Raw genomic sequence first — 46,605 nt, 5'->3', positions numbered from 1 at the left:
GGCGCGGTACCGAAAGTACCGCGCCGGAGGGAGCCCAGGGACGCTATAGATTGCCAAAACCCTTCGGGTAAATCGGCTCGTAGGTGTTACGGTTGCTGTAGCCGTCGCGGTCCACCACAATCACCCACTGCCCGCGCAGATGCTCCACAGCCAGCGAGAAACGCCCCAGATACCTCAAATATTTGTTGACATCCTGCTTCTCACCCGTCTCAGTCACGTAAAACGCCAGGTCCGTAGCCTTAGTCGTGTACAGGGTGCTCACCAGAATATTTCGGCTCGTATTTTTAGCCTTTTCACCCGCAACAAGATCGTCAACAACGTTGGCGTTCAGCACATTCTTATCAGCCGAAATAACCCACCCGCGCTTCTCCCTGTACAGGCGAAGAATTTCGGGATGTAGCACCTTTTCGGGGTCTGTGACCTTGGAAAGAGGCTCCGTGTCGCCCGTGTGGTAGAAGTAATTCATCGACGCAAAGAAGTACGCCAAAAACGCGTACAAGCCGGCGCGGTCGTAGTTATCCATTCCGGGCTGCTGAATCGGGTACGGCACGTTTTGCGCCGCCTGCGCCTCGGTGGCAGGAATGAAGCGGCCCTTACGCTCAAACGCCGTGTAGACGAGCGGCCCGGAGGAAGGCCCCAAGGTACGGAGCTCATCGTACTTCTCCGTGGGTTCCAGGCGCACAAATTCCTGGTCACGCTTCTTATCGGCTTGGGAATCCGAGCTCATCGTATTGAGCAGGTTGACACCCCAGCCAAAAGCCACCGCGACGAGGGCGGCGCCGGCGAACACGCCAGCCCGTATAAACTTGGCGCGAGAAATCATAGACCTCATGTACGCACGTTGCTCGTTGTATCCGGGTCCGCCGTATCCGGGTCCACCAAAGTTATTCGTCATGTTGCTCTCCCCTCCCCTAGCTCAAACTATTTTCTGGGATGAATTGAACGGGCCTCCACTCATTCGTGAATTGTGTGTGGAGAGTCCCGTGTATTGCGCCGTCACGAATCAGGCCGCGCGTATCAAAATCGGTGATGGGATACACCTGATTTGTGTCCTTGCGGTACACCTGAACTTCGGGAAGAATATCGAACCGCACATTCCATTCCACAATTTTTAGCGTCTCGTCAATGAGGCGCGGCTGCCCCTCCAAAAGGTTCATGGTCAGAATCTGGGGGTTAGGGGTAATGACCCAGCCTTTACCTTCTTCGTAGAGGTCCTGAATGGTGGGGAAGAACATTTCCTCGCTGATATTGTCCATTCTCAGAACCGCAGGTTCCGAGGCGAGAATCATGTAATTCTGGCAGGCGTAGTAGTAGCCCAGGTAGGGGCGCAGGTTCCTCGCCGCATAGTGCCTCGGCCTGTACCTCACCCCCGGCGCCGGCGCCGAGTAGGCGGGGTGGTCCCGGTTTGCGGGTGTGTAGGGCCCAATCACGCCATCGGCAACGTACGGGTATGTTCCGGTGTAGTCTTTTTCGTCAAAGAGCGCTTGAGCGTCTACTGTCATTCTTTCCCTCCTTGGATTCGATGTTCACTAGTTGCCGTTTTCACGAGCTGCCGAGGTGGTTCTGGGCTGCTCGAGGCGGTTGGGTTCAATGGCTGGGCGTCTTCGCTCGTCCCCTACTTCGTTCGCCGAAGAGGTACTCGCACCCCGCTCCCCGCCGGAACGGTACCGAAATACCGCCCCGACGGGAACCTTAATGTTAATACTCTACGGCCCAGCCAGGTCCCGGCAGCATTATTGAGTCGGCTCTCGAGTCTCTATGGGCTCAAACCCCGGCGGATACATAGGGGTATATTTACCTATTTCATACTTAACAAAGACCCAACGGCCGCGCAGGTGTTCTACGTGGAAATATGAGACATCCGAAAAAGGTATATTGATGGGGATTTTCTCTCCAGTATCCCGAATATAAAACACCTTATCTTTTGCTCCACGAAAATCTAAGTCGACTACAAAGATATTGCGCTTTGTATCTTTTTCAGAATCATATGTAAGTAATCTTTGCCTGACACTCGCACCGAGGATATCCTCTTTCGAAGATATAACCCACCCGCGCTTTTCTTGATAGAGCCGGAGCAACTCGGGGGTTAGCTTGTCATTCGGATTCACAACCTTAGAAAGCGGTTCGGTGTCCCCCGTATGATAAAAATAGTTCACCGCAGAACAAAAGTAAGCTATAAATATGTACAGACCACCCCTGTTGTAAGCATCAATTCCGGGTTGCATAACGGGGTATGGAACGTTTTGAGCTGGCTGTTCTTCAGTTGCGGGGATAAATCGTCCCTTACGCTCGTAGGCAGTATAAATAAGCGGACCGTACGAGGACCCTAGAGAAAGAAGGGCATCGTATTTTTCTGCGGGTTCAAGACGAATGAATGGTTGATCTCGTTCCTCCTGATTTTTCTTCTTTCGTTTCTCGGTCCTCGTTTCGTCCGAATCAAACAGACCAACGCTCTGTCCAACAATCACCCCGGCAGCGCCCACGCTAAGCGTGGCTACTGTGCGGCGGGACACAAGAGGTGCTCTGCCTGCAGAATTCTCGGTTGTCTGTTCATCGTGGTTACTCATGGTCGTCTCCCTAGTTCTTAGTGTTTTCCGGGATAAATCGATGTTCGTCCTGCTCGTGCTTGCTACTCGCTGGGCGGGAACGGAATGTGCCGTAAATTGCTCCGTCTCGGATAAGCCCACGCGTATCAAAATCACTGATGGGATAAAGCTGTCCGGTATCTTTTCGATACACTTTGGCTTCCGGAATAATGTCGAACCGAACGTTCCACTCCGTGATTCTTTCTTCCTGATTAATCATGCGTGGCTGAGGTTCAAGAAAATACATATTCAGAATCTGCTGGTTTGGGGTAATAACCCACCCTTTACCTTCCTCAAAAAGGTCCTGGATAGCAGGGAAGAACATATCCTGAATTACCGCCTCTTCCTTCAAGAAACGTGTTTCCGATGAAAGAAGTAAATAATTCTGACAGGAATAGTAGTATCTATACTGCTGCCATAGTTCCGCAGAGGTATAACGGTCAGTGACGAAGAGAAACCCACGATTTGGAGCGGGTGGCGAATAAGCGGGGTGATCGCGATTAGCCGGGGTGTATAGCCCGGTGACACAGTTAGCGACATAGGGACATTGTCCCGAGTAGTCTTCACCGTCAAAGAATTCTCTGTCATGCCTAGCCATTCTTTCCCTCCTGGCTTCTGCCTAAGACCAGCTGCCGCTTTTCTGGACAGCTGGGATGGATATACTCCTTCGCATATCCACGATGTAATTTTTAAAGGTTTACCCGCCCCGCGCTTAGCAACGCTGACGCCGCCAGCTATGGGAGCCTATACGTTTCCAGTCTATTGGAAGCCATCCACACCGGCCTCAAGACGACCCTCCAAACCACAGAATCCACAGGATATAGTCAGGCGTGCACTCAGTGATGAGAAATCCCGCTGGAGCGGTGCCGAAGTACCGCTCCAGCTGGGGTCTCTATCCAACCCCATGCACTTGGGCTACCCTTAGATGGATTGTTCGGCGACTCCCACCCATCGATTTAGTATCTTATTTTATGAAAACCGGGAGGATATAGAGGCATCAAATCCTTTCCATTATTAATCAAAACCCATCGCCCTTTTAAATTTTCTACATACAAACCGGGACGAGTTTCTTCCACCGGCTTATAATTTTCAAGATTAAACCTTTCACCTGTCTCGGGAACAAAGAAATACGGCGTCTTAGACTTGTAAGCATCCGTAATACTGAATTCAAAAATATTTCGCTTGGTGGACTCGAATTCCACATTCGGATAGAAACTGCCTCTACTTATTGAGAGATTTTCATATACGTCACCATCAGCAACAAGCCATCCGCGTTTTTCTTGATAAAGTCGGAGAATTTCAGGTTCAATAACGTCTTCTGGCTTCACAATTTTAGAAAGAGGCTCAGTATCCCCAGCGGCGTAAAAGTAATTCAGAGACGCATAATAGTAAGCGATAAAAACGTATAACCCAGACCTAGTGTACTTATTCATACCCGGGTGTAATACCGGGTAGGGAACATTCTGCGCCGCGCGCTTTTCCGTTGCAGGAACATACCGCCCATTACGCTCATACGCCGTGTAGATAAGCGATTCACTAGTTTTTCCGAGCTCCTCCTGATAGTCGTATTGCTGCTTCGGCTCCATGTCTATATATCTCTGGTGCCGCAAACGTCTACGCGCTTCCAGCTGCTCATCGTACGACCCCAGCACACCGGCACGATACCCGGCAGAAACAAGCAACCCAGCACCCAGAACGCCTACGCCCACTCTGCCTAAAAAGACACGACGGTTAACGGGACGACCTTTCCAAGGTTCAGGCTGATAATTGGACCGGGAATATGGGTCGGAATACGAGGTAGGATACGGGTTAGGACCGCTGTTGATACTCATGATGTCTTCTCCTCTGACGCATTGTTGGTACCTTCTGGGATAAAACTGATTATTGGATTTTCTCCCTTTGTACTCACCGTTTTCATCGTGCCGTGTATTGATCCGTCACGAAGCAGACTTCGCGTATCAAATTCAGCGATGGGATGCATCTCTCCGGTATCTTTTCGATACACTTTTGCCTCGGGGTGAATATCAAATCGCACCTTCCACTCAGTCACCTCTTGCCCCGAATTCGTGATGCGCGGTCGACCCTCGAGAACGTGCAGTCTGAGAATCCTAGTATCAGGTGCAACTACCCAACCTTTACCCTCTTCGAAGAGATCTAGGATAGCTGGGAAAAAGATCTCGTCCTCACTCCACGGGTCTTTTAAACCCCGTATATCAGACGCTAAAAGCACGTAATTCTGGCAGGAGTAATAATAGATGTAATTGAAAAGCTCCCGCACAAAGCTAGTTACTGAATCATATAAGTAAGCGTAATCTGGGATAGGTGCAGAATATGCTGGATGATCCTGATCAGCTGGAATATACTCGCCGGTTAAACGAGTGGTTGCTAACGAATACTCGCCAGAGAAATCATCCATGTATATAAATTCCTTAGGCAATTTTTTGCTGTCTATCATTGTCTTCTTCCTTACACTCATCTTTGGATGTTTAGAACCAAATCTTAAGATTCACCGGTACGAGGAACATCTGCGGGGTACATCGGTGTCCAGTCCTCGTCCTTCTTCAACAGGGTCCACCTGCCATTCAGGTGCTCAGCTTCCAGCCTCTCCCCTCTGTCGTCCCTTGGCTTCCTCCCCAGAGGACTCCGATAATCGTAAAGAGATAATTTTTCACCGATGCTCGGAATATAGAAATAGCCTGTATAGGATTCTTTAGATACCCCCAGCCAGCACCATATAATGTGCCGGCCATTCCGCTCCGATATTGATAGACGATCCGAACTACTCGTTGGGAAATAAATCCACGCCTTGCACACGTCCTGTTCCGATATAACCCATCCGCGCTTCTCTCGGTACAGGCGAAGCATTGTTTCAGGAAGGACAGCCGCCGGCTCAACAACCTTCGACAGAGGCTCAGTATCTCCCGTGTAATAGAAGTAGTTGAGGGCTGCACAAAAATACCCCATGAAGGTCATAAAACCCTGCAGACTATATTCGTACATCTCCGGTTGAGGTACAGGGTAAGGCACGTTCTGCGCGGGATGTTCCTCAGTCGCGGGTACGAACTCGCCGCGGCTTTCGTAGGCGGTGTACTCAAGAGGAACATCCTTATACAGATAAGACTTATCGATTGCCCCCACGAATTCTTGATTCGGTTCAAGAGCAGCCAAAGCCCGATCTTTTTGAGCCTGCCGTTCTCTCTCCTCAGCTTCCTGCTTCTTTTTACGATCCTCTTCCAGCTCCTCCGGCGTCTTAATCAAGCCCGTGCACCGGCTAATAACCGCAGCCGTCAGAACACCCACACCGGCATATCCCAGGGTTCGCCGGGAAAAACGCTTTTTCTTCTCCGGGCTCTGCCCAGGGTTTTGCACGGGGTTCCGCTCAGGAGCCTGGCTGGTTGAATTGCCGTCATTGTTCGTGGTCATTCGTGTTCCTCCACGGCTTTCGTAAATACCGCGATGTATTTTCTGGAGTTGCGGTCCCCCACCGGGTGCAACAGACGTCGTCCCATGAACGGCGGGGAACCCTACATTCCCAGTCTATTAGAGTCGGTTCCACACGCCTCCGATACAAGCCGCAAACCCAAGGAATCCACAGCATATAGCCAGGAAACAGCGCTACCCCCCCTGCCGCCCCGCACAATAGACCGGGGACGCAGAAACCCCGCCGGAACGGTACCGAAATACCGCCTCGACGGGGGTCTCACGCTAAAACTGTGCGCTAAAGCTACGCAGTCTCAGGCTAGGCACCCGGATTAGGCGCCCAGTGCCTCCAGACCGGGCAGGGTCTTACCCTCGATGTACTCGAGGGAAGCGCCACCACCGGTGGAGATGTGGCCGAACTGCTCGTCCTTGAAGCCCAGGTTGCGGACTGCCGAAGCGGAGTCGCCACCACCGATGATGGAGAACGCATCAGAGTCGACGATAGCCTGTGCCACCGCGCGGGTACCCTCAGCGAACGGAGCGATCTCGAACACGCCAACGGGGCCGTTCCAGAAGATGGTCTTTGCGCCCTTAATCTTCTCAGCGAAAATCTCGCGGGTCTTGGGGCCGATGTCCAGGCCCTCAGCCTCTGCGCCGAGCTTGCCGCCGGTCAGGTCCTCAATGGGGCGAATCTCGGTGTTAGCGTCTGCGGAGAAGTCGTCAGCCCAGACCACGTCCACAGCGGTAATGATCTCGGTGCCCTTCTCGGGGGCTTCCTTCAGGTAGCGCAGAACGTTCTCAACCTGGTCCTTCTCGAGCAGGGACTTGCCCACCTCGTAGCCCTTTGCGTAGGCGAAGGTGTAACCCATGCCGCCACCAATCAGGATGGTGTCAGCCTTACCAATCAGGTTGTCAATCACGGCGAGCTTATCGGACACCTTAGCGCCGCCCATGACCACCACGAAAGGACGCTCGGGGTCATTCAGGGTCTTAGCCAGAACGTCGACTTCCTTCTTCACCAGGTCACCCAGGTAAGCGGGCAGACGCTTAGCAACGTCGTAGACGGAAGCGTGCTTGCGGTGAACCGCACCGAAGGCGTCGTTCACGTAGGCACCGTTCTCGCCGGTCAGTGCGACCAGCTCGTCGGCGAATTCGCCGCGCTCTGCGTCGTCCTTGGAGGTCTCGCGGGCGTCGTAGCGGACGTTCTCGAGAACCAGGACCTCGCCGTCAGCCAGGGCTGCTGCCTTAGCCTTGGCGTCCTCGCCTACCAGGTCGGTTGCAACCTTCACGGGCACGGAGGCGAGCTCGGCCAGGCGTGCTGCCGCCGGTGCGATGGAGTACTGGGGGTCGACCTTGCCCTTGGGGCGGCCCAGGTGTGCGGTGACGATGACGCGTGCGCCAGCCTTGGCAAGCTTCTCAATCACGGGCAGGGATGCGCGGACGCGGCCGTCGTCGGTGACGACGCCGTCCTTCAGGGGTACGTTCAGGTCGGAGCGAACGAGGACGTGGCGGCCTGCGACGCCTTCTTCGAGCAGTTCGGACAGTGCCTTAGCCATGGGATTTCCTCCTGGTTAGGTGGGTTTATATACCGTTTCAATCATACCGAAGAATAGGGGTTTTGACAGCCTAAAAAATAAGCTTTTATAAGGTGTTTCTCCGCAGAATACCGCGGATATTCACCCTTTCTATCCCCTACTCCCTTACGGTATTCCTGACTCAAAATGAGCGATAGAAAATAGTATGTTTATACATCATTAAGGGTTTTACTCAAGACCCCTGCAAAAGAGTCTTGGTACAGCAAACCCCGACTCCCCCGCTTGATGCGGTGGTGCCGGGGTTCACTATGCGTTAGTTACGCGGGGTGACGCTTACACTCGGTGAGCGTCGTAAGCCTATTGGGGCTTAGAGGGAAGCCACAACCTTGTTGGTGAACATCACGAGGCGGGAAACGTAGCCGTACTCGTTGTCGTACCAAGCGATAACCTTCACCTGGTCACCGATCACCTTGGTCAGCGGTGCGTCGAAGACGGTGGAGATGGGCTCACCCTCGATGTCCTTGGACACGATGGGATCCTCGTTGTACTTGATGATGCCCTTCATGGGGCCCTCAGCTGCTGCCTTGACCGCTGCGTTGACTTCCTCAACGGTGACCTCGCGCTCAGCGGTGAAGGTCAGGTCGGTGATGGAGCCGGTGATGGTGGGAACGCGGACTGCGAAGCCGTCCAGCTTACCCTTCAGCTCGGGCAGAACCAGGCCAACAGCTGCTGCTGCACCGGTGGAGGTGGGGACCATGTTCACGGCTGCGGCGCGTGCACGGCGCAGGTCGCGGTGGGGTGCATCCTGCAGACGCTGGTCAGCGGTGTATGCGTGGATGGTGGTCATCAGACCCTGCTTGATGCCGAATGCGTCGTTCAGGACCTTAGCCATCGGAGCGAGGCAGTTGGTGGTGCAGGAAGCGTTGGAGACGATGTGGTGGTTAGCTGCATCGTACTGGTCGTCGTTCACACCCATGACGAAGGTGCCGTCGATGTTCTTACCGGGAGCGGAGAGGATAACCTTCTTAGCGCCAGCCTCGATGTGTGCCTTTGCCTTGCTGCCTTCGGTGAAGAAACCGGTGGACTCGAGGACTACGTCAACGCCCAGGTCCTTCCAGGGGAGGTTCTGGGGGTCACGCTCAGCGAGGATCTTGATTTCCTTGCCGTCAACAACCAGTGCGCCTTCCTTGACCTCAACCTCTGCGTTGAAGCGACCCATGATGGAGTCGTACTTGAGCAGGTGTGCCAGGGTCTCAACATCGGTGAGGTCGTTGATTGCGACGATCTCGAAGCCGACGCCCTCGGTCTGAGCTGCGCGGAAGAAGGTGCGGCCGATGCGGCCGAAGCCGTTGATTGCTACGCGTACAGTCACTGGAGTATCTCCTTGTCAGTGCGTTGGGTGGCGACCCGCCCAATTCGATGCCTTGTGGGCATTATGCTTACCGAATTATTCCGAGCTCTGTGGTGCCCGGCGCGTTCCGCCGTTGTTGGTAATAATCCTACCCTAGTTTGTGTGTGTTTTGGTGTGCTCATTCGAGAATTTTTTGTGAGTTACCCCATAAAATAGGCGAAAAACCCTTTGTTTTCTGTTGGTTTACGTGGTGTTCACCCCGAGAAAATGTTGCGATATGGTCTAAATAACAATAAATACACACGATGCCCATTCGCAGAAAAACCCCGCCGTATCAAGGCACGATGAGAGGGTACAAACCACCCTTTCAACCGCTAATACACGACCATCGCAACCGCTCCCAACCCCGAATGGGCCGAAAGCACCGGGGGCAGAGAACTCACCAAAAACTCGGGTATGTTTAGCGCCACAGAACCCTCACCCGAGGCAGAACCGGTGGACGTACCCGCGGAATGACTCAGCGAGCCCTCCCCCAGCAGACGTTGCACCCGCTCATACAGCTGCACCGCCTGCGCCGCATTACCCACGTGATGCACCGCGACCACCTCGCCGGGCGTATCGCTGCCCGGGACCGCATCCGTTGAAGCGTCGAGAGCGGCGGCATGACGGTGCTCGCGGCAGGCCTGCACCGTCAGTTCCACGAACCGATCCAGGGCGCGCGCGGCCGTGCGGGGCCGTTCCACGTAGGTGAGCTTCCCCTGGGAAATCGTGCCGATGGGCTTAATCTGAAACATCTGTCCCACCATCGCCAGCGCCGGGGAAACGCGACCCCCGCGGCGCAGCGCATCCAGGGTGGGGATGTAAAAGTACAAGGTCGCGCGCTCACACACCCGCCGCATGCACTCCACGACCCGCTCGGGGTTCGGGTCCTCCTCCAACAGCTCAAGGGCGCGAAGCACCGCATACCCGTAGGCACCGGCCACCGTGCGGCTATCCACCACGCTCACGCCCTCGGCACCCAGGCGGCTCAGGCGCGCGCCGGTACGCGCGGACTCCACCGTGCCCGAGAGCTCGCCGGAGAGGTGAACCGACACCACGTGCGTAAAGCCGCGCGATGCCAGCTCGTCGTACACGTCAGCAAACGCGCCAGGAGCCGGGCCGGAAGTGCTCACGGTCTGCCCCATGACGTGCGCCAGCATAATGGCTTCGTCCACCTCGGCGGCGCCGAGGCCCTGCAAGCTACGGTCCTCCGCACCGGGGGTGCGAATCGTAACGGGCATGGGCACCACGACAAAGTTCCCGCGAGCGCTCAGCCGCTCCACCAGCTCCGGATGCAGTGCCGCGGCGCTATCGGTGACCACGGCAATGCGATCCTTTGCGTTGTTCTCGTGCCCCATATTCCGGCCCTTCTTCCGGTTCGTCAGCGAATGATTCAGCGACGAAGCCTCTCCTAGCGTTTCCTGAACATTATGGCACTCATCACTACCGCAGTACAGCAAAGCCCCGCCGTGCCTTTCGGAACGTTCCGCAGAACGAACCAAAGCCACAGCGGGGCTTGCAGATCGGCCAAAAGCCTAGATTACGATGTTCACGAGCTTCGGTGCGCGCACAATCACCTTGCGGATCTCGGCGTCACCCAGCGCACGCTGAACGGCGGCATCGGCCAGGGCCAGCTCCTGAAGCTCCTGCTCGGAGATGTCCTTGGCGACTTCCAGGCGAGCCTTGACCTTGCCCTTAATCTGAACGATAGCGGTGACGGTGTCGTCCACCAGCAGGGCCGGGTCAACCTCGGGGAAGCCAGCGGTCAGAACCGGGGTGTCGTGGCCGAGCACGTGCCACATGTCCTCGGCGGTGTACGGTGCGTACAGCGAGAGCAGGATGGCGATGGTCTCGGCGGCCTTGCGGACGGCCGGGTCAGCCGCACCAGCACCGGAATCAATAGCCTTGCGGGTAGCGTTGACGAGCTCCATGGTCTTCGCAACAACCACGTTGAACTTGCCGCCCTCAATCAGGCCCTGCACCTCGTGCACGGTGCGTGCAATCAGCTTCTGCAGCTCCAGGTCACCGGTGGTTGCGTCCACGCAGGGTTCGCTGGTGACGTCCTGAGCCACGCGCCAGGCGCGAGCCAGGAACTTCTGCGAGCCGGCGGGGGAAACGTCGGCCCAGTCCACGTCATCCTCGGGCGGGGACGCGAAAATCATGGTGGTGCGGATTGCGTCCACACCGAACTTATCGAGCTGCTCGCCCAGGTTCACGCCGTTACCCAGCGACTTGGACATCGCCTTGCCGCCGTTGAGCACCTGGCCCTGGTTCATGAGCGCCTTGAAGGGCTCATCGTGCTGAATCAGGCCCAGGTCGCGAACAACCTTGGTGAAGAAGCGCGCGTACAGCAGGTGCAGAATTGCGTGCTCCACGCCGCCCACGTACATGTCGACGGCACCCCACTCGCGCATGGCCTGCGGGTCGAAGGGAGCCTGGTCGTCATGCGGGGAAACGTAACGCAGGAAGTACCAGGAGGAGTCCACGAAGGTGTCCATGGTGTCCGAGTCACGGCGAGCCTGCTTGCCGCACTTCGGACAGGGCACGATAGCCCAGTCATCGGCGGCGGCCAGGGGCGACTGGCCCTTGGGAGCCAGCTGCTCACCACGCAGGTTATCGGGCAGCAGAACCGGCAGCTGATCCTCGGGAACCAGCACCTCGCCGCAGTCCTCACAGTGAATCACGGGGATGGGGGTACCCCAGAAGCGCTGGCGGGAGAGCAGCCAGTCGCGCAGGCGGTAGATAACCTTGCCCTCACCGGTGCCGGCGGCCTCCACCAGCTCGATGGCCTTGGCAATCGCCTCAGCCTTGGGCAGGCCGGTCAGCTCGCCGGAATTCACGAGCACGCCGTCACCGGCGGTAGCAACACCGCTGGTGGCCGGATCCTCGGCGCCCTCAACGTCCAGGACCTTCACAACGGGCAGGTCAAACTTGAGTGCGAAGTCCAGGTCGCGCTGGTCGTGCGCGGGCACGGCCATAATCGCACCGGTACCGTAGTCGGCCAGCACGTAGTCGGAGGCCCACACGGGCAGCTTCGCGCCGGTCAGCGGGTTAATCGCGTAGCGGCCGGTGAACACGCCGGTCTTCTCGCGCTCGGAGGACTGGCGATCGATATCGCTCAGTGCCTTGATGTCTTCGCGGTACTGCTCCAGGGCGGCCTTCTGCTCGGGTGCCACGATCTGCTCGGCGAACGCCGCATCCGCAGCAACCACGATGAAGGTTGCACCGTACAGGGTGTCCGGGCGGGTGGTGAACACGGTGAAGGACTCAGCAGCCTGATCCTCGGTGGCCTCAATCTCGAAGCGCACCTCGGCACCTTCGGAGCGGCCAATCCAGTTGCGCTGCATGAGCAGCACGCGGTCGGGCCACTTGCCCTCCAGCTGCTCCATGTCGTCCAGCAGCTGCTGGGCGTAGTCGGTGATCTTGAAGTACCACTGGTTCAGGGCCTTCTTGGTCACGGTGGTGCCGCAGCGCTCGCAGGCACCGTTGACGACCTGCTCGTTAGCGAGCACGGTCTGGTCCTTGGGGCACCAGTTGACCATGGAGTCCTTACGGTACGCCAGGCCCTTCTTGTAGAACTGCTCGAACAGCCACTGAGTCCACTTGTAGTACTCGGGGTCCGAGGTGTGCAGGCGGCGGCTCCAGTCAGCGGCAATAGCGTAGCGCTTGAAGGACTCAGCCTGAGTCTCAATGTTCTTGTACGTCCACTCCTTGGGGTGAGTGTCGTTCTTAATGGCTGCGTTCTCAGCGGGCAGACCGAAGGAGTCCCAGCCAATCGGGTGCAGAACATCGTAGCCGCACTGCTTGAAGTAGCGGGCGTTCATGTCACCAATAGCGAATGCCTCCGCGTGACCCATGTGAAGGTCACCGGAGGGGTACGGGAACATATCCAGCACATACTTGCGGCCCTTGGGGGCGTCACCGGTGGGCTGGAAAACCTTCGTTTCGTCCCAGTAGGGGCGCCACTTGGCTTCCATAGCGCGGAAGTCGTACGCATTCTCGGTGCGTTCGGTCTCTACCTGAGCAGACACAGCGATTCCTTAAATAAAGACAGGTTGATAAAAACTTAACCCTCCAAGTGTAACGCGAAACCCGCACCGAGCCAGAGTTGAGGCCGCCTCGACTACCAAATGGACGGCACCACCCGCCCGACCACCCGCGCGATCACCCGGCCAACCACCGATGCGGTAGGCAGGTTTCAGAGCCCTTTCAGGCTTCTCCCCTAGAATTAAGAACGGGACTTTGCCGTCCCAGTACCCAACCCGCGAAAGGTACCCATGACCTCCACCGTTACCCCGGACTCCCCCAACACCTCAGTTCTTGAGGGCGTGCCCGGCCCGCTCATTCCCGGCACCCGCCACGACGCCCTCATTGGTGACGGCGCGCAGGCAGTCATGACCCGCTACTGGCAGTACGGCAAAGGCATGAACGACGGAACCTTCCCCGAAGGCTCCTACCCCGTGCTACTCGTGCACGGCTTCCGCGGCGACCACCACGGCCTCGAAATCATCGCGAACTACCTGCTGAAGCTCATTCCGAACGTCAGCATCATCAGCCCCGACCTGCCCGGCTTCGGCCGCTCCGGTGACCTGCCCGAAAGCGCCCCGGGTGAGGACAGCATCGACGCGTACGTGGCCTGGTTGCAGGATTTTGTGGAGCGCACCAACCCGCTCGGACTGCCGCTACACGTGGTCGGTCACTCCTTCGGATCCATCCTCACCAGCGCCTTCGCCGCCGCACACCCGAACTCGCTCGCGCTCCTCTCGCTCATCAACCCGATTAGCGAACCCGCCCTGGAGGGGCGTCAGCGCGTCACCTCGCGCTTGGCCTCGCTCTACTACCGCGCCGGCGCGGCACTACCCGAAAAAATCGGCTACCCGCTGCTGCGTTCCCAGCTGATTACCCGCCTCTCCAGCGAGGTCATGATGCGCACCAAAGATAGGGCGATGCGCCGCTTCATCAACGGCCAGCACGCCGCCTACTTCGGCTCCTTCGGTTCCCGCCGCGGGGTGCTCAGCGCCTACGAAGCGTCCATTGCACACACCGCCGCCGAGTACGCCGCCGCAATCCGAGTTCCGGTGCAGATGCTCGTTGCCGAAGACGACGACCTGGGCACCCCCGAAACAGCTCGCGCCATGTACGCGACGCTGACCTCCCGCGACCTACCCGCTTCCTCGACCGGCGCCCGCGAGCGCCTGGACATGATCCCCGAAGTCGGGCACCTCATCCACTACGAAACCCCGCACCTGGCCGCGGAACTCATCGCCGATTTCGCCGCCGGCCACTCAGGGAACGAGAAGTAAGGAACCAACATGAAACTCATGGTTGACGCCCGATACACTCGTATCGGCTTCCACGACGGCATCAGCCGCTACACCGCATCCCTGCTGGGCGCGCTCAAAACCCTCATCGACACCGGTGACGAAGCCGCCGCCGACCTCGACCTGACCATGATCATTAGCGACGAGCGTCAGCTGGACATGCTGCCGGATTTGCCGCACGTGAAGATCTGCTCGCCCACCGGCCCGCTCGAACCGACCGCCGCCCTGCAGCTGAACAAGTATGCGCCGGACGTGGTGTTCTCCCCCATGCAGACCATCGGCTCCACCGGACGCAAGTTCAAGCTGATTCTCACCCTGCACGACCTGATCTACTACTCGCACCCGACCCCGCCCGGGTTCCTGCCCGCACCGGTGCGCGTGGGCTGGCGACTCTTCCACAAGACCTACACCCCGCAACGTTTTCTGCTCAATCACGGCGACGCGGTCGTGACTGTTTCTGAGTCGACCGCCTCGCTGATTCGTGAGCACGAGCTGACCACCAAGCCGCTGTTCGTGGTGCCCAACGCCCCGCAGCCCGGCAGCGTGGTCTCGCGCCAGACCGCGCTGGAACGCGCCACCACCCGCGAAGAGCAGCCCGTCAAGCACCTGGTGTACATGGGTTCGTTCATGCCGTACAAGAACGTTGAAACGCTACTACTGGCGATGCGTTCCCTGCCGGATTACCGCCTGCACTTGCTGTCGAAGATGCCGCCGCAGCGCCTGGTGCAGCTCACCGACGAGCGCCTCATCGGTGAGAACGTGGAGGTGCACAACGGCGTGAGCGATGAGGAGTACCAGCAGCTGCTCCGCCAGGCGCACGCCCTGGTGACTGCTTCCCGCGAGGAGGGTTACGGCCTGCCCGTGGTTGAGGCGCAGGCTGCCGGTTGCCCCGCGGTGATTAGTGACATCCCGATTTTCCGTGAGATTGCGCCGCACGCCGTGTTCGCGCCGGTGGATGGTGCCCCGGAGGCGCACGCCGCCGATTGGGTGAAGGCTATCCGTTCCCTGGAGGATCCGGCCGTGCGCGAGCGCGTCATCATTGATGGCCTGTCGGATGTGCGCCGCTACTCCTGGCGCGACTCGGCGCTCAAGCTGCTGAAGGTCGTGCGCGGGCTCTAAAGCATGCGCGGCTTATACAGCGCGGCGCTAGATACAGGAATGCCACCGCACTCCCCCGAAACTCGGGAGGGTGCGGCGGCATTCTCGTATTCAATTCATGGTCGCCGGTAGGCGTATGTGGCGTACAGCAAACGATGTACAGCGGCGGTTCGCTACACACTTCCTCCGCGCCTACGCAGGGAACCAGCCCTCGCAGAGCTCGGGCACCCTGAGGGCGCTTCCGGAAGGTGCAGCCTCGCCGCCTCTAGGCGCAAAATCTCTAGACCGCGGTGAAGCTACCGGTGCGGGCCTCTTCCTTCGCCACCAAATCGTTGACGTGGGTGTAGGCGTAAATAATCTTTGCGTCATCCAGCTCAGCGAAACGCGCCAGGTAGCGACAGACCGCACCGCGCTGCGCCATCGTCATGGCCGAAAGCAGCTCGGGGTTGGGGTGGGTGATACCGTTGCTACGCTCGGGAGCGGAATCGCCAAATCCGGGTTCGTAATCGTATGCCGGGCTCATCGTCGAAAGCCTTTCGTCAGGGCGTCGCTACAGTGCAAACGCCACGCGGGTAACACGGCGAATAGGTTCGCACCGATAACCGGATGCCTCTTCGCGGTGGTGGTTGTGATACCTCTAAAGTACCCAAGAGCCAATCAATGTTCAAGAACCGCTAGGGAACAACCTCATAATGGACACGTCCGCGGTTGTCAGGCGGAAATCAGGGGGCACCAGAGAGGCAGGTAACCGCCGGTTTTTCCCCACCGTTTGAGTCCACCGTTAGAAGCTTAAAAAGAAATGCCGCCGCACTCGTCAAGAGTGCGACAGCATTTCCTAAAGCTCTAATTATGCAGGCTACGCCACGCTTGCGCAGAGGCCGCGCTCGCCTCATCGTCAACTCCCCCGATGACGCTCTCTCGCGCCAGAGTGCGATCAATCTTCGTCACCATGAACCGCTGGAACCGACGCTGAGTCGCAGGAAACAGCACCACCACGAGCAGCACCTCCACCGCGAACAGAATCGCCAGCAAAACGAGGCCGCCGCCGGGCGAATCCACCTGCTCACGCAGGTACCGGGCCGCGGCCACCGCCCACTCAAACCCCGCGGAGTCCAGGACCGGCACATCCAGACCGGCCTGCGCCGAAACGTGCAGAAGCGACGCCGCATTCAGTAGCAGCACAAACAGCGCGGTCAACCCCGCATACAGGCCGTAGTGCACCGCACGCGCAACCCTTTTAGCCCGGGCAAAGGCACGGTTGAGCTCGGCGCCGATATCGTTCACACCCTCCAGCAGGTGCGTGTCGGCCGGTAGAACGTGCGGCAGCAAACGGCGCGACAGCATGAGCGGAACCGGTGAACTGGCGTCAAAATACTGCATGTGGCTACTCACCGAAGGCCCCGGCAGGGTCGCGAAGGTAACCTTCACATCGGTCGGCTGTGTGATGTTCGAACGCCCGATGCTATCACCGCGCGCCGCAATCTCACAGTGATCCGCCACGTTCATCTCGTGCAGCGAGGGCGCATAGGCGCGCACGAACAGGTGACAGCAGCTGCGCACCGATACGACTATCGCCAGCATCACGACGCACCAGAACGCCACGCCCAATGCGGTGGGCGCAGGAACCCTCGCTTCACCGCTCAGGTAGGCAAGCACCAGCATGAGGGAGGTAAACATCATGAATACCCCGTGCACAAAGAGCGTCGGGATAAGCCACTTAATCAGGGAACGTGTGCCGTAGACATTCCAGAGGGCAGGGATCGCCCCCGTCTCCTGCGCAATGCGGCCCCGGCCCTTCAGCGCCGAGAGCACGGCGAAGACAACCGTGGCGGCACCCAATGTCAACGGAATCAGCATCATGTGGCGCAGCAGGGAGGCGTAGGGGCCAACCAGAAGCAGGGCCTCCTGAACCCAGGCGAACCCGGCTACCGCTCCGAGGGCCAGCAGGGTCAGGCGGTTGCGGAACCCGCCGGAGCTATCGAGCGGAGCGGGAACGTCGTTGCGGTCACTGGCGATGATACTAATCGGCACCACACCGTTACCCAGCCCGTAGAAGAAACGCAGGGGTTTCTTTCCGGCCTTCGCACGGCGACGCAACAGCTCATACCCCAGGTACCCGCCCTGCGAATGGGCAATAATACCCGGGGCATCACTACGGGCCGCCAGCAGATCCAGCTGACGGTCCAAACGCGAGTAGATGCGCTCCAAATCCCGAGACTCAGGGCTGGTCGCCGTCTGAATCAGCTGCGTGGGAATCGCCTTCACCAGCGCCCACAGCTCGCGGGCACGGCGAGCCAAAACCCAACCCAAAATACCCAGGCTGAGCACGGCCACCAGCGCCGTCAGCAGACCGCGGCTCGTGCTCAGGGAAGCAACAAAGGCGTCGCGCATCGTCACGGTTGTCACCACCGCCAGCACAAGCCAACCGGCCACGTTCACAAAACGCGCTATCGACCGGAGCAGCTGCCCGGCGCGATCGGTCCAGGTTCGGCCCGGACGCTCGTAGTAGAGACAGAACATGAGGAAAAGCGGCAGCACCGAGACCAGCCAGGGCAGGTGATCTCTGAGGGGACGATAGTGCTTCGGGCGCCAGAACCCCTCCTGAAGGAGGATGCTGCGACGCACCACCGAACGCTCCGGACGTTCCGGACGGCTCGAACGCGAGGCGCTGAGGCGCTCCTGCAGGCGTCGTTCCTGAGCGCGCAGCCCCTCCGAGATACGCGCCTGCAACGACGAGGCGCTCGGCTCGTCGACGGCTTCCCGGTCCTCCGGGGACTCGGGTACTTCGGTAGATTCGGAAACTTCGAGAGTTTCGGGGGTTTCTGGAGCCTCGGGGGCCTGCACGTACTCCAGCGTGAGCGCGTAGCTCAGCTCGCGGTGCTCGCTATGCGAGGTCACCTCCCCCGATGGCGGCTGAGTATCGCCGTCGGGGATGAGCGTGACGCTCCCCCCGGGTCGCCTCCTCGGGGCTGTCCGCGGCATCGGAACCGGTATCGGGTGCGACCGTGCTTGCCATCGTGGCCAGCGTCTTCAGGCTGTGCGCCACCGGCTTACCGAAGTAGTCCAGGGTCTCACCGAAGTTCTGGTACCCGATGCCGTGGATCAGCAGAACCGCGGCGTCGTGCCGGCGACCCGTACTGTGCAGGGTGCTCTCGGGGTGCCGGGAAGCATACCCCAGCAGGGTCCGCTGCTCGTCCGAGGGCAGGGAACTGCCCTTCACCAATTGGCGATCCACGACGCCCCCTTTCTGCACTGTACCTCTGCGTTTTCTGCAGATAAATCCGCAAGACTGTGGGTTTTAAAGCACGTCCAAGCCGTCACAACGCACCTGGACGGGCCGCTCCCCCACGGTTTTCTTGAGGGCGGCCATCGTGGCGCGCGTGGCGCGTAACTCGTGCGTCACCTGCTGGGCAATACCGTAGGAGAAGAAGATCAGGGCGCGCCAGTCCCCGCGCATCGGGGATTCCTCCGGATCATTCTCCAGGGTCTCGGACCAGGCGAGATAGCCGTGGTCCAGCGGAACCGGACCGACCACCCGCAATTGCTCGCGCACAGACTCGGGCAGGGCCGAAGAACCCAGGAAGATTTCCATAAAGGAGCGCACGTCAGCCTCCGCGCCGGTTACCGCGGCCGTGCGCACCGCCGGAGGCAAGCCCGTCTGGGAACGCTCCTCCAGCTCCTCGCGAGCGAACCAGGCCGGATCCCAGCGGATGAGGGCCTGCTCCACGGGCGAGGGCGAGGCGGTCGTCACTACGGTCCCCTCCAGCGCCGCCGGACGCACCAGGGCCGCAGCGTTAAGCCAACGACGCAGGGCAGCCTCGGGGGCGCGCAGGGAATCGAAGTAGAGCATCTTATCGGCGTCCAGAAGCAGGGCCGCAGCGTAACCGCCGAAAGCCACGGGCTCAGCCCCGGGAGTCGCCACGACCAGGGCCGGTTCCGGGCCAACCGTCGCGCGCACGTGGTCGCCCGAGGAGGAAATCACCGGAACGTTCGGGAAGGCGCGGCCCAGCTCCTCGGCCGTGCGCATCGCTCCCACCGTCGAGGAACGCCAGCGGTTAAAACCACATTCGGGGCACCGCCACTGCTGGGCCAGATGGCCGCACCACGCACAGGAGGGCACCGAGGAACCGGAAGCCAGCGAAAGCGGGCCGCTGCACACGGTGCATCGGGCTGGCATGCGGCACCGCGCGCACGAGAACGAGGGCACGTAACCGCTGCGGGCCACCTGCACGAGCACCGGGCCTCGGGACAGGGCGCGGCGGGCGTGCTCGAAGGCAAGGTGCGGGATGCGCGCCACGGCAGCCAGCGGGTCGCGAGCCAGCTCGTACTCCGAACCGGTCGAGAAGATGCGCGGCGAATACTCACGCACGAGCGAGCGAGGAGCCCGCAGGTAGGTGGCCCAGCGGGTGCGTACCAGGCGTGCCGCCTCGCTACTCATCGTGAACCCTGCGAAGAGTGCCGCGGCGTTCTCCGCTGAGGCGCGCAACAGTAGCACGTCGCGGGCGTGGCAATAGGGGGCGCGCTGTTCGAGCAGCGACGAGTCGCCGTCGTCCCAGCAGACGACCAGGCCCAGGTTAGCGACCGGGGCGTAGGCGGCCGCGCGGGTTCCGATGACGACGGGCACGCGACCCAGGCGGGCCTTGAGGAACCCGTGGTAGCGCGCGTGCGGGCCCGAATCGGCGCTCAGGCGTGCGTAGGAATCGGTGGGAAGCACCCGCGCGAGGGCGCTCTCCAGCAGGTCGAGGCTCTTGGCGGTGGGAACCACGGCGATGGCGCCCCGCCCGGAGGTGGCCGCGGTGGCCAGGGCCGCGGCGAGCACATCGGCCCAGGTGTGTTCCAGGTGGCCGGGAAGCACGGTCATGACGGCGCGGCTCGCGACGCCGGCGGCCACGTCCTCGATAAATTCGGGGCCGTTTTCGTAATCGGAGAAGACCGCGGCGGCATCGGGTGCGTCCTCCAGCGGGGCGGGAGGCTCAAGGGTGAAGGGTGCGGGTGCGCCGGGGGTAGCGAGCCAGGCGTAGGGGTCGGCCTCAGTACTATTTCCGCCGGTCAAAGAATTTTTAGCCAATTTACCCTCAGCCTGAACCTGAGATTCGCAACCCTCACCTTCAATCGAAGGGTTACCGACAGATTCGCCCTCAACCGGAGCTTGAGGTCCCACCTGGGAAGGGTCGTAACCCGGCAGGAACGGAGCGTACTTCTTATCCAGGGCGGCCACGCGCGGAGGAACCGCCAGGCGCAACACGTTCGCCACCGTGGAGGCGTAGCGATCGGCCAGCGCTTCCGCCACGCTGAAAATCTCGGGCGCCACCACCGGCACACGCGAGAGCACCCCCTTGAGCGGGGCAAGCGAGGACCGTGTCCAATCGGTCGTGGCCGCGCGCTCCTCAATGTAACCGCTCATCTCGTGCCCGTTGAACATGACGCGCACGCGGGCGCCGGGCACCGCATCCTCGTTCATCTCGGCGGGCACGCGATAGTCGAAGGTGCGGTCCACCTGCGGCAGGGTGCTATCCACACGCACGCGCGCCACGGGGTTCACCACGCCGCTGGCCCGCAACTCGGCGGCCACACTGACCGGCTCGGGCGTCGCGGGAATCAGGGCATCACGAAGAGCAGGAAATCCCTGCAACAGGTCAAGCTGTTGCAGGGATTCCTGCTGGGTACCCGCGGGTACCTTCGGTTCATCAGAACGGTTCTGACTCACGCGCGCTATCGTGCTCTCGTTCGCTGAATTCGTTCTAGGAGGAGGACACAGCCGAGCGCAGTGCATCCACGCGGTTGAGGCGCTCCCAGGTGAACTCCGGCTCGGTGCGGCCGAAGTGACCGTGAGCCGCGGTCTTGCGATAGATGGGGCGGCGCAGGTCCAAATCGTTAATGATGGCCAGCGGGCGCAGGTCAAAGACCTCGCGCACGGCGCGCTCAATCTTCAGCGGGTCAACCTTCTCGGTGCCGAAGGTCTCGATGTACAGGCCAACGGGTGCTGCCTGGCCGATGGCGTACGCCACCTGAACCTCGGCGCGATCGGCGAGGCCGGCGCCCACGATGTTCTTGGCGACCCAGCGCATAGCGTAGGCTGCGGAACGGTCCACCTTCGAGGGGTCCTTACCGGAGAACGCACCGCCACCGTGGCGTGCGGAACCGCCGTAGGTGTCAACGATGATCTTGCGGCCGGTCAGGCCAGCGTCACCGACGGGGCCACCCTGCACGAAGCGGCCGGCAGGGTTGACGATGAACTTGGTGTTGGAGGAATCCAGGTCCACGGAGCTGAGCACGGGGGCAATCACATGCTTCTCAATGTCGGCGCGCAGGTCGGCCAGATCGTAGCTGGCGGTGTGCTGGCTCGAAACAACCACGGTATCAACGGATACGGGCACGTTGTTCGAGTCGTAGCCGAGGGTCACCTGGGTCTTGCCGTCGGGGCGCAGATCGGTCAGTAGGCCGTCCTTGCGCACCTTGGTCAGGCGCTCGGAGAGGCGGTGTGCCAGCCAAATGGGGGCGGGCATCAGCACGTTGGTCTCGTTCGATGCGTAACCGAACATGATGCCCTGGTCGCCCGCGCCCTGGCGGTCGTAATCGTCGGCGGCGATGCCCTGACGAACTTCGAGGGACTCGTACACGCCGGCGTTAATGTCCGGGGACTGCTCGCCGATGGAGACGGAGACGCCGCAGAACTCGCCGTCGAAACCGCGGGTCGAGGAATCGTAACCGATATCGAGGATGGTCTCACGCACGATGGAGGGAATCTCGACGTAGCTGGAGGTGGTCACCTCACCGGCGACGTGCACCTGGCCGGTGGTCACCATGGTCTCCACAGCAACGTTCGCTGCGGGATCCTGGGCGATAATGCCGTCCAGGATTGCGTCGGAAATCTGGTCACAAATTTTGTCGGGATGGCCTTCAGTCACCGATTCGCTGGTGAATAGGCGTAAATGGTTATTACTCACGGTTTCCACTCTACTGGTTGAGGGCACGCAAAGGTAGCGCGCTCGTAATGATGACGGTTTCCTTCAATTATGACACGTTTATGACGGCCGGTTACAGGCCCCATTCGCGGGTTCACGCACCGGTCCTCGCACGCCGGTCACGCGCAGCCCGCACGCAAGAGGCCCACCGGCGGGACCCAATCGGTGCGTTACGCCAGCGCCGCCATAATCTTCTGCGCAAGCGCCGGGCCGATGCCGGGCACCTGTGTTAGCTCTTCCTCGGTGGCCTGCTTAATCTGCGCCACCGAACCAAAATGCTTCACGAGCGCGGCGCGCTTAACCTCGCCCAGTCCGGGTATCTCGTCCAGGGCGGAGGCGACCATGGCCTTGCCTCGCTTGGAGCGGTGGAAGGTGATGGCGAAGCGGTGCGCCTCATCGCGGATGCGCTGCACCAGGTACAGCGCCTCCGAGGTGCGCGGGAGCACGACCGGGTAGTCGTCATCCGGCAGCCACAGCTCCTCCAGGCGCTTGGCGATTCCGGCCACGTACACATCGGTAATACCCAAATCGCTCAGGGCGGCGGATGCGGCGGCCACCTGGGGCGGACCGCCGTCCACGAGCACGAGGTTCGGCGGGTAGGCAAAGGTCTGCGGCTCGGGGGTGGAGGCGTCAATCTCCCCGGAGCGCGCGGGCGCCTCGGCGCGCTCGGCCCGCTGGGCCAGGTGCCGCTTGAAGCGGCGCGTAATGACGTCGTACATGCTGGCGGTATCGTCGCGTGCGGCGTCCCCGGTGATGCTGTAGGTGCGGTAGGCCTTCTTGGCGGGCATGCCGTCTTCGAAGACCACCATGGAGGCAACCACGTTCGTACCTTGCACGTGCGAAATGTCGTAACATTCGATGCGCAGCAGCGGGTCGGGAAGCTCAAGGGCCGTCTGCAGCTCCACGAGGGAGGCGCTGCGGGTGGTGAGGTCACCGGCGCGCCGGCTCTTGTGCAGGGTGAGGGCCTGGCGGGCGTTTTCGGTGACGGTCTTCATGAGTTCGGCCTTGTCGCCGCGCTGCGGAACGGCGATTTCCACGGGTCCACCGCGCACCTCCGCCAACCAGGAGGCCAGCTGTTCCTTGTTCTCGGGCTCCACCGGCACGAGCACGGAACGTGGAATATCGTAGCTGTTCAGGCTTTCGGTGCCGCTACCCTTCTGGGCGGCCAGGCTGACCGCGATATCGCTGTACACGCGGGTGAGCAGCTGCTCGATGAGCTGCGCGTCGGTGCTGTCGTCCACCTTTTCCACGATCCAGCCGCGCTGGCCTCGGATTCGGCCGCCGCGCACGAAGAACACCTGAACGGATGCCTCGAGGTCGTCCTCGATGTAGGCGAAGAGGTCGGCATCCACGGTCGAGCCGAGCACCACGGCGTTTCGCTCGAAAGCCTTGGTGAGTGCCGCAATGTCATCGCGGAGCACCGCGGCGCGTTCAAAGTCCATCTGGGCGGCGGCTTCCTTCATCTCCTTGGTCAGCCGCTCGATGTACTTCTCGGCGCCTCCACCCATGAAGCGGGTCAGGCCGCGGGCCAGTTCGCGATGGTCTTCGGCGCTGATTTTACCCACGCAGGGCGCCGAGCATTTGTCGATGTAGCCGAGCAGGCAGGGGCGTCCGCTGTTCTTGGCACGCTGGAACACGCCGTTCGTGCAGGTGCGCACCGGGAAGACGGTCAGCAGGGCATCCAGGGTTTCACGGATGGCCCACACCTGCGAGTACGGGCCAAAGTAGCGCACGCCCTTGCGGCGCTCACCGCGGGTGACCATAGCGCGCGGGTACACGTCGTTGACGGTCACAGCCAGGTACGGGTAGGACTTATCGTCACGGAACGCAATGTTGAAGCGCGGCGCGTACTCCTTGATCCAGGTGTACTCCAGGTGCAGGGACTCCATCTCGCTGGCCACCACGGTCCACTCGACGCTGGCGGCGGTGTGCACCATCGCGTAGGTTTTGGGTCGTAGCGTCTCGGGCGAGGCGAAGTAGCTATTGAGGCGGTTGCGCAGATTCTTGGCCTTGCCCACGTAGATGACGCGCCCGTCGGCGTCACGGAACCGGTAGACGCCCGGGTCGGTGGGAATTTCTCCGGGGGCCGGACGGTAGCTGGAGGGCTCTGCCATGGGTGCTTTCTCCTCGGGCGCGGGCGGACATACGACAAACCGCGCATCCTACGCCGACCCCGCGTGCGGGCCCATGCGTGGATGCGCGGTTTAAGTCTACGCGGTGCGCGCCGGAAGAAGGTTTAGCCGGCGTCGCGTGCGGCTGAGGGCGAAACGTTGTACTCGTTCTTTCGCGCCTGGCCGGACAGCTGGGCGATCTCATCCATGATCGTGTCGGTGGTGGCGCGGCGCTGCTTGCCGCTCATCTTCTCGCCGGTCTTCTCAAAGTAGAGCGGCTTGCCCACGCGAATCGTGAAGCGGCGCGGGTAAATCATGTTCGAGCCGGGCTTCTGCAGGCGGTCGGTACCGATCAGGCCGACGGGCACGACGGGTGCACCGGTCATGTGTGCCAGCCAGGCCACGCCAATCTTGCCGCGGTAGAGGTAGCCGTCGCGGGAGCGGGTGCCCTCGGGGTAGATACCGAAGACCTTGCCCTCGTTCAGCTTCTCCAGGGCGATATCGAGGGCCTTGAGCGATTCGGAACGGTCGGAGCGGTTGACGGGGATGATGTCCACGGCCTCGAAGAAGGCCTTCATCATCTTGCCGCGCGGGCCGGGGGTGTTCACGTATTCGGCCTTGGCGAGGAACGCCACGCGGCGGGGCATCATGGCGGAAATAATGATGGAGTCCAGGAAGGAGAGGTGGTTGGAGGCGACAATCACCGGGCCGGTGGCGGGGAAGTTCTCGAGACCGGTCACGCGGGCGCGGAAAACGGTGCGCAGAATTCCGGTGACTGCTTTCTGGGATGCCTGATAAATCTTCATGTGAACTCCTGGAGGCTGTACCGACGGTGGGCGACGGGCCGGCGGTGGGGTGCGCGGTGCAGAGGGAGGCTACTCCCCCGCTGCGCGTATGTACCGTGTTAGATAAGGGGCGCTGGCGTCCGCTACCGATTTCATTATTCCATACCCCGGGCCGCTCGTAGCTCCGTTCCTCCCGGGTTTATCGGGGGCCGGTCGAACGGGGTTCAGGAGGGTTCCTTCGGCGGCGCTTTGCGGCGGGTGCATCGGGCTTTTGCGGGAATAATGCGTTTACCGCCGGTTGATATTTAAGGTTGCGGCATATAAGCCTTTCCTTTGTTTTTGCCACGAAGTGAATTTTGGTAGGGTAGAGGTAGGGTAGACACGAGGAACAACAACGGAATGTACGGGCGCTGTCGCCCCGGGAGTATCCTCCCCGAGTGACCTCGGCGTCACATTGAGACACCTCGTCACCAAAGTTTTATAAATGCGCATTTAATATGCAAAAATAGGGTAAGGGTGGGCTGTCGCACCTCCCTCTCCGGACGATTCGCTACCCAGTGAGCCGCCCTCCAGCGGATGTGCGTCGGTCCCATTCGAACCGCAAATCCACGCACACTGGAGACATATCACTATGGCTACAAAACCCGTCTCGCGTGCTGAGGCAGCTAAGATTGCCCGCCGCACAGACACGGTCGGTGCCTATGCCGGTAAGGGCTGGGTACAGGCTGTTGCGTTTGTGATGCTCCTGGGCTTCACCATCATGGCAGTCCTCGCAATGCGCACTTACGCACTCTCCATGCCGATGCCCGACAAGATTGTCGGCAACGACGGCAAAGTAATCGCAACCCAGGAACAGATCCTGCATGGTCAGGAACTCTTCCAGGCACGCGGCCTGCAGCAGTACGGAACCGTCCTCGGCCACGGTGCCTACCTCGGCCCCGACTACACTGCAGAGTACCTGCGCCTGACCACCGATGCCGCCATCAAGGAGTATCGTGAGCAGGGCAAGCAGGACCCCCGCGAACTCGTCAAGAACGAGTGGCGCAAGGAGAACAAGTACGATGAGCAGACCAAGACCCTGACCTGGTCCGCTGGTGAGACCAAGGGTTTCCAGCTCATGCTCAAGCACTACAGCGACACCCTGATGAAGGGCGACACCTCGCAGGGTCTGTTCCCCGACGCCATTAAGAACGACGAAGAACTGCACGACCTCGTCGCATTCTTCGGCTGGACCGCATGGGCATCGGCAGCAGATCGCCCCGATCAGCCCTACTCCTACACCAACAACTGGCCCTCCGAGCCGAACGTTGACAACAAGCCCACCGCGGACCTCATGGTCTGGTCGGCCCTGTCCCTGATCACCCTCATCGGTGGTACGGGTCTGATGTTCGCCATCTACGGCCGCTGGTCCCGTTCCATCGGTTGGCACGCTGAAGAGGCGCCCGTCCTCGACTTCCGCCAGCCCGACGAAGTTCGCCTGACCCCCTCGCAGAAGGCAGCCTGCCTGCTCTTCGCAACCATCCTGGTGCTCTTCCTCCTGCAGGCTCTGGTGGGTGCGCTCACCGAGCACTACCGTGAAGAACTCACCGGCTTCTTCGGAATCGATATGGGCCAGCTGCTGCCCTACACGGTATCCCGAACCTGGCACCTGCAGCTCTCCCTCTTCTGGACCGCAGGCGCGTTCCTGGCGGGCGGTATCTTCATCGCCCCGCTGATTACCCGCCGCGAACCCAAGAAGCAGGGTCTGCTCACCTACGTTCTCATCGGTGCCGTGGTCTTCGTGGTGCTCGGCTCGCTGCTGAACGAATGGTTCTCGCAGAAGGGTCTGGTCCCCACCAACTCGATCTTCTCGCAGCAGTGGGAGTTCCTGGATCTGCCGCGATTCTTCCAGATTCTGCTCATCGTGGGCATGTTCATCTGGATTGTGATCGTCGCACGAACCCTCACCGCCCGTCTGAAGGGCTCTAAGAAGACCTCCCTCCCCTGGCTGTTCCTTTTCTCGGGCCTGGCCATCCCCATGTTCTACGCGGTCGGCCTTCTCGCCGGCCAGCGCACTCACGTGTCGGTCGCCGAGTTCTGGCGCTTCTGGGTGGTTCACCTCTGGGTGGAGGACTTCCTCGAGCTGTTCACCACCGTGATGGTGGCGTACATCTTCGTGCTCCTCGGCGTTGTCCGCGAGCGCATCGCTATCTCCATCATCATGATGGACGCCGTGCTCTACTCCGTCGGTGGCGTGGTCGGTACCCTGCACCACACCTACTTCGTCGGTACCCCCTCCGAGCAGATGGCATTCGGTGCGTTCTTCTCCGCAGCTGAGGTTATCCCGCTGACCTTCCTGACCGTTGAGGCATGGGGCTTCATGCAGCTGGGTGCTCGCCAGTACTCCAACCGCACCAAGCCCTTCCCGCACCGCTGGGCCGTGATGTTCCTGATCGCCGTGGGCTTCTGGAACTTCCTCGGTGCAGGCGTATTCGGCTTCCTCATCAACCTGCCGATCGTGTCCTACTTCGAAATCGGTACCGCACTGACCGCAAACCACGCACACGCCTCCATGATGGGTGTGTACGGTATGCTCGCAATCGCGTTCGCGGTCTTCGGTCTGCGCTACCTGGTTCCCGAGAACAAGTGGCCTGAGAAGGGCCTGAAGTTCTCCTTCTGGACCCTGAACATCGGTCTGCTGTGGATGTCCTTCATCTCGCTACTGCCGCTGGGTATCGCTCAGCTGTACAAGTCCGTTGGTGAAGGCTACTACGAGGCTCGTTCCTTCGCGTTCATCCACGACGGCGCTTCCGCCGTGATGGGTTGGATGCGTATGCCCGGTGACGTCATCTTCCTGGTCGGCATCTTCCCGCTGATCAAGCTGGCTTGGCTGGGTATCAAGGAGATCTTCTCCAAGAACTCCAAGGAGACCGTCCTCGAGCTGCCCGAGCCCCCGCTGTACGAGGTGGTTGACGACGCTCGTATCGCCGAGTTCGCCGGCGCCAAGGCTGCTGAGGAGCTGCCCGAGCAGACCAGCCCCTACCGTAGCGATCGTCGAGGCTAACCATGCCCGAGCAGATTGCTGGAGTATCTTTCTTCGTGTGGCTGGCCTGCGTGTACGCGCTCGGCCTGGTCGCCGTGGGGTGGTGCTTCGATATTCTCGCTAAGCGCACCAGCCAGCGTGTCGTGGCGGCGCGAACCTTCGGGTTCACCTACCACGAAGAGAGCGATGCGTGGCTCTGCCCCGAAGACCAGTGGCTGTGGGCCACGGCCTTCGACTCGGACAACCGCGTCATGCGCTACCGCGCTAAGCCCAGCGTGTGCAACACCTGCCCGATTAAGGACAGCTGCACCGTCTCGGCAAACGGCCGCGAACTCACCCGCGAGGTGGACGAGTGGCCCTACTCCGAGTCGGGACGATTCCACCGCGGCCTGGCCGTGGCGGTCTCCCTGCTGGGCGTTGTGGTCATGATTGGTGCGGCCATCGTGTGGCACTCTCCCCTGGAGCTTCTGGTGGAGGCAGCCGCAGTGGTGGTCGTCCTATCGCTGACCTACCCGCTGGCGATTAAGCTCATGCGCTCCCCCGCCAACTTCGAGGGCGACCCGAAGCATATTCACGCATCCACCGCCGAAGAGTCGATGAACGTGAAGATGGATCGCTTCGCCGCGAAGTGGGGTGGCGTCTCGAACGAGCGTAAGCGCCGTACCGAGCAGGCCCGCAAGCAGATGATTGCGGATGCATCCCTGCCGGTTCGCACCTCGGTCCTCGACCCGGATCGTCCCGCCTGGAGCGGTACCGGTGCCTCGGTTAAGCGACTGCACAAGACCACGAACGAGGTCTTGCAGGAGCAGAACCTGGCCGAAGTTGAGGCCGCCGAGAAGCTGGCGAAGAAGTAGCAATGCTGATGGTCCCTCCGTCCCGGCGTTCCCCCGCCGGGGCGGAGGCCCATTGCGCATCACCCCCCCTGAACTTCCCCACCGGAAGGACCGCCGCGAGCACCACGTGCCGCTGACAAACTTTCCGAACACACCCTCCCGTCGAGTCTGTACGAGGCGCAGTCGATGGGTGCACATGCCCCGAATGAACCATCCCGAATAGATGTGAAGGAAACCCATGGATCCCGTCACCCTGGCAACAATCCTCATCCCAGTTGCCGTTATTGTTCTTTTTATTCTGATTCGTATGTTCCGCGTGATCCCCGAATATGAACGCGGTATCTCCTTCCGTTTCGGCCACCTGCGTTCCGAGCTGAAGCCCGGCCTGAACGTGGTCTTCCCCCTCGTCGACTCCCTGCAACGCGTTGACATGCGTGTCATCACCCTGACCATTCCCCCGCAGGAAGTCATCACCAAGGACAACGTTCCCGCCCGCGTGAACGCCGTTGTCCTCTTCCGCGTGACCAACGCCAAGAACGCTGTGCTTGAGGTCGAGAACTACCCGATCGCCACCAGCCAGATCGCCCAGACCACCCTGCGTTCCCTGCTGGGTCGTGTTGACCTGGACACCCTGCTCGCACACCGCGAGGACCTGAACGAGGACCTGCGCTCCATCATCGGCTCCCGCACCGAGCACTGGGGCATCCAGGTTGAGCTCGTCGAGATTAAGGACGTTGAGATTCCCGAGGCCATGCAGCGCGCCATGGCCCGTGAGGCTGAGGCCGAGCGTGAGCGTCGCGCAAAGATCATTTCGGCACGCGGTGAGCTTGAGGCTTCGAGCGAGCTGAAGGAAGCATCCGACATTCTGAGCCAGTCCCCCGCTTCCCTGCAGCTGCGTTACCTGCAGACCCTGCTGGAGCTGGGCGCCGACCAGAACTCGACCGTGGTCTTCCCGCTGCCCATGGACGTGATCGGCCCCCTCGTGGGTGCGCTCAAGGGCGAAAGCAAGTAAGCTACTCCCCCTAAGCTAAAAACCGAATAGTACGCAGGCCCCGAGCAGATAGCTGCTCGGGGCCTGCGCTTTAACGGCGGCCGGCCCGCGGGGCTCCTCCCCCCGATCCGCTAACCGCCGCCGTCCATGCCGTAGCATGGAACCAGAAGGCCCCCGCCGGCTGGGTCTTCAGACCTACCACCGACAGATGAGGGCGGTCACATGCTTCACCACCTCCGCGAGACTCTTAGACGTATTCCCGCGCCTCGCCGCTACGGGCGCATCATGGCGCTACTCCTCGCTTCCCTGGGCGGCGCGGTAGACGTCTTCTCGCACATGCGCTACGAGGCCCTCGTCGCCACACAGACCGGTAACTTTATTCTGCTCATCGCCGACTTGCACCGCGATACTCCCCACGCGGTGCACCTGCGCTGGTTCTCCGTCATCTTCTTCAGCTGCGGATACCTGGGAGGGCATCTTATCCATGATCTGCTGGGGCAGCGGGCCCGGATGCGGCACTGGCGCATCGGCACGCTCCTGCCGTTCCTGCTGGTATGCTTCGCGGTACCCTTCATGGATAGAACTCTGAGCAATAGCTTTCAGGTGGGCGCGCTGGCCTTTACGGTAGGCCTGATGATCCACGCCCTCGCGGACACGCGCATTGGCGAAAATCCCTTCTCGCTCTTTATGACCAGCGGCAACTGGCGCAAAATGCTCAGCGCCTGGTACGCCGCCGGTTCCCTGTACCTCCCGCGGAAAACCCCCGATAGAGCGTCAAAAGATGAGGCGAAGGCGCGACGCCGCGCGGCTCTACTCAAAGCGCTCGACTACTCGCTCGTGGTCATCTCCTTTATAGCCGGAGTGCTTCTCATGGCCCTTGTGTACCGATGGACCGGTGTATTCTCCATCTGGCTGGCCGCGCTGGTGGCCGGCACGGCGTTCTGCTTCGGCTATCAGGCGGAGAAGAAGGAATCCCGCGCGGAGGGGAACGGCTAGGTTCTCCGCGGCTGGTCCCGACTGCCGGTCCCGACTGCCGACCTCAACGGCGGCCACGGGTTTCACGCAACACCGGCCCGCGCTTTAAACACGTAGTGCCCGGCACCGCATCGCACGGTGCCGGGCACTACTGTTGCCGGGAGCTGGGCGTACTCTACGAGGCGCGCTCGCGGGGTCTGGTACATTCTTGCCCCCGGGAGCCCCGGCGGGTTTAGGTCAGGGCGAAAATCTCTGCCGGTGAACCCTCCGCAATGATCCTGCCCTCGTGCAGCAGGACCGCGCGGTCAGCCAGCGAGGCGATACGCGCATCGTGCGAAATGATCAGCACCGCACGGTTCGCCAGCACCGCACGCAAGGACTCGGTTGCGTCCGCGAGTTCCAGCTGAGTGGTGGATTCGTCCAGAATCACGGCGTGCGGGTCAGCAAGCACAATACGTGCCAGTGCCAGCTGCTGAATCTGATCGCGAGTCAGAGGCGAATCCGCGCCGCTCACGACAGTATCCATGCCCTGCGGCAGGTCGCGCCACCAGCGGGCACCGATAGCGTCCAGTGCCTCGCGCATCTGCTCGACGGTTGCATCCGGCACGACCACCGTGAAGTTATCGGCGAGAGTACCGAAGAAGACGTGCGCTTCCTGGGTGCAGACCAGCAGGCGCGGGCGGCCATCGGCGGCGGCGTCGGTCGGGAAGTCGCCGTGACCGACCGGGCGACCCATCACGGTGATGGTGCCGTCCAGGGCGGTCAGCGAACCACCAATCAGGCGAGCCATGGTGGTCTTACCCGAACCGGAACGACCCACCAGGGCGAGCGCCTCACCGCGGCGAATCTTCAGGTTGATGCCTTCAAGCACCAGGGCGTCCGGCGAGTAGCCGTAGGAGACGTCGGTGCAGTCAATGGCGTACTCCGGGTTCTTCACGGCTTCATCCGACACCTTGGAGAAGGCCTCGGCCCGGTGCTGTGCGCGCTCCTCACGCTGCTTCTTCGCCAGGGAGACCACACCGAACACACGGCCCATGTTCACGAGCATGATGCGCAGGCTGCTGACGTGGTGGTTCAGCATGTCGGCGAGGGTTCGCAGGCTGAAGACCATGACCGAGGCGGTTGCCACGGCGCCCCAGCTTGCCCAGCCGAGAGCCACGCAGGCGGCGCCCCAGAGCATGCACAGAATCGTGGGAATCCATGCGTTGATGGCATCCACGGTGAAGTACAGCTGACGGATGCGCACCATGCCCAGCTGCGCGGCGAACTGGCGCTTGTTCTCACCGGCGAAGGCATCTTCGCGGGCGGCGTGAACGCCCAGCTCACGAATCGTGGAGGTGCCGCGAATGTTCTCGGTCAGCACGCTGTTGAGGTCGCTCACGCGCTCCTGGGCGGTCTGGTTGCGTGCCGCCATGAGCGGCAGCATCTTCGACATGATGAGGGCAAGACCGGCAATCATGGGCAGCATAATCAGACCCATTGCGGGGCTCACAAACGCCAGGGAGATCGTGGAAACCAGGAAGTACAGGACCACGTAGATTGCGCCGAGAAGGTCTGTGCTGACAGCGTTTGCTGCCGAGGACAGGTCGTCGGTCACGCGGGTGAGCAGGTCGCCGCTGCCGGCTTCTTCCACGGTGCGTGCGTCCAGGTCGAGGGTGCCGTCGAGGGTGTCCTGGTTGGCGTCACGGGTGACGAGCGCACCCAGTCGGGCCGCACTGTACGAGGAGACCATGAGGGTTATCGCCTGCACGATGAACGCCGCCAGGATAATCAGAATCGGCTGCCACGGGTAGCTGGCGAACTTGCCCGCCACCACGTCGTCCACGGTGGCACCAATCTGCAGGGGCACCACCGCACCCATGAGGGTGCTGACCATGTAGATGACGAAGGTGTAGAGGGCTCGCCCCTTATGCGCCGCGAGGTAGTTCCACATGCGGCGTGCCACGTAGGCGGGGCTTTCGATGGGGAGCTGCTTTGCCATGCTAGTTCACCTCCTGATTCTGAGTGGTTGCGGGGGTTTCTGCCTGAGCGACGGGGTAGCCGTCGCGTTCCATGCGGCGGGTCGTCTCCGCGGTCGTGGAGACAACGTAGACCTGCTCCAAATCCTGTAGCAGGCCGGGGTAGCCGACGGGCAGGCGGTCGCTACCGATCTGGGTTTCCATCGCATCGTAGATGTAGCGCTGGCTGGGTTCGTCCACGGAGTTCAGCGGCTCGGTCAGGATGAGCACCTGCGCGTCCTGTGCGAGTGCGCGGGCGAGCGCCAGACGCTGACGCTGACCACCGGAGAGGTTCGCGCCTTCGCTGGTGATGCGGGCGGCGAAGTAGTCTTCGGGGTTGCGTCCGCCCAATCGGTAGGCGATTTCGCGGGAGTCGGTAATCTTCAGCAGTTCCTCGTCCTTTGCCTGTGCCAGCTCCTCGTCGGGGTTCGGCACGGTGCCCAAGCGCAGGTGCTCCTGCAGGGTTCCAGCGAAAATCATGGGGTTCGGTTCGCTCAGCAGCACTCGGCGGCCGGAGGCGTCCTTGAGGTCCTCTCCCCCGCGGCGTAGGGTGCGGGCAAGCGCCTCGGCATAGTCTTGCGCGGTGAGGTTGTAGTCGCGCGGGTTGACGTACACGATGCGCGGGTTGCTTGCACCGGCGGGGGCGACGGGTACGGGCACCTCGAGGGTGCTAGCCTCGACTGCCTGTTCGGCGCGTGCCAGCTGCGCCATTTCTTCGTCGGTGCGCGGGCTCTTCAGCACGCCCTGGCGCACGCCCGCGTGACCTTCGAGGCGGGCGACCTTGGCGAGCGCAATTTTGGCGTAGCGCCATTCCGTCAGGAAGTTCTGGGTAATCCAGATGGGGCCACCCATCATCGCGATAATGGAGGCGACGGTCACCAGGGACGCGGCGGGCGTGTCGGATACCCAGCGGCCGTTTTCGACGTGGCCGGTGAGGGCGAATCCGATGCCGAGCAGGGTCACGGCACCGCCGAGTAGCGCGCGGATGAGGAACATCCAGCGGTGCGTCTTTTCGTAGCGCATGTAGCTGTCGAAGACTTCGTCGGTGCCGCGGTGGTAGCGTTCACGCATCTGTTCTTCGGCGCCGAGGCCGGCGATGGTGCGCAGACCGGTGGCGATGTCGGAGGCGCGTGAGGAGGCTTCGCCGTCCTTCTCGCGGTATTCGCCAATCTTGGATTCGAGGAAGGACGAGTACCAGGCGATGACGCCGACCACGATGAGCGTACCAATGAGGGTGACAATCGCGGTGACGGGGTTGATCAGCCAGAGCTGCACGGCACCGAGGGTCGCGATAATCATGGCGTTAACGAACAGCGGTAGGGAGAAGTAGACGTTGGTAACACGTCGTACGTCTTTGTTCATGACGGTGACTGCTTCACCCGCATCAACGCTTGTGCGGGTGCGTCCCATGAGTCGGTTGATGTAGACGCGCCAGTCGCGGCCGAGTTCTGCGCTGAGGGTCATGGAGGGGCCCCATCCGAAGAACTCGTTGATCACGATGAAGGTGATGGCTGCGACGACCACCCAGAACATGGGCCAGGCGTCGGGGGCTTTTCCGGCGATGTGCTGGTTAATGAATTGGCCCACCATGACGGGAATCAGGATTGCGCCGATACCCGCGGTAGTTTCTCCGAGGACGGGGATTGCCCAGCGGTGCCAGGGGTATTTGTGTCCGGGTGCGGTGACTCGCAGGGCGAGGCGCTTTTTGAGGGCTTCCTCTTCCGCCTTGCGTTGTTCGCTACCGGTTACTTCCTGTGCAGCTTTTTTCTGCGCAGTTTTTTTCTGAGCGGCTTTTTCCTGCGTGGTTTTGTTATGCATGGATTCTTCATGCGTAGCTTCTTCGCGCGCAGCGTTTTCTTGTGCCTTGTCAGCGTTGTATTCAGTCATTCAACGTCTCTCCTTTCTCTTACCCTATTCCTTTATCAATGTGGCACGCAACACTATGAGTGTATTAGATGGGCGTGTCGTCATTTATGCAACGTATTTTGGGGCGTGCATCAGCCGCTCAATATGCACCGGCATCCATCGGTGGAATCTGCATCTACGCGGTAATCTATGCGGCATGGAGGCCTACGTTTTCGACCTCCTGAGCACCAGGTTTTTGCACCACTGCACTTTTAGTGCTTTGTTCTACACTACACGAATTTGGGGAATTCCCGCGTTAGCGCGGCACCGCGCCCCGTGAACACCCCGTAATCACCCCGCGAGCGCCCGTGAACACCTCACGAAGACCTCGCAAGTACCCGCTTGTTCCCTCGTAACGATAACGCCCCCACGCCCGCGTTATTCCCGATAGACTGGAATCCTCATGAGTATTTTGAATTTTCTTTCTCCCTCGCTGGGTGAGAATCCCGGCGACTACAATCGACGCGATTTTAAGGGCAACCCCCTCACCGCCGAAGAAATCTATGAATCCTTCACCGAGTGGATTTCGACCCGCGGCATGACCCTGTACCCCGCCCAGGACGAAGCAGTTCTGAGCATTGCCGCCGGACATAACGTGGTGCTGGCAACCCCGACCGGTTCGGGTAAGTCCACTGTGGCTGTTGCCGCGCACTTCACGGGCCTGGCGACCGGTCAGCGCTCCTACTACACCGCCCCCATTAAGGCGCTGGTGTCTGAGAAGTTCTTCGACCTGATTAATATTTTTGGTGCCGAGAACGTGGGCATGATTACCGGCGACTCCGCCATCAACACGGAGGCGCCCATTATCTGCTGCACCGCGGAGATTCTCGCGAATATTGCCCTGCGCGAGGGTAAGGATGCGGACCTCTGCCAGGTCATTATGGACGAGTTCCACTTCTACTCTGACCCGCAGCGCGGTTGGGCGTGGCAGCTTCCCCTGCTGGAGCTTCCGCAGGCGCAGTTCCTGCTGATGAGCGCGACCCTGGGCGACACGACCCGCTTCCAGGAGGAAATGACGGCGCTGACCGGCCGCGAGAGCGACCTGGTGGCTCATTCCGAGCGCCCCATTCCGCTGCATTTCTACTACTCCACCACCCCGGTTCAGGAGACGGTGCAGGAGCTCGTGCAGACCAAGCAGACTCCGGTTTACATTGTGCATTTCTCGCAGAAGGCGGCGCTGGAGCAGGCGAACGCCCTGCTCTCGGTGGCTATTGCCTCGAAGGAAGATAAGGAACGCATCGCGGAGCTGATTGCGAAATTCCGTTTCGGTCCGGGCTTCGGTAAGGCGTTGAATAAGCTGGTACGTGCCGGTATCGGTATTCACCACGCCGGCATGCTGCCCAAGTACCGCCGCCTCGTGGAGCAGCTGGCTCAGGAGGGTCTGCTCAAGGTGATTTGCGGTACCGACACCCTGGGTGTGGGTATTAACGTGCCGATTCGTACCGTGCTGATTACGGCGCTGTCGAAGTTTGACGGTGCCCGTAGCCGCCGTCTGCGTGCCCGCGAGTTCCACCAGATCGCTGGACGCGCGGGCCGCGCCGGTTTTGATACCGCCGGCACCGTGGTGGTTCAGGCACCCGAGCACGATATTGAGAATGCTCGCCTGCTGGCGAAGGCGCAGGCGAAGTTCGGTGACGACACCAAGCGCATTAACCAGTCGCTGTCCTCCAAGCGTAAGAAGGCGCCGGAAGGCTTCGTTGGCTGGTCCGAGAAGACCTTCGACCAGCTGGTAGAGGCAGCCCCGGAGCCGCTGACCTCCTCCTTCGACATCACCCACTCGATGCTGCTGAACCTGATGCACCGCCCGGAGAACCCGGTCATTGCCGCGTACCGCATCATTCAGAACAACCACGAGAGCCCCGCGCGCCGCCGCGAGCTGCTACGCAAGGCAATCGGCATCTACAAGGAGCTGCTGACCGGCGGCGTGATTGAGCGAACCAACACCCCGGACGAGCACGGCTCCTGCCTGCGCCTAACCGAGGACCTGCAGGATAACTTTGCCCTCAACCAGCCGCTGTCCGCTTTTGCGGTCGCCGCGCTGGAACTGCTTGACCCCGAATCCCCCAGCTACGCCCTGGATGCGCTCTCCCTCATTGAGGCGACCCTGGACTCACCAAACCAGGTGCTGTACGCGCAGGAACGCAAGGCGAAGAACGAGCTCTCGGCGCAGTTGAAGGCGGACGGTGTGGACTACACCGAACGCATGAACGAGCTGGACAAGGTCACCTACCCGCAGCCCCTGGCGGAGCTCATCGATCAGGCGTACACGACCTACAAGCAGTCCGCACCGTGGGTGGCTCGTTTTGAGCCGCGCCCCAAGTCGATCGTGCGTGACATGTACGAACGCGCGATGGGCTTCAACGACTTCGTGCAGTACTACTCGCTCGAACGTGCCGAGGGCGTGCTTCTGCGCTACCTCTCTGACGCGTACAAGGCGCTGCGCCACACCATCCCCGATGCTGCCGTGACCGACGAGCTCGACGACATCATCGAGTGGCTCGGCGAGCTGGTGCGCCAGACCGACTCCTCCCTGGTGGACGAGTGGGAGAAGCTGGCTGCCGGCGAAGACACCGCGACCATTGCAGCCGAGCACGCCTCCATCGAGGAGGAAGAGCCTCCCGCCGTGACGAACAACCTGCGCGCCTTCCGCGTGATGGTGCGCAACGCCCTCTTCCGCCGTGTGGAGCTCTTCGCTGACGAGCGTGACCGTGCCCTGGGCGCCCTCGACGAGTGGTGCGGCTGGGACGCCGACCGCTGGGCGGACGCCATGGACGACTACTTCGACGTCTACGACGACATCTACACGGACGCCGATGCGCGCTCGCCTCGCCTGGTCAGCATGGACGAGGATACCGCGGCTCACCCCGGCGTGTGGAAGGTTCAGCAGAGCTTTGCCGACCCCGAAGATAACTTTGACTTCGGTATTCGCGCAGAGGTAGACCTGGCCGCTTCCGATGAGGCGGGCTACCCGGTGCTCAAGATCCTGAGCGTTGGCGAGTTCTAGGGGCCCCTCCGGATCTCCCCTCAAGTGGGCTAGAATACAGAGTATCTATCTATTTATTTGAAAGAAGGTTCACCGTTGACCGTTTCTTCGCTTCCCAAGGTTGAGTACCGCAAGGGTTCGGTCGTCAAACACGACGGCTACGAGATTACCGACCACTGGTTCCAGGTTCCCCTGACCCACGGTCTGATTTTCTCCAAGGGCAAGGACGCCGCTCTCTCCTCCCGTTTCGCGGACCAGACCATCACCGTGTTCGCCCGCGAGGTAGTGAACACCAGCGAGACCCTGACCGTCCCGGCGGATAAGCGCCCCTACATCGTGTACCTGCAGGGTGGCCCCGGCTTCGGTTCCCCGAAGACCGGCTCCATCGGCGGCTGGATTGCCGAGCTGGCTAAGACCCACCGCGTGATTCTGCTGGATCAGCGCGGTACCGGCCTCTCCTCTCCCCTGTCCGCTCGCACCATCACCGCCGTGGGCGACCCGCAGGTTCAGGCTGAGTACACTGAGCTGTTCCGCGCCGATTCCATCATCGCCGACGCGGAGGCTATCCGCGAGGTGCTGCTGGCTGACCGCGCCGATAAGCGCTGGTCCACCATTGGCCAGTCCTTCGGTGGCTTCCTGACCCTCTCGTACCTGTCCTTCGCTCCGCAGTCCCTGCGCGATTCGCGCATCACCGCAGGCCTGGCGCCGATTCGTACCTCGGTGGACAACGTCTACCAGCACACCTTCGACCGCATGAAGGAACGTGTTGAGGAGTACTACAGCTGGTTCCCCGAGGACGCTGAGCTCGCTACCCGCATTGCTGAGCACCTGCGCACCCACAAGGAGTACCTGCCCACCGGTGAGCGTCTGACCGATCACCGCTTCCAGATGGCCGGTCACTTCCTGGGTGGCCGCTGGCGCGAGCGCGGTCTGCACTACTTCCTCGAGAACGCATTCGCTGAGGGTAACGATCACCTGTCCGATCAGTTCCTGACCGCTATGGGTGCTGAGGTGACCTTCCAGGCGAACCCGCTGTACGCCCTGATGCACGAGACCATTTACGCTGACGGCCCCTCCGACGGCGTTCTGCCCGGCATCCCCGGCTACACCATCTCTCCCTCGCCCGCGCCGACCAACTGGTCTGCTGCTCGCGTGGCGGCTTCCCGTCCCGAGTTCGCACCGGATGCGGACCGTCTGCTCTTCACCGGCGAGCACATCTTCCCCTGGTACTACGAGGAGGATCCCTCGCTGCGTCCGCTGGCCGAGGTGGCGAATATCCTGGCCGAGAAGAAGGACTGGGGTCGCCTGTACGACCACGAGCAGCTGCACAAGAACGAGGTTCCCGTTGTGGCCGCCGCCTACAACCCGGACGTGTACGTTGACTTCGAGCACTCCATGGAGACCGCCCGCTGGGTGGGTAACACCCACGTGTGGACCTCGAAGACCCACCACCACGACGGCTTCGGTTCCGACTCGCTGACCATTCTGGGCCATCTGAAGAACATGCTGGCTGAGGTTCACAACCAGTAATTCTTCGCTGAATATATCTTTGATATAGCTAAAGCCCCTCACCCCGGTTGATCCGGTGTGAGGGGCTTTAGTGTGGGCGCTTGGCCCGAGCCGCGAGCGTCCCGGCGGCTCAGGCGTTACGGCCGCCCGACGCTACTTCGCGGAGGCGTGCGCATCCTGCGCGGTGCGGGCACGCAGCACCAGGGCGTGGTACTCGTCTTCCTTCTCGATGAGCTCGTCACGCAGCTTCTGCGGGATAGCCTTGAGCTTCTCGGTTTCTTTCTGCCAGCGAGCGGTGATGTCCGCACGCTCGGCGGCGGGTGCATCCTCGGGCAGTGCCAGGTACTTCTCGGAGAGCGCCTGAACACGCTGAATGGTCTGCAGCGCGCGGCCCTTGGGGCTGAGCAGCGAAACCAGCACGGTGATGACCAGAACGCCCACAATCACCAGCAGAGACATCTCTGTGGTAATCTCAACCACGTGCACGGACTCGCCGTGGTTGATGAACGGCAGGTTGTTCTCGTGCATCGCGTGCAGGATGAGCTTCACGCCGATGAACGCGAGGATGGCTGCCAGGCCGTAGGAGAGGTAGACGAGGCGGTCCAGCAGGCCGTCAATCAGGAAGTACAGCTGGCGCAGACCCATGAGGGAGAACGCGGTCGCCGTGAACACAATGTAGACGGACTGGGTGAGGCCGAAGATCGCGGGGATCGAGTCGAGTGCGAAGAGCAGGTCAGAACCGGCGATAGCGACCATGACGAGCATCATGGGGGTCATGACGCGCTTGCCGTTTTCGATGGTGAAGAGCTTGTCGCCGTCGAAGTGGTCGCTGGTCTTCAGGTACTTCTTGGCGAGGCGAACCATGATGTTGTCTGCCTCGTCGTCGCCGTCGCCCTCGGTGAGTTCGTCCTTGAGCAGGTTACCCGCGGTCATGAGCAGGACCAGGCCGAAGATGTAGAACACCCAGGCGAAGGAGTTAATGATTGCCGCGCCGGCGAAGATGAAGGTGCCGCGCGCCAGGATGGCGAAGACGATACCGAAGAGCAGGACCTTCTGCTGATTCTCACGGGCGACGCGGAAGGTGCCCATAATGATCATGAAGACGAAGAGGTTATCGACCGAGAGCGCCTCTTCGGTGATGTAGCCTGCGTAGAATTCGGTGGCGGCGGAGGGGCCGTTCGTCACGAAGATATACAGACCGAACAACACGGCGATGCCGATGTAGATACTCGACCAAATGGCCGCTTCCTTGACGGTGGGTTCGTGCGCCTTACGGACGTGAACGAAGAAATCAAAGGCCAGCAGGCCAGCGATGATGAGAATAGTAACCAACCATTGCAACCCGGTAACTTCCATGGGGAGCCTTTCTTGTGGTGTGCGTACAGGACCACAAGTCTCTCCCGCCGATCTGAATGGAGGTCGGCTCGACTCCCCGGTTAGGCGCCTTCGGCTAACGTGCTGACGATGAGTCGATTGGTGGGATACTCCCTTGCTCGGTGAACGATTATACAGCAGGTTGGGGTTTTCGCACAGGAGCCCCTCCCGGAGGGTTTTTCAAGAGCGAGGCACACCGAAACGCCGCATCCGGCGGGGTTATCCCATCGGATGCGGCGTTTCTGCGTGATGAATACGCGCTTGCCAGTTAGTGCTGTCTAGCTGGCACCGCTATGAGTTGGCGCTGTCTAGTTAGCACTGTCTAGTTGGCGCTGTCTAGTTGGCAACGGTGAAGCGGTGGCCCGCGTGCTTGGGTTCTTCCGCCTCATCAATCAGGGCGACAGCAAAGTCCTCGGCGCTAATGGAAGCACCTGCGGGGGTGTCCATTGCGGTGTTGTACTTGCCGGTGCGTTCACCCGGTGCGATTTCGAACGCCGGGGAGAGCATGGTCCAGTTCAGACCCTCGGATGCGCGGTACTCGTCGAGAATCTGTGCGAATGCCTTCGCCTCGGGCTTGTACTCTTCGGGGAAGCCTTCGCCGTCCACGAAGCGGTTGCCGTTGCCGTCCTCGAGGGAGCCGGCGCCGCCAACGACCAGCAGGCGACCGGTAGGTGCCGCCGCGATCAGTGCGCGGTGCGCGTCGATGACCGGCCGTGCGGAGGTGCCGCGACCTGCAGAGACGGCGACGATGGTGACGTCGTGGGTGTTGACGATGTCGACCAGTGCCACGGTGTCGGCGAGGTCGATGCTGTGGGCGGCGGTGCCTTCGGGTGCCTTGCCGGAGCGGGTGTAGGCGTCGACCCGATGGCCGCGGGAGATTGCTTCTGCTGCGGTGCGTGCGCCGACCATGCCGGTTGCGCCGATGATTGCGATGTTCATGAGGGCTTCCTATCGGAGTGGTTTCTATCGTTTCTCTTGCGGTGTTCCGCGTGATGGTTTTATAGTATCTATTAGAAACCGGGTACCTCAAGGTAACTATTTAGAGCTTTGAGAAAATATCTAAAAATATTTTTACGCCCTCACCATCTCCCCTAAAACAACAAAACAGCCCCTCAGCAGATTGAAAAGACCGCAGCTATGACCACCGCGCTCACCTCCCCCACACGCGAAACCACAGACGCACGAGAAACCATAGAAGCCGCCCGCACCCCGCAGGACGACCTGCCCGCGAATATTCTCGCCAGCGCCTGCCCCTCCCGCACCGTGATGCGCCACCTCACCGACCGGTGGACCCCGCTCATTGTTGCGGCGCTCTCCGAGCAGCCCGTCGCCCGCTTCGGTGAGCTCAAGGCGATGATTCAGGGCGTCTCCCCCAAGGTCCTGACCCAGACCCTGCGCTCCATGGAACGCGATGGCCTGGTAGAACGCCGGGTCACCGCATCCATTCCGCCGCGCGTGGACTACGAACTGACCGCACTCGGCGCGACCCTCATTGAGCCGATGACCGCCCTGCGCCACTGGGCGCAGGACAATATGCAGGCGGTGCTCGAAGCCCGCGAGCGCTACGACGCCGCCGAGCTAGAGAACGGCGAAGCATAAAACGGCGCTCTGAACAACCTCCAGATAAAGAAGTAGCCCTCCCCGTGAACTATTACGGGGAGGGCTACTTTTCATTCAATTAGGAGACCATGTTGAAGGTCGGCGGGGTGAAAGCAATCGCGTTCACCTGCTTGTTCGTATCCACCGTGCCGTTCTCCTGAATCGTCGGGACGGTAATAACCACCTCGAACTGGTACATGCCTTCCATGAGCGTATTGCCACGCAACGCAAAACGCGCGGAGATGCCGGTCGCCTTATCATTCACGCTCGACGCGAAGGGAATGACCTGACCCTGAACAGTCTGGGTCTTGCCGTTGCGGGTCATGACGGTTGCCTTGCCGGTCGGGTCAGTGGTGAAGATCTGGCGGTCAATGATTTCGCCCTCGGGCGAGAAGAAGTAAATGTCCATGGACGGGTGCAGGTGCGTGGTGCCGGTCGTCGCCTCCAACGCGGAGACGTTGTAGGTCATCACAAACTCACCGCAGTTCAGGTTGAGGTCGCCCTCGGGGCCGTGAGTCGCCTCGTACACGGACATGAGGCGAATCGTTGCGGGGTTCGGTGAGGTTGCACTCTCCATGGACCACCACGCCTGACCGGTCTCCGGCGCAGTCACGGGCTTGTTCTTGGTGCGCGACTGCAGGGCGCCACTGGCGGGGTTGGTAATCATCCAGCCGCCAACCTGGGTGAAGTCCGGGCCGTGAACCGTCTTGCAATCATCAGCCGAAGCAGCGAATGCCGGCACCGTCGTGGAGGCGGCAATAGCGGGCGCAGCCCAAAGCACGCCGCGGGTGAGGTTGCGGCGGGTAACGGAACGAGCTCCCGTGGTGTGTGCATCTGAAGAGCTATTAGAAATAGTCACAGATTTTTCTTTATTGTTCGGAAGCATCAAGGTGTTATTTGACACGTAAAACACCTTGATAGTGTACAGCATGTATCTGCACTCAGTAGAACTTCATGAACAATGAGTTACCTCATGGCGAAAAACCCACGTCGGCCCCTAAACGCCGGGCTTAGAACACCGGGTTTAGGCGTGACCCGCCTCCTTCATCAGGCGTAGCTCCTTCTTCAAATCGGCAAGCTCATCACGCAGACGCGCCGCCAACTCAAATTGCAGGTTCTCCGCCGCCACGCGCATCTGCTCGTTCATCTGCTCAATCAAATCCAGCAGGTCCTCGGCGGGGGCGGCGGCCAGGCCGTCGGCGCGAACGCGCGCCTCAGCACGGGCGAGAAGCTCCTCCGACTCCGGGGTGCTCGTAGCAATCTTCGACGAGGTCGCAGAACCGGTCTTCGCACCCGCGCTCACCGTGCGGGCACCCTTCTTACCGCTCTTACGCTGCTGCAGAAGCTCGCGGGTGTCCTCTTCCTCGCGGGCGAGAACATCCGTAATATCGGCAATCTTCTTACGCAGCGGCTGCGGGTCAATGCCGTGCGCACGGTTGTACGCCTGCTGAATCTCGCGGCGGCGGTTCGTCTCATCAATCGCCACGCGCATAGAATCCGTAATCTTATCGGCGTACATGTGCACCTGACCGGACACGTTACGCGCCGCGCGACCAATCGTCTGAATCAGCGAAGTGGTCGAACGCAGGAAGCCTTCCTTATCGGCATCCAGAATCGCAACCAGGGACACCTCGGGCAGATCCAGGCCCTCACGCAGCAGGTTAATACCGACCAGCACGTCGAAGGTGCCCAGGCGCAGCTCGCGCAGAAGCTCCACGCGGCGCAGGGTGTCCACGTCGGAGTGCAGGTACTGCACCTTCACGCCGTGCTGCAGCAGGTACTCGGTTAGGTCCTCCGCCATGCGCTTGGTGAGGGTCGTGACCAGCACACGCTCGTCGCGCTCCACGCGCACGCGAATCTCCTCGAGCAGGTCATCAATCTGACCCTTGGTCGGCTTGACCACGATCTCCGGGTCAATCAGGCCGGTCGGGCGAATAATCTGCTCCACATAACCATCAGCCTGCGACAGCTCATACTTACCGGGGGTCGCCGAAAGGTAAATCGTCTGGCCAATACGCTCCAGGAACTCCTCCCACTTCAACGGGCGGTTATCCATCGCCGACGGCAGACGGAAACCGTGCTCAACCAGGGTGCGCTTACGGGACATATCGCCCTCATACATGGCGCCAATCTGCGGAACCGTCACGTGCGACTCGTCAATAATCAGCAGGAAGTCATCCGGGAAATAATCCAGCAGACAGTTCGGGGCGCTACCGGGGGCACGACCGTCAATATGGCGCGAGTAGTTCTCAATGCCATTGCAGAAGCCCATCTGCTCCATCATTTCCAGGTCGTAGGTGGTGCGCATACGCAGACGCTGCGCCTCCAGCAGCTTGCCCTGGGATTCGAGGGTCTGCAGGCGCTCGCGCAGCTCATCCTCAATGGAGGTAATAGCCTTCGCCATGCGCTCCGGGCCGGCAACGTAGTGGCTTGCGGGGAAGACATACATTTCTTCTTCCTCGCGAATTACCTCGCCGGTCAGCGGGTGCAGGGTGTAAATCGCCTCAATCTCATCGCCGAAGAACTCAACGCGGATTGCGTTCTCCTCGTACATGGGGATGATTTCGACGGTATCGCCGCGCACACGGAACGTGCCGCGGTGAAAGTCCATGTCGTTACGCGCGTACTGCATCGCCACGAACTGGCGCAGCAGCTCGTCGCGGTCAATCTCCTCACCGCGACGCAGAGTCACCATCTGCTCAATGTACTCTTCGGGCGTGCCCAGACCGTAAATGCAGGACACGGTCGCAACCACTACCACGTCGCGGCGAGTCAGCAGGGAGTTCGTCGCCGAGTGGCGCAGACGCTCCACCTCCTCATTGATGGAGGAGTCCTTCTCAATGAACGTATCGGTCTGCGGTACGTACGCCTCAGGCTGGTAGTAGTCGTAGTAGGAGACGAAATACTCCACCGCATTATTCGGCAGCAGCTCGCGCAGCTCATTCGCCAGCTGGGCCGCCAGGGTCTTATTCTGCACGAGCACCAGAGTCGGACGCTGCACCGCCTCAATCAGCCAGGCTGCGGTCGCGGACTTACCGGTACCGGTAGCGCCCATCAGCACAATGTCCTTCTCACCGTTCTGTACACGCTCGGTGAGCTCGGCGATGGCCTTGGGCTGGTCGCCCGCGGGCTGGAAGGGGCTGACCACCTCAAAGGGGGCGACAATGCGGTTAATCTCGGGTGCGTAACTCATGTATCCATCCTAGGGGAAAGCCGCCCAATGCGCCCCAGAATTGGTCACCCTTTTCTGCTGGCGCAATATAATCACGCGCAATGTACTCGCCACGATACCCTCTACCCACAGGTGGCTATGCGCCTGCGGGCACCTCGCAGGTAAGGATTTAGCGCACCTCCACGGTGGCGCCGGCGAGGCTCATCAGCGCCCGGTTCGTCAGCGGCAGGTAGCCGTTCAGGGTGCTCAGGATCAGCTGCATGGTGCGTTCTTCGTCTTCCACGCTCAGGCCCGCGGGAATACCCACCCCCGGGGTGTTAATGCGGTGCTTGTACAGGTCGATCACCGCGCATACGGTGCGGCCGGGGGCGCGCAAGACCGGAAGCATGCCGCTGTGGGTGAGGGTCCGCAGGCCTCCGGCGGAGGTCACCTCTGCCGTGCGTATATCGGGCAGGACGAAGCGTCCACCCACGAAGGGGCTCAGGGAGGCCGCGCCCGAAGGCTCAGGAACATCCAGCGAGGTTGGGAGGGGTTCTCCCGTTTTCGCGGTCACGGCCACGTAGCGCACCTGCCGGTCCATGGCGTTCAGGTAGTCCAGCTCGGCAAACTCCTCGATGCGGTAGTTCTCGGTGACCCCGGAGGCATCCACGGTGCGGCTGGTCAGCTCCTCGTCGTAGAAACTGGCCACGCACACCTGCGGGGCGCCTCGCTCCACGCGGGCACGGCATCGGTAGTCGTCGTCGAGGAGCCAGAGGGACAGCTCGTAGCCGTCGGGGATATCGCGCACGCCGGAAGCGAGCAAAACATCGCTGCCGTCTAGGGAGAAAGGCTCCCACCCGATCGGTTCAAAGGCGTTGAGGGCACCGTTCAGGGCGGGGTTGCAGGAGCCAAGGCTTGAGGATTGTTCGGCGGGGGCAAACGCCTCGGTGGAGGGCATGGAGACGGTCAGGCCGCGCAGACGGCCGGCCATGCAGAGTTCGATGGCCATAAGCAGGTGCCCGGCCCCCTCACGGTTGAGCGCCGGAGCCTGGATGA

The 46,605-nt window shown here is 61.0% G+C and carries 34 protein-coding genes (1 of these 34 cut by a window edge); 9 read left to right on the top strand and 25 right to left on the bottom strand.

Features of this window, described 5'->3' with window-relative positions; genetic code table 11:
• Nucleotides 1-43 precede the first annotated feature (43 nt).
• The 11 genes from HMPREF2630_RS08005 to leuS all read right to left on the bottom strand — a co-directional run bounded on the left by HMPREF2630_RS08005 (nucleotide 44) and on the right by leuS (nucleotide 12,961).
• On the bottom strand, nucleotides 44-832 hold the full coding sequence (locus HMPREF2630_RS08005; RefSeq protein ID WP_246822773.1) for a DUF6318 family protein: 789 nt from the start codon (nucleotides 830-832) through the stop codon (nucleotides 44-46).
• A 79-nt stretch (nucleotides 833-911) separates the two neighbouring features.
• A complete protein-coding gene (locus HMPREF2630_RS08000; protein ID WP_049342834.1) occupies nucleotides 912-1,502 on the bottom strand; it encodes a DUF6318 family protein in 591 nt (196 codons plus the stop codon).
• Nucleotides 1,503-1,733: 231 nt separating this feature from the next.
• Nucleotides 1,734-2,567 carry a DUF6318 family protein gene (locus HMPREF2630_RS07995; RefSeq protein ID WP_049342835.1) on the bottom strand — a complete coding sequence of 278 codons (834 nt, stop codon included), beginning with the start codon at nucleotides 2,565-2,567 and terminating at the stop codon, nucleotides 1,734-1,736.
• 10 nt (nucleotides 2,568-2,577) lie between these two features.
• The gene (locus HMPREF2630_RS07990; RefSeq protein WP_049342836.1) at nucleotides 2,578-3,183 is read right to left on the bottom strand and encodes a DUF6318 family protein; all 606 of its coding nucleotides are present in this window, start codon (nucleotides 3,181-3,183) and stop codon (nucleotides 2,578-2,580) included.
• Between the two features lie 358 nt (nucleotides 3,184-3,541).
• The gene (locus HMPREF2630_RS07985) at nucleotides 3,542-4,417 is read right to left on the bottom strand and encodes a DUF6318 family protein (protein WP_143131616.1); all 876 of its coding nucleotides are present in this window, start codon (nucleotides 4,415-4,417) and stop codon (nucleotides 3,542-3,544) included.
• Nucleotides 4,414-5,001 (bottom strand): DUF6318 family protein, encoded by a 588-nt coding sequence (locus tag HMPREF2630_RS07980; RefSeq protein WP_246822772.1) that lies wholly within the window; start codon nucleotides 4,999-5,001, stop codon nucleotides 4,414-4,416. Before HMPREF2630_RS07980 ends, HMPREF2630_RS07985 begins: the two co-directional genes overlap by 4 nt.
• Nucleotides 5,002-5,084: 83 nt before the next feature.
• The gene (locus HMPREF2630_RS07975; protein ID WP_070484323.1) at nucleotides 5,085-6,008 is read right to left on the bottom strand and encodes a DUF6318 family protein; all 924 of its coding nucleotides are present in this window, start codon (nucleotides 6,006-6,008) and stop codon (nucleotides 5,085-5,087) included.
• Nucleotides 6,009-6,337: 329 nt separating this feature from the next.
• Nucleotides 6,338-7,561, bottom strand: coding sequence for a phosphoglycerate kinase (gene pgk / locus HMPREF2630_RS07970; RefSeq protein ID WP_049342838.1), 1,224 nt, complete (start codon nucleotides 7,559-7,561; stop codon nucleotides 6,338-6,340).
• A gap of 346 nt (nucleotides 7,562-7,907) precedes the next feature.
• Entirely contained in the window at nucleotides 7,908-8,912 is a 1,005-nt protein-coding gene (gene gap / locus HMPREF2630_RS07965; protein WP_049342839.1) for a type I glyceraldehyde-3-phosphate dehydrogenase, read from the bottom strand.
• A 353-nt stretch (nucleotides 8,913-9,265) separates the two neighbouring features.
• Nucleotides 9,266-10,288 (bottom strand): DegV family protein, encoded by a 1,023-nt coding sequence (locus HMPREF2630_RS07960; protein ID WP_070484320.1) that lies wholly within the window; start codon nucleotides 10,286-10,288, stop codon nucleotides 9,266-9,268.
• A 177-nt stretch (nucleotides 10,289-10,465) separates the two neighbouring features.
• Nucleotides 10,466-12,961, bottom strand: a complete 2,496-nt coding sequence (leuS, locus tag HMPREF2630_RS07955; RefSeq protein ID WP_070484317.1) for a leucine--tRNA ligase — start codon at nucleotides 12,959-12,961, stop codon at nucleotides 10,466-10,468.
• Between the two features lie 246 nt (nucleotides 12,962-13,207).
• On the opposite strand from leuS, the gene HMPREF2630_RS07950 reads away from it, so the two are divergent.
• Both HMPREF2630_RS07950 and HMPREF2630_RS07945 read left to right on the top strand, forming a co-directional pair.
• Nucleotides 13,208-14,233 (top strand): alpha/beta fold hydrolase, encoded by a 1,026-nt coding sequence (locus HMPREF2630_RS07950; RefSeq protein ID WP_049342842.1) that lies wholly within the window; start codon nucleotides 13,208-13,210, stop codon nucleotides 14,231-14,233.
• Nucleotides 14,234-14,242: 9 nt separating this feature from the next.
• The gene (locus HMPREF2630_RS07945; protein ID WP_049342843.1) at nucleotides 14,243-15,370 is read left to right on the top strand and encodes a glycosyltransferase family 4 protein; all 1,128 of its coding nucleotides are present in this window, start codon (nucleotides 14,243-14,245) and stop codon (nucleotides 15,368-15,370) included.
• Between the two features lie 259 nt (nucleotides 15,371-15,629).
• On the opposite strand, the gene HMPREF2630_RS07940 is transcribed toward HMPREF2630_RS07945, so the two are convergent.
• The 7 genes from HMPREF2630_RS07940 to HMPREF2630_RS07910 all read right to left on the bottom strand — a co-directional run bounded on the left by HMPREF2630_RS07940 (nucleotide 15,630) and on the right by HMPREF2630_RS07910 (nucleotide 25,231).
• Complete coding sequence (locus tag HMPREF2630_RS07940) at nucleotides 15,630-15,872, bottom strand: hypothetical protein (protein ID WP_049334121.1); 243 nt, start codon at nucleotides 15,870-15,872, stop codon at nucleotides 15,630-15,632.
• A 320-nt stretch (nucleotides 15,873-16,192) separates the two neighbouring features.
• Complete coding sequence (locus HMPREF2630_RS07935; RefSeq protein ID WP_070484313.1) at nucleotides 16,193-18,247, bottom strand: aconitase; 2,055 nt, start codon at nucleotides 18,245-18,247, stop codon at nucleotides 16,193-16,195.
• Nucleotides 18,234-18,584, bottom strand: coding sequence for a hypothetical protein (locus tag HMPREF2630_RS07930; protein WP_070484310.1), 351 nt, complete (start codon nucleotides 18,582-18,584; stop codon nucleotides 18,234-18,236). The genes HMPREF2630_RS07935 and HMPREF2630_RS07930 overlap by 14 nt, the downstream gene beginning before the upstream one ends.
• Before the next feature lie 63 nt (nucleotides 18,585-18,647).
• A complete protein-coding gene (locus tag HMPREF2630_RS07925) occupies nucleotides 18,648-21,056 on the bottom strand; it encodes a primosomal protein N' family DNA-binding protein (protein ID WP_070484307.1) in 2,409 nt (802 codons plus the stop codon).
• A 34-nt stretch (nucleotides 21,057-21,090) separates the two neighbouring features.
• Nucleotides 21,091-22,296, bottom strand: coding sequence for a methionine adenosyltransferase (gene metK / locus HMPREF2630_RS07920; protein WP_049334119.1), 1,206 nt, complete (start codon nucleotides 22,294-22,296; stop codon nucleotides 21,091-21,093).
• Between the two features lie 188 nt (nucleotides 22,297-22,484).
• On the bottom strand, nucleotides 22,485-24,428 hold the full coding sequence (uvrC, locus tag HMPREF2630_RS07915; RefSeq protein ID WP_049342847.1) for an excinuclease ABC subunit UvrC: 1,944 nt from the start codon (nucleotides 24,426-24,428) through the stop codon (nucleotides 22,485-22,487).
• A 122-nt stretch (nucleotides 24,429-24,550) separates the two neighbouring features.
• Nucleotides 24,551-25,231: a lysophospholipid acyltransferase family protein gene (locus HMPREF2630_RS07910; protein ID WP_049342848.1), complete on the bottom strand. Its 681-nt coding sequence runs from the start codon at nucleotides 25,229-25,231 to the stop codon at nucleotides 24,551-24,553.
• A 610-nt stretch (nucleotides 25,232-25,841) separates the two neighbouring features.
• On the opposite strand from HMPREF2630_RS07910, the gene HMPREF2630_RS07905 reads away from it, so the two are divergent.
• From HMPREF2630_RS07905 to HMPREF2630_RS07890, 4 genes are all read left to right on the top strand, one after another.
• The gene (locus tag HMPREF2630_RS07905) at nucleotides 25,842-28,253 is read left to right on the top strand and encodes a nitric-oxide reductase large subunit (RefSeq protein ID WP_049342849.1); all 2,412 of its coding nucleotides are present in this window, start codon (nucleotides 25,842-25,844) and stop codon (nucleotides 28,251-28,253) included.
• A 2-nt stretch (nucleotides 28,254-28,255) separates the two neighbouring features.
• A complete protein-coding gene (locus HMPREF2630_RS07900; RefSeq protein WP_049334115.1) occupies nucleotides 28,256-29,086 on the top strand; it encodes a transposase in 831 nt (276 codons plus the stop codon).
• A 217-nt stretch (nucleotides 29,087-29,303) separates the two neighbouring features.
• Complete coding sequence (locus HMPREF2630_RS07895) at nucleotides 29,304-30,077, top strand: slipin family protein (RefSeq protein WP_049334114.1); 774 nt, start codon at nucleotides 29,304-29,306, stop codon at nucleotides 30,075-30,077.
• 201 nt (nucleotides 30,078-30,278) lie between these two features.
• Nucleotides 30,279-31,052, top strand: a complete 774-nt coding sequence (locus HMPREF2630_RS07890) for a YoaK family protein (RefSeq protein ID WP_070484305.1) — start codon at nucleotides 30,279-30,281, stop codon at nucleotides 31,050-31,052.
• A 211-nt stretch (nucleotides 31,053-31,263) separates the two neighbouring features.
• On the opposite strand, the gene HMPREF2630_RS07885 is transcribed toward HMPREF2630_RS07890, so the two are convergent.
• The gene (locus HMPREF2630_RS07885; protein ID WP_070484302.1) at nucleotides 31,264-33,012 is read right to left on the bottom strand and encodes an ABC transporter ATP-binding protein; all 1,749 of its coding nucleotides are present in this window, start codon (nucleotides 33,010-33,012) and stop codon (nucleotides 31,264-31,266) included.
• A 1-nt stretch (nucleotide 33,013) separates the two neighbouring features.
• On the bottom strand, nucleotides 33,014-34,915 hold the full coding sequence (locus HMPREF2630_RS07880) for an ABC transporter transmembrane domain-containing protein (protein ID WP_070484299.1): 1,902 nt from the start codon (nucleotides 34,913-34,915) through the stop codon (nucleotides 33,014-33,016).
• 421 nt (nucleotides 34,916-35,336) lie between these two features.
• On the opposite strand from HMPREF2630_RS07880, the gene HMPREF2630_RS07875 reads away from it, so the two are divergent.
• Nucleotides 35,337-37,937, top strand: a complete 2,601-nt coding sequence (locus HMPREF2630_RS07875) for a DEAD/DEAH box helicase (protein ID WP_070484296.1) — start codon at nucleotides 35,337-35,339, stop codon at nucleotides 37,935-37,937.
• Between the two features lie 75 nt (nucleotides 37,938-38,012).
• Nucleotides 38,013-39,446: an alpha/beta fold hydrolase gene (locus HMPREF2630_RS07870; protein ID WP_239668294.1), complete on the top strand. Its 1,434-nt coding sequence runs from the start codon at nucleotides 38,013-38,015 to the stop codon at nucleotides 39,444-39,446.
• A gap of 132 nt (nucleotides 39,447-39,578) precedes the next feature.
• On the opposite strand, the gene HMPREF2630_RS07865 is transcribed toward HMPREF2630_RS07870, so the two are convergent.
• Nucleotides 39,579-40,781, bottom strand: a complete 1,203-nt coding sequence (locus HMPREF2630_RS07865) for a TerC family protein (protein ID WP_070484293.1) — start codon at nucleotides 40,779-40,781, stop codon at nucleotides 39,579-39,581.
• A gap of 354 nt (nucleotides 40,782-41,135) precedes the next feature.
• On the bottom strand, nucleotides 41,136-41,738 hold the full coding sequence (locus tag HMPREF2630_RS07860; protein ID WP_070484290.1) for an NAD(P)-dependent oxidoreductase: 603 nt from the start codon (nucleotides 41,736-41,738) through the stop codon (nucleotides 41,136-41,138).
• 327 nt (nucleotides 41,739-42,065) lie between these two features.
• On the opposite strand from HMPREF2630_RS07860, the gene HMPREF2630_RS07855 reads away from it, so the two are divergent.
• Complete coding sequence (locus HMPREF2630_RS07855) at nucleotides 42,066-42,398, top strand: winged helix-turn-helix transcriptional regulator (protein WP_246822781.1); 333 nt, start codon at nucleotides 42,066-42,068, stop codon at nucleotides 42,396-42,398.
• A gap of 79 nt (nucleotides 42,399-42,477) precedes the next feature.
• Here the strand turns inward: HMPREF2630_RS07855 and HMPREF2630_RS07850 are convergent, their stop codons facing one another.
• From HMPREF2630_RS07850 to HMPREF2630_RS07840, 3 genes are all read right to left on the bottom strand, one after another.
• Nucleotides 42,478-43,257, bottom strand: coding sequence for an ornithinee aminotransferase (locus HMPREF2630_RS07850; protein WP_246822771.1), 780 nt, complete (start codon nucleotides 43,255-43,257; stop codon nucleotides 42,478-42,480).
• A gap of 165 nt (nucleotides 43,258-43,422) precedes the next feature.
• On the bottom strand, nucleotides 43,423-45,591 hold the full coding sequence (gene uvrB / locus HMPREF2630_RS07845) for an excinuclease ABC subunit UvrB (protein WP_070484285.1): 2,169 nt from the start codon (nucleotides 45,589-45,591) through the stop codon (nucleotides 43,423-43,425).
• 148 nt (nucleotides 45,592-45,739) lie between these two features.
• Nucleotides 45,740-46,605, bottom strand: the 3' portion of a protein-coding gene (locus HMPREF2630_RS07840; protein WP_070484283.1) for a 2-oxoglutarate dehydrogenase. Its footprint extends 388 nt past the window's final position; only the last 866 of its 1,254 coding nucleotides appear in the window; its start codon lies beyond the right edge, outside the window — the gene reads right to left on this strand; the stop codon is at nucleotides 45,740-45,742.

Source organism: Rothia sp. HMSC072B03, from assembly GCF_001809565.1.
In the GTDB taxonomy this organism is placed as follows: Bacteria; Actinomycetota; Actinomycetes; order Actinomycetales; family Micrococcaceae; genus Rothia; species Rothia mucilaginosa_A.
Note: the sequence above shows the minus strand (reverse complement) of the source record. Positions and strands in the feature narration are given on the sequence as shown.

Coding starts and splice junctions, on each gene's coding strand:
- HMPREF2630_RS07910 (WP_049342848.1), bottom strand. CDS start 25,231: ATGAAGATTTATCAGGCATCCCAGAAAGCAGTCACCGGAATTCTGCGC.
- HMPREF2630_RS07880 (WP_070484299.1), bottom strand. CDS start 34,915: ATGACTGAATACAACGCTGACAAGGCACAAGAAAACGCTGCGCGCGAA.
- HMPREF2630_RS07975 (WP_070484323.1), bottom strand. CDS start 6,008: ATGACCACGAACAATGACGGCAATTCAACCAGCCAGGCTCCTGAGCGG.
- HMPREF2630_RS07865 (WP_070484293.1), bottom strand. CDS start 40,781: ATGGAAGTTACCGGGTTGCAATGGTTGGTTACTATTCTCATCATCGCT.
- HMPREF2630_RS07980 (WP_246822772.1), bottom strand. CDS start 5,001: ATGGATGATTTCTCTGGCGAGTATTCGTTAGCAACCACTCGTTTAACC.
- HMPREF2630_RS07940 (WP_049334121.1), bottom strand. CDS start 15,872: ATGAGCCCGGCATACGATTACGAACCCGGATTTGGCGATTCCGCTCCC.
- HMPREF2630_RS07900 (WP_049334115.1), top strand. CDS start 28,256: ATGCCCGAGCAGATTGCTGGAGTATCTTTCTTCGTGTGGCTGGCCTGC.
- HMPREF2630_RS07985 (WP_143131616.1), bottom strand. CDS start 4,417: ATGAGTATCAACAGCGGTCCTAACCCGTATCCTACCTCGTATTCCGAC.
- uvrC (WP_049342847.1), bottom strand. CDS start 24,428: ATGGCAGAGCCCTCCAGCTACCGTCCGGCCCCCGGAGAAATTCCCACC.
- HMPREF2630_RS07990 (WP_049342836.1), bottom strand. CDS start 3,183: ATGGCTAGGCATGACAGAGAATTCTTTGACGGTGAAGACTACTCGGGA.
- uvrB (WP_070484285.1), bottom strand. CDS start 45,591: ATGAGTTACGCACCCGAGATTAACCGCATTGTCGCCCCCTTTGAGGTG.
- HMPREF2630_RS07995 (WP_049342835.1), bottom strand. CDS start 2,567: ATGAGTAACCACGATGAACAGACAACCGAGAATTCTGCAGGCAGAGCA.
- pgk (WP_049342838.1), bottom strand. CDS start 7,561: ATGGCTAAGGCACTGTCCGAACTGCTCGAAGAAGGCGTCGCAGGCCGC.
- HMPREF2630_RS07875 (WP_070484296.1), top strand. CDS start 35,337: ATGAGTATTTTGAATTTTCTTTCTCCCTCGCTGGGTGAGAATCCCGGC.
- HMPREF2630_RS08000 (WP_049342834.1), bottom strand. CDS start 1,502: ATGACAGTAGACGCTCAAGCGCTCTTTGACGAAAAAGACTACACCGGA.
- HMPREF2630_RS07950 (WP_049342842.1), top strand. CDS start 13,208: ATGACCTCCACCGTTACCCCGGACTCCCCCAACACCTCAGTTCTTGAG.
- HMPREF2630_RS07855 (WP_246822781.1), top strand. CDS start 42,066: ATGCGCCACCTCACCGACCGGTGGACCCCGCTCATTGTTGCGGCGCTC.
- HMPREF2630_RS07945 (WP_049342843.1), top strand. CDS start 14,243: ATGAAACTCATGGTTGACGCCCGATACACTCGTATCGGCTTCCACGAC.
- HMPREF2630_RS07960 (WP_070484320.1), bottom strand. CDS start 10,288: ATGGGGCACGAGAACAACGCAAAGGATCGCATTGCCGTGGTCACCGAT.
- HMPREF2630_RS07890 (WP_070484305.1), top strand. CDS start 30,279: ATGCTTCACCACCTCCGCGAGACTCTTAGACGTATTCCCGCGCCTCGC.
- HMPREF2630_RS07895 (WP_049334114.1), top strand. CDS start 29,304: ATGGATCCCGTCACCCTGGCAACAATCCTCATCCCAGTTGCCGTTATT.
- HMPREF2630_RS08005 (WP_246822773.1), bottom strand. CDS start 832: ATGAGGTCTATGATTTCTCGCGCCAAGTTTATACGGGCTGGCGTGTTC.
- HMPREF2630_RS07885 (WP_070484302.1), bottom strand. CDS start 33,012: ATGGCAAAGCAGCTCCCCATCGAAAGCCCCGCCTACGTGGCACGCCGC.
- HMPREF2630_RS07860 (WP_070484290.1), bottom strand. CDS start 41,738: ATGAACATCGCAATCATCGGCGCAACCGGCATGGTCGGCGCACGCACC.
- HMPREF2630_RS07905 (WP_049342849.1), top strand. CDS start 25,842: ATGGCTACAAAACCCGTCTCGCGTGCTGAGGCAGCTAAGATTGCCCGC.